Here is a 56852-nt window from a genome sequence, read left to right as displayed (position 1 = left end):
GGATCAGCCGGTTCGGTTCTTTTGTTGCGGCCACCGCCATAACCTAGCGGCTCCACGCGAACGGCCCCGGACGAATCGTCCGGGGCCGTTCGGTCGTTCCGCGTCAGCCGTTGCGGCGGTCTCCGTGGCAGCGCTTGAACTTCTTGCCCGAGCCGCACGGGCACGGGTCGTTGCGGGAGACGTCCGCGTAGACGTCGTCCACCTCTTCGGTGTGGGTCTCGACGCCGCCCTCACCGTCGACCGTCGGAGCGCTGTAGCTCAGGCTCTGCGGCCGGCCGCCCTCTTCGAGGCCCTTGGCGACGATCTCCGGGGTGTCGTCCTCCTCCGTCTCGGCGAGCTCGACCGGAGCCTCGCCGACACCGGCCACGGCGGCCTGCTGCTCCTCATCGGCGATCTCCACCTCGAGGTTGAACAGGTAGCCGACCGACTCTTCCTTGATGCCCTCGAGCATCGAGGTGAACATGTCGTAGCCCTCGCGCTGGTACTCGACCAGCGGGTCGCGCTGGGCCATCGCCCGCAGGCCGATGCCCTCCTGGAGGTAGTCCATCTCGTACAGGTGCTCGCGCCACTTGCGGTCGAGCACCGAGAGGACGACGCGCCGCTCCAGCTCGCGCAGGACCTCGCCGCCGAGCTCCTCCTCGCGCTTGGCGTACGCCTCCTGGGCGTCCTCGGTGATCTTCTCGGTGAGCAGCTCGGCGGTCAGGCCGGCCTGGCCGCCCGCCTCCTCGACCAGGTCGTCGGAGCTGATCGAGATCGGGTAGAGCTGCTTGAACGCCTTCCAGAGCTTGTCGAGGTCCCACTCCTCCGGGAAGCCCTCGGCGGTGGCCGCCGTGACGTAGCCCGCGACGACCTCGTCGATCATGTGGACGATCTGGTCGTGCAGGTCGGCGCCCTCGAGGACCTTGTGACGCTCGGCGTAGATCACCTTGCGCTGGCGGTTGAGGACCTCGTCGTACTTGAGGACGTTCTTGCGGATCTCGAAGTTCTGCTGCTCCACCTGGTGCTGGGCGGACCGGATGGCGTTCGAGACGATCTTCGACTCGATCGGCACGTCGTCCGGGATGTTGAGGCGGGTCATGATCGCCTCGACACGGGCGGAGTTGAACAGCCGCATCAGGTCGTCCTCGAGCGAGAGGTAGAACCGCGACTCGCCCGGGTCTCCCTGCCGGCCGGAACGGCCGCGCAGCTGGTTGTCGATGCGCCGCGACTCGTGGCGTTCGGTGGCGAGGACGTAGAGGCCGCCGAGGTCGGTGACCTCCTCGTGCTCCTCCTTGACCGCCTGCTTGGCCTTCTCGATCGCCTCCGGCCAGGCCTTCTCGTACTCCTCCGGGGTCTCCAGCGGGGACAGGCCCTGCGCGTGGAGCGCCTGGTCGGCGATGTGGTCGGGGTTGCCGCCGAGGGTGATGTCGGTGCCGCGACCGGCCATGTTGGTGGCGACCGTGACGGCGCCCTTACGGCCCGCCTCGGCGACGATCAGGGCTTCCTTCTCGTGGTACTTCGCGTTGAGCACCTCGTGCGGGACGCCACGGCGCTTGAGCATCCGCGAGAGCTTCTCCGACTTTTCCACCGAGGTGGTGCCGACCAGGACCGGCTGGCCCTTGTCGTGCTTCTCCTTGATGTCCTCGACCACGGCCTCGAACTTGGCCTGCTCGGTCTTGTAGACGACGTCGGGGACGTCCTTGCGGATCATCGGCTTGTTGGTGGGGATCGGGATGACCCCGAGCTTGTAGATCTTGTTGAACTCGGCCGCCTCGGTCTGGGCGGTACCGGTCATGCCGCCGAGCTTGTCATAGAGGCGGAAGAAGTTCTGCAGCGTGATCGTGGCGAGCGTCTGGTTCTCGTCCTTGATCGCCACGCCTTCCTTGGCCTCGATGGCCTGGTGCATGCCCTCGTTGTAACGACGGCCGTGCAGGATGCGCCCGGTGAACTCGTCGACGATCAGGACCTCGCCCGCGTTGACGATGTAGTCCTTGTCCTTCTTGTACAGCTCCTTGGCCTTCAGCGCGTTGTTCAGGAAGCTGACCAGCGGCGTGTTGACCGAGTCGTACAGGTTGTCGATGCCGAGCCAGTCCTCGACCTTCTCGACGCCGGACTCCAGGATGCCGACGGTGCGCTTCTTCTCGTCGACCTGGTAGTCGCCGTCCTCGCCCTCGGGCCCGTCGGTGGCGCGCTTGAGCCGCGGCACGATCTTGGCGAACTCGACGTACCACCGGGAGTTCTGCTCCGCGGGGCCGGAGATGATCAGCGGCGTACGGGCCTCGTCGATGAGGATGGAGTCGACCTCGTCCACGATCGCGAAGTTGTGGCCGCGCTGGACGCACTCGTCGAGGCTCCAGGCCATGTTGTCGCGCAGGTAGTCGAAGCCGAACTCGTTGTTGGTGCCGTACGTGATGTCGGCGGCGTACGCCTTGCGGCGGTCCTCCGGCGTCATGTCGGCCAGGATCACGCCGACCTCGAGGCCCAGGAACTGGTGGACCCGGCCCATCCACTCCGCGTCGCGCTTGGCCAGGTAGTCGTTGACCGTGACCACGTGCACGCCCTCGCCCGCGAGGGCGTTGAGGTACGCCGGGAGCACACAGGTCAGAGTCTTGCCCTCACCGGTGCGCATCTCCGCTATGTTGCCCATGTGCAACGCGGCGCCGCCCATGACCTGCACGTCGAAGTGGCGCTGGCCCAACGTGCGCTTGGCCGCCTCGCGAGCGGTGGCGAACGCCTCGGGAAGCAGATCGTCGAGGCTCTCGCCGTCGGCGAGGCGCTCCTTGTAGGTGTCGGTGAGCGCGCGCAACTCCGCGTCGCTCATGTCGACGAAGTCTTCCTCGATGGAGTTGACCTGGTCGGCGATCCGCTTGAGCTTACGCAGAACTTTGCCTTCGCCGGCGCGAAGGATCTTGTCGATGACTACTGGCACTCTCGGGAGCTCCTCGCAGCGTTCGTGGTATCGCCGGGGGTCGTGTCGGAGGCGCGCGTACACGACCCGTACGGTGTCATCGTAGGCGAGTCCAACCGTACAGCGGGACAACCGTCACTATCACGAGACCGGTGATGCCCGCGACCGGGTCAGGGTTCGCCATGTTCGTGCCAAGTGATCGTGTAAAAAAACTGGGAGCGGCGGGCGCGTGACCGGTCGTCCGCACCGAATGAAGCGCGCAACCCGCAGGGAGGGATGAATGGCCCACAATTCACACGCCGGCCGTGCCAGCTCATGGCTGGCGGTCATCGTGATCTGGATCGGATTCGGCGTGGGTGGCGTCGCGCTGGTGCCGCACCCGAAGTGGTGGCTGTTCTGGGTCGGCGTCGGACTCGTCGTGGTCGGCGGTCTGATCGCCGCGGCGGTGCACATCTTCGACGACGTCATCATGGACGGCCCTCGTCAGGCGCCCGAAGAACGGCACCCGTCCGAGCGCGCGGGCGTCCGCGGCGAGCTGAGCGGGCCGGAAACGGCCAGCGACCCGGCGACGACCCGGCCGCACGGCTGATCTCGCTCCCGTTTTCCGTCGGTGATGGTCCGTAACATCGGGCCATGCCTCCCGTAGAGCTCACCCCCGAGCAGGCACGCCGGATTCAACTTCGCGCCCAGGGTTTCCTCGGGCGTGTCGTCACTCCCCATCAGGGCGGTGGCCTGCGCGGCGACCCCGGCGCCCGGCGTGCCCTCGGTGCGCTCCGTCATCTCGGGGCGGTGCAACTCGACACCATCTCGGTCCTGGCGCGCTCCCACGAGCTGGTCGCCTACGCGCGTCTGGGCGCCGTCGGCCGTTCCAGCGTCGAGCGCGCCTACTGGAACGGCACGGCCGCCTTCGAATACTGGTCGCACGCCGCCTGCGTGCTGCCGATCGGCGACTGGCCGCTGTACGCCTTCCGGCGCCGTGACTACCAGCGCAGGGGCCGGCACTGGCACCGCACGCCCGAGGAGGCGTGCAAGGAGGTGCTGGCCCGCCTCCACGCCGACGGCCCGCTGACGGCGACGGGGCTCGGCGGGGCGAAGAAGGGCGGCGAGTGGTTCGACCGCACGGACCACAAGATCGCCGCGGAGTACCTCCTGGCGACCGGCGAGGTGGTCTGCACCCGGCGGGTCGGCTGGCGCCGGGTGTACGACCTGGCGGAGCGGGCGATCCCGGCGGAGCTGCGTGAGCAGGACCTGTCGGACGAGGAGTGCGTCACCACGCTGGTCGCCCGCGCGGGCCGCGCCCTGGGCGTCGCGACGCGAGCGGACCTCGCCGACTACGTCCGGGTCCGGGGCGACCAGGTCGACGCGGTGATCGAGGCGACCGGCCTGGTGCCGGTGGAGGTGCGCGGCTGGAGCACCGCCTGGGCCCATCCTGAGGGCCTGGACGAGACGCCCCGCGGCCGGCACCGTACGACGCTGCTGTCCCCGTTCGACTCGCTGGTGTGGGACCGCAAGCGCACCCAGCGGATGTTCGCCTTCGACCACCGCCTGGAGGCGTACGTCCCGAAGGCGAAGCGCGTGCACGGCTACTTCACGATGCCCGTGTTGGCCGGCGGACACCTGATCGGCCGCGTCGACCCGGCGCGCGAGGGCACGACGCTGATCGCCCGCAAGGCGTCCCTGGAGCCGGCGGCGGCGAACACCCCGGCCAAGGCCGAACGCGCGGTCGCGCACCTGGCCGAGGCGCTGCGCGAGGCGGCGGAATGGGTGGGCTGCGACGCGGTCCGCGTCGAACGCATCGATCCGCCGGCCCTCGCCGCGCCGCTGGCCGCCGCCCTCGATTAGGACGGCTCCGCGACCGGCGCCGGTCAGGCGTTGAGGCCGAGGGAGGCGATGAGGTCGTGCATCTCGTCGCGGTAGACGGCGCCCGGGTCATGGATGAGCCCGCTCAGGTGGCCATAGATCTCCAGGGCCACCAGGCCGTGCATCCGGCCCCACACGCGCAGGGTCAGCGCCACCGCGGCCGGCGGCAGGCCGGGGAAGTCCTCTCGTACGTGGGCGGCCAGGCCCGCGTCGAAGCCGGCCCAGTCATAGTCCCGGCCCTCCGGCTGGAGGGTACGAGCCGTCGGCCATGCCTCGGCGACGAGGCCGATGAGACCGGAGCAGGCGCGTAGCTCGGCCTCCCGGCCGGGGCCGTCGCCGGGCGGCCGGTAGCCGGGCACCGGATCGCCGTAGATCAGCCGGAACCCTTCGGGATTGGCCAGCGCCCACTCGCGCATGGCCTGTGCCCAGGCCAGGACCCGCCCGCCCGTGTCGCTGTCCGGCACGGCGTCCCGCGCCGACTCCGCGGCCTCCACGGCCGCCGTGTAGACGTCGCCGACCAGCGCCGTGATCAGGTCGTCGCGGGTCGGGAAGTAGCTGTAGATCGCACCGGCCGTCATGCCCATCTCGCGGGCGATGGCGCGCAGCGAGATCGCGTCGGGGCCGCCGTCACCCATGAGCTTGAGCGCGATCGCCTTGATCTCCGCGCTGGTCTGCGCGCGCAGCCGCTCGCGACGGCTCATGGTCTGCTCGCTCACAGTTGACAGGCTACAGCGTTTGACTACTGTACGGCGTGCTGACTTTGAACGGCGTGTAGTAAATCAACGGCATGTAGGTGACGCATGGAACGGAACCGGCTACGCCTTGGGCTGCTGGCGTTGACGCAGCTCATCGTGGCTCTCGACTACAACATCGTGTATGTGGCGCTGCCCGGCATCGAGCACGCGCTGGGCTTCAGCCCGTCCTCCGTGCAGTGGGTGGTCAGCGCGTACTCCGTCGGACTCGGCGGGCTGATGCTGTTCGGCGGACGTGCCGTGGACCGACTCGGTCCACGCCGGATGTTCGTCACCGGACTGGCGCTGTACGGCGTCGCCTCCCTGGCGGGAGGCCTGGCCTCCGGCCCCGGGCCGCTGATCGCCGCCCGTGCGGTCCAGGGTGCGGGCGGAGCCCTGCTGACTCCCGCGACGCTCACGCTCATCTACCGGGGGTTCACCGAGGGCCCCGCGCGCAACCGCGCGCTGGGCGCCTGGGGCATGGCGGGCAGCGCCGGACTGGCCACCGGTTCCCTGCTCGGCGGGGTGCTGACCAACTACCTGGGCTGGGAATGGGTGTTCTTCGTCAACGTGCCCCTGGTGCTGGGCTGTGTCCTGGCCGCGCCGCGGCTGCTGCCCGCCGACCCGGACCGTACGCCCGGCGGGTTCGACGTGCCGGGCGCGGTCCTGGCCACCGTGGGCTCGGCGCTGCTGGTGTTCGGCCTGGCCAGCGGCCCGGACGCCGGATGGCGATCGCCCCGCGGCGCCGGATCGCTGGCCGCGGGCGCGATCCTGCTCGCGCTGCTGCTGGTGGTGGAGGCCCGCACCCGCGACCCACTCATCCCGCTACGGCTCGCGCGGGGCCGCTCCCTCGCCACCACCATGGTCGTGATCGGCCTGTTCCAGGGAACGCTCGGCGGCGGCTACTACATCCTCACCTCCTACCTCCAGCCCGTCCTCGGTTACAGCTCGCTGAAGGCGGGACTCACGTTCCTGCCGCTCACGCTGATCTGCATGCTCGCCGCGCTGAAGGTCACCCCGCCCCTGCTCGGCCGCTGGGGGATCCGCACCACACTCGTCGTCTCGATGGCCGGGACCGGCGCCGGCATCGCCGTCCTGGTCGCCGGCACGACGGCGGACGGCGGCTTCTGGACCCTGCTGCCCGGCAGCGTCGTCTGGGGCCTGTTCGGCGGCGTCGCCTTCGTCGCACTGTTCGCCTCCGCCGGATCCGGCATCGCACCCCACCAGCAGGGCGTCGCGTCCGGCCTGGCCAGCACCGCCAAGGAACTCGGCGGCGCGCTGGGCCTGGCCGTCTTCGTCGCGCTCGCCACCGGCTCAACCCATCTGCTGCACGGCCTGCACGTCGCCGGATGGACGGCCGCGGCCGTCACCGCCGCCGGCGGCCTGACCGCACTCGCCCTCGCCCGCCCCACACCCGACGCAGAACCGTCCCGCCCCCTCGAAGGAGCCCAGAAGTGAGCACCACCGACCTGATCAGCAAGTACCTCGACATCTGGAACGAACGAGACGCCACGGCCCGCGAGGCGCTGATGGAGTCCGTCCTCACCCAGGACTCGGTCTACATCGACCCCGACTACGCCGGCGTGCGCGGACACGCGGAACTCTCGGCGACCATCGGCCGGGCTCAGCAGAACTTCGGCGACCTGCGGTTCGCCCTGGGGACGGTGATCGGAGCCCACCACGACCGGGCGCTCTTCACGTGGCGGCTGGGCACGGTCGCCACCGGCTACGACATCGTCGAGTTCGCCGGGGACCGCATCCGCAGCGTCGTCGGCTTCTTCACGTGAACCCTGGGACGACTCCGTCCGCGCTCCTCATGCTCCCGTCGAGCCGCTCAGCTGATTTCGAGCAGTTTCTCCCGTACCGCGTACACGACGGCTTCCATCCGGGAATGGAGCTGGAGTTTTTCCAGAATGTTCCGAATGTGGTTCTTGACGGTGTTCTCCGAAATGAACAGCTCTTTGGCGATCTCGCGGTTGCCGAGCCCCCGCGCGACCAGGCGCAGGACCTCCATCTCGCGGTCGGTCAGCTTCGGCGCGGGCACCTGCTGCTGGCGCTCGTCACCGCGCTTGGCCATGGCCGCGAACTCGGTGATCAGCTTGGAGGCCATCGACGGGCTGATGAACGACTGACCGTCGTGCACCGCGCGCACGACGTCGGCGACCTCGTCGATCGAGACGTCCTTCAGCAGGTAGCCGGTGGCGCCCGCCTTGATCGCCTCGAAGAGGTCCTCCTCCTCGTCACTGATGGTCAGCATCACGATCTTGACGCTGGGCACCTGGTCCTTGATGGCCGTGCACGCCTCGATGCCGCCGCGGCGCGGCATCCGGATGTCCATGAGCACGACGTCCGGAACGAGGTCGCTCACCTGCTCGACGGCCTCCTGACCGTCGCCGCACTGACCGACGACCTCGACGCCGTCCTCGTCGTCGAGGACCATCTCGAGACCGCGGCGGAACAGGGCGTGATCGTCGACGATGAGGACGCGGATGGGGTCACCGGCCGCGGGGTCACGACTCTGCGGAGTCTCGCTCAACTCCTCCTCCAAACGGTGCGCCGGCCCATGGGGATCGTGGGCGTAATCGCGGGGGTGAGACTTATATGACCGTGTGGTCCCAGGCGGTTCCTCGCCGGAACCGCCTGGGACCAGATTGGTCGAGGTGGTGGCGCCGCGCAAGCGCGGCGTCACTCCTCGATAAGACGGATCACTCCATAATCCCAGCCCCGTCGCCGGTAAACGACACTCGGACGGCCGCTCTCCTTGTCACGGAAGAGATAGAAATCGTGGCCGACCAGTTCCATCTCGAATAGTGCCTGGTCAATGGTCATCGGATCCGCTTTGTGCGCCTTTTCGCGCAGAACGACCGGACCGTCGCCTTCCATCGCGATCGGCACGATGCCCTCGGGTTCGGGCGGGGCGTACGCGTCGCGCGCCTCCTCCTCCGCCGACGTACGTACGGGCTCCTCGGCCTGCGACGTGACCGAGAGCGCCTCGGGCTCGGGTGCGAGCGCGTCCGCGAGCCGGGCGCGGCCGTGGCCGCCGTGGTGGACCTTGCGGCGGTCGCACGAGCGACGCAGGCGGTTCTCCAGCTTGCCGAGGGCCATGTCGAGGGCGGCGTAGCGATCGTCCGCCGCGGCCTCGGCCCTGATCACAGGGCCGCGGGAGACGATGGTGAGCTCGATCCGCTCACGGGTGTCGGCCTGGCGGGGGTTGTGTTCTTCGGAGACCTCCACGTCGACCCGGATGACCTTGGGATCCAGCTTCTCGACCTTGCCGAGCTTGGTGTCCACATGCCGACGGAAGCGATCGTTGACGTCCGTGTGGCGCCCCTTCACGATGATGTCCATGGGGGACCCCCTCCTCCCGGTCTTCAAGAGCACCCGGCACGGGGCAGCCGGGCTCGATGCTCTCTGTCCTCACACTGTCTTCACATCTTGGCCACCGTGACGTAGAGGAAACACCCGCCCGGCCGACCTGGTCTTCGTCCCCACATCCGCCTGCTGAGGGTCTCGCAGCGCTCTCGCCACTACTCCCCTTCTCCCGGTCCGGAGGACATCTGATCCCCCGGCGGGGCAGGACTTACCTCTAAGCCGCACCGTGATCGGTCGACGAGAAGTCGCCTTACGTGGGCCGTTTAGCCTGCGGCTGGCATCGGCTTGCCGGGCCGGTTGAGACTCGGCGCAACCACGGACCCGGGCGGGTGTCATGTCAGGAACGCTAACCCCTTACGCCATGAATGTCAGGTGGGGATCCCCAGAAAAACCACGGATAGTCATCGCCACCCCGAGTTTCGGCCCGGCCGGCGGGTCGCGTCAGGCCTGGCGGAGGGGCGAAACGGCCACCCGGCGCGCCTCCGCCACCACCTGCGCGAGGCCTTGAGACGGCCGGTTCCGATCTCGCTCGACGCGAACACCCGGTCGCCCGGCGTGTGCGCCGCCGCGTACGGCGGACAGGCGATAACCCGCTACCGCCGGTAGCCGCAGGGGCGAGATGGCGCCACGCCCGGCTTCGGCGTGTCGTCGCACCTCGTGGGCCTTGTTCTTTCGCGGGCGCGAAGTTATCCACAGGGTGTGGACGGGGCTGGCATGTCGTGAGGGGAGGGGGCAGGGTCGGGTGACATGAAGCTTCTCGCCGCGTTCCTCGATCTGATCCTTCCCCAGCCGTGCGCGGGCTGCGGCGGCCCCGGCGGGCTCGTGTGCCGGGCCTGCGAAGACCATCTCGCCGGCCCCGCCCGGCTGTGCCTGCCGAGCCCCGTCCCCGAGGGGCTGCCGCCCCCGTTCGCCGTCGCGCCGTACGCGGGCCCGGTCCGCCGTCTGATCATCGCGCACAAGGAACGCGGCTTGTCCGGCCTGGCGCGGCCTCTGGGGGCCGCTCTCGCCCGCGCCGCCACGAGGGCCGCCGCCCCAGGCGAGCCGCTTCTGCTCGTCCCTGTGCCCTCCTCAAGGGCGTCGGTACGCCGTCGAGGCCACGACCCGACCCTGCGCATCGCCCAGGAGGCCGCGAAGCATGCCTCGAGGCTGACGGCAGGACAGGCAACGGGACGGACGACATACGAGACGGAGCCCCACCCCACCGCCCGAACGAGCGACGTCTCCACCGGAGCGCGGGATGCCCGCGACACCGACCCGGCACGGAACCCCCGGCCTGCTGATCCGCGGAAGGCCCGCCCCACCGGTCCAGTGGGGAAGGCCCGTCCCACCGGTCCTGGATGGGAGACCGATCCCGCAGCCCCGATGCGGGACGCCCACCCCGCCGACCCGGCATGGGACGCCCGCCTCGGCGATGCCACGTCGGACGGCCGCCCTACCAATCCGGCATGGGACGCCCACCCCGCCGACCCAACTTGGGACGCCCGCCTCGGCGATGCCACGTGGGACGCCCGCCCTACCAATCCGGCACGGGACGCCCACCCCGCCGACCCAACTTGGGACGCCCGCCTTGGCGATCCAGCATGGGACGGCGGCTCTGGCGATCCGGCGTGGAAGGCCCGTCTTCCAGCGCCGGACGCCCGCCCTGGCGATCCGGCGTGGAACGCCTACCCCGTCGATCCAGATTGGGAGGCCCGCCTTGGCGATCCAGCATGGGACGCCCGCCCTACCGATCCGGCGTGGGGGGTCGACCCCGCCGAGCTGACGCGGGGCGCCCGCTTTGGTGGTGGGGTGGGAATCGTGTGCGTGCGGGCGCTACGGCATCGGCGTCGCGTGGCGGATCAGGCCGGTCTGTCCGCCATGGACCGCGCCCTGAACCTCACCGGAGCCATGGAGTCCCGCCTGGACCTGGGGGGCCGGCGAGTGATCGTCGTGGACGACGTGATCACCACGGGCGCGACCCTCGCCGAAGCGGCCCGAGCCTTACGCGCGGCGGGTGCCGACGTACGAGCGAGCGCCGTCATCGCGGCCACGCAACGGCACTCGGGACAGGAGGGAGATCAGCGACGGTAGGCCAACCGGTCAGCAGCGACGCGCAGGCCGGCCGAAGCAGACCCCACCGCCTCAGCGGCCAAGCGCGTCAGCGCCTCAGCGCCTCAGCGCGTACGGCCCACCATCTCAGCGGGGTCGGCGGGTCAGCCCGGGTACGCCGGGGCCGACGTGCGGTCGTAGCACTTCCACTCGCCGTACTTGTCGCTGAGCCAGCACACGTTGTCCAACGGCTGGGGGCTCGACACATGCTGTGCGACGAGCAGTGGGGCACCCGGGTAGGCGGCCACGGCCTTCATGTCGCCGCCCGGGCCCACCATCGGCTGGATGGTGCCGCCGCCGACCGGCACGTCGTAGAGCAGGGGCGACGGGTTGCTGTCCGTCGCGCCGATGACCGCCAGGTGGTCGGCGTCGCGCCAGGTCAGGTCGAGGGCGGCGGACAGGTCCGAGTTGATCGCGATGAAGCCCTCCGCCTGCAGGCCGCCCGTCGGGGCCCGGTCCACGCGGCCGAGCTGCACCTGGGAGACCTGGCCCATCTGGACGATCGCGGCGGCTCGGGTGCCGTCTCGGGAGATGCGCAGGGCGCGGACCGGGTACGGCGCGAGGGTCCAGCCGTCGACGGCGATCTTCGTCGTGCCGCTGGTGATCTCCCACAGGCGGGATCCGTGGGAGTTCGACTCGACCGCCCAGACGTTCCCGCGCGAGTCCCACGACGGCTTGCAGAACCGGCCGCCCGCCAGCTTGGCGTGCAGGACGACCCGGGTCGCGCCCGTCGTCATGTCGGTCACCGTCACCGTGTCGCCGGACTTGCTCACGGCGGCGACCTGCCGCGCGTCGTAGGAGATCGCCGGCTGGGACACTCGGAGCTTGGGCAGCAGCACCTGCGGTACTGAGGAGTCGAGCCTGGCCAGCCGGCCGTCGGCGGTGCGCACCCAGCCGCGCGGCGCGTCGCCCTGGCCGTCCGGGTTGTAGCCGCTCCAGACGCTCGCCGACTGCACCGTGCCGCCGACGCCGGGGACCTGCACCGGTTTGCCCTCGATCTCCAGTTTCAGCTGGTCGACCTCCCGGAGCTGCCGCAGCGTCCACATCAGCTGGATCGACATGTTGCGCAGGTCGCCCGAGCGCGCCTGGCGGCTCAGATCGACCGTCGCGACGCCGCCGGAGATGTCCAGCCGCCGCAGCTGGGTGCCGCCGGGGAAATCGGTGCGGACGCCGGCGCCCCGCAGCCACGTCGTCGGGCCGCCGAGCAGCTGTTTCACGAGCTGCTGCGACAGCCACGTCCGGTTGACCATCGGGATGAAAACGGGGTTCGGCACCAGTGCCTTGACCTGCGGGTCCGGTGAGAAGAAGTACAGGTCGAGCGTGCGGAAGGCGCGGTTCACGTCGTTGCGGCTCAGCAGGAGCTCCTGCGGCAGCCAGCTGATCCGCCACTGTTTCTGCGCGTCCTGCCGGAGCTGGTACGTCGCCTTGAAACGGTGGGAGTCGGCGATGTACTGCCCGTCCGAGCCGATCCTGCCGAGCTGGTCGACCTCGACGGTCACCGACGCGTGCGCGCCGCCGATCTGGACCGACGTCTGTTCCATCCGGTCGTAGACCACGGTGGAGATGCCGGGCTGCCAGCATCCGCCGCAGGCCAGATACTCGCGGGCCACCTTGTGGTCGCCGTTCGGGCCGTCGAAGCTGCCCGACGCGGCCTGGAAGGCGGTAATGATCTTGCCCGGGTCCCAGTCGCGGCCGGGGCCGACGGGGATGACGCGGACGTACGGGTCGTCGATCGGCTGCTGGTGGTTCGTGATCCGGCCGCCGATCACCTGGCTTCCCGAAGGAACGCTCGCGCATCCCGCGACCGCGCACAGCACGACCGTCACCAGCGCGAGCCCCCGCCTCATGCGTCCGCTTCCAGCTTGAGCTCGGCGTACGGGGCGCGGCGGAGTTCGACCTCCGGGGGTACGAGGGGCAGCGGCGAGCCGCGCAGCTCGGCGCCCGCCACCCGCGGCAGCGACAGGCGGAACTGGCATCCCTGGTCGGGCTCGCCCCACGCCTGGAGCCAGCCGCCGTGCAGGCGGGCGTCCTCCTTGGAGATCGACAGGCCGAGGCCCGTGCCGCCGGTGGTGCGGGCGCGGGCGGGGTCGGCGCGCCAGAAGCGGTCGAAGACCATGTGGGCCTCGCCCGGCCGCAGGCCGCATCCGTGGTCGCGGACCGCGATGGCCACGGCGTCGCGGTCGGCCGCCACGCTCACCACGATGTCCTTGCCCTCACCGTGCTCGACCGCGTTGACCAGCAGGTTGCGCAGGATGCGCTCGACGCGGCGGCGGTCGACCTCGGCCATGGTCGCCTCGCCCGGCAGCTGCTGGACGATCTTGCTGCCCTTGCGTTCGGCGAGGTCCTCGGTGTCGCCGACGGCGCGCAGGACCAGTTCGCGTACGTCGATCGACTCGGCGTCCAGGGTGGCGGCGCCCGCGTCGTACCGGCTGATCTCCAGCAGGTCGGCGAGCAGGCCCTCGAAGCGTTCGAGCTGGCTCTGCAGGAGCTCGGCCGACCGCGACGTCAGCGGGTCGAAGTCCTCGCGGGCCTCGTACAGCACGTCGGCGGCGATCCGGATCGTCGTGAGCGGCGTGCGCAGCTCGTGGGAGACGTCCGAGACGAACTGGCGCTGGACCTTCGACAGCTCCTCGAGCTGGACGATCTTCTCCTGGAGGTTCGCCGCCATGTCGTTGAACGAGGTCGCGAGCCGCGCGAGGTCGTCCTCGCCGCGGACCTTCATGCGTTCTTCGAGCCGCCCGGCGGCGAGGCGTTCGGCCGACTGGGCGGCGAGCCGTACGGGGATGACGACCTGGCGGGTCACCAGGGAGGCGATCGCGGCGAGCAGCAGCATCAGGGCCGCGCCGACGCCGAACAGCGTGCGCTGCACGACCACGAGGCTCTGCCGCTCCTGGGTCAGCGGGAACAGGTAGTAGATCTGGTAGGCGTTGACCTTGGCGCCGACGATCAGGCCGGCCGTCGAGGTGCCGTCGTCGTAGCTCAGCCGGCCGTACGTGCGGTACGGGTTGCTGGCGGGCGCCCGCTCCACCTGGAGCCGCAGGCGGGCGGGCACGCTGTCGGGCTTGATGGCGTTGCTGGAGAAGCCGTTGATGCCCGGGTCGCGGTCGTCGATGAGGATGACCTCGTACAGGCCCGCCGTGCCGCTGCGGCGGGCCAGTGTGGTGACCACGTCGTTGAGCGTCTCCGGGTCGCTCGGACCGGTGGCGAGCCGCCCCTGGGCGATGCCGACGCCGTCGTCGAGCTGGAGCAGCGCGGCGCGTTCCTTGGCCTCCAGCAGAGCGTTGGTGATCTGCTGCATGAGGAACACCCCGAGCACCGCCACGACGATGGCCGACACGACCAGCGTCGTGGTGACCACCCGCACGCGGATCGAGCGCCGCCAGCGCGCCTGCGTCGCGCCCAGCGCGGCTCGGGCGAGACGGCGGATCACACTCAGGCCGCGGCGGGTCGACGCCTTCAGGGGGATCCGCACGGCCGGACTAGGCCGGGCCGGCCTTGTAGCCGACCCCGCGTACGGTGACGACGATCTCCGGATGCTCGGGGTCTTTTTCGATCTTGGCCCGGAGCCGCTGGACGTGCACGTTGACAAGCCGGGTGTCGGCCGCGTGGCGGTAGCCCCAGACCTGCTCGAGCAGGACCTCGCGGGTGAAGACCTGGCGCGGCTTGCGGGCCAGCGCCACCAGCAGGTCGAACTCCAGCGGAGTGAGCGGGATGTGTCGATCGCCCCGCTTGACCGAATGACCGGCGACATCGATCGCGATGTCGCCGATCTGCAGCAGCTCGGGCGTCGGGTCGTCGGTGCGGCGGAGCCGGGCGCGGACGCGCGCCACCAGCTCCTTGGGCTTGAACGGCTTGACGATGTAGTCGTCGGCACCCGATTCGAGGCCGAGAACGACGTCGACCGTGTCGCTCTTGGCGGTCAGCATCACGATCGGCACCCCGGCCTCGGCCCGGATCTGGCGGCACACGTCGATGCCGTCGATGCCGGGAAGCATGAGATCGAGCAGCACGAGATCGGGACGGGTCTCCCGGAACGCCTCGAGCGCCTTGTCGCCGTCGTGCACGAACGAGGGCTCGAAGCCCTCTCCCCGCAGCACGATGCCGAGCATCTCGGCCAGAGCAAGGTCGTCGTCGACGACCAGCACGCGTCCTTTCATGTACCCTCATCGCCGGAGTTGTAAGAGGTGGTCCCCCCAAGCAGGCCAAGGTTACCTCTGATCCCTCGTGTGGCGACCCCTCGCGCGGTGACGATCGCCGTTACCGACGCGACCGGCGAGCGCGGCGCCACTGCCGGTCCGTCGGGGGGATCGATCCGGTGCAGTGATTCCGCGTCCCCATTTTGCCCCATTGACGCCCGATTCCAGGGAGTCCTCCCGCGCGATCACGCGGAACTGTTCAGCGTGGCAGGATGGCCCGTATCGACAGGGGGACACAGCGTGGAGGGGGCAGGGTGACCGACCCGGGGGCCTGGGCGACGCCGGGCTCCGGCGCGCCCCCGGCCGACCACCCCGCGCCCCCGGCGCCCGAGCCGGCCGCCGACGAGCCCGAGCTGGAGACCGAGATCCCGCTGCGCCCGCTCGGCGTCTCGGAGATCCTCGACGGAGCGGTCACCTACATCCGCCGCAACCCTCGCGCCACGCTCGGCATGTCGGCGGTGATGACGACCGCCGTCGAGGTCGTCGTCACGCTGGCCCAGTACTTCCTCATCGGCGCCCAGGCCCGTACCGAGATCACGCCGGGCTCGGTCGAGAAGTCGGTGGGCTGGGCGTTCGTCATCGCGGCCGGCAGCCTGCTCCTCACCGCGTACGTCGTGCTGCTGCTGTCCGGGCTGCTCGCGCCGGTCATGGCACGGACGCTGCTGGGCCGCCCCACCTCCCTCGGCCAGGCCTGGCGCGCCGTACGGCCCTGCCTGGGACGCCTGTTCGGCGCGGCCACCGCGGTCATCGTGGCGGTGTTCCTGGCGCTGGCGATCCCGCTCACCCCGATGGTGGCCTCGGTCGCGGCCGACGCTCCCGTCGGCGTGCAGGCCCTCGCCTGGATCCTCGGTACGCCGGTCGCCTTCGTGGCGATGGTGGCGGCGTACGTCTGGTTCGCCCTCAGCACGCCCATCCTCGTGATGGAGCGCCGCGGGGTGATCGCCTCGCTGCGCCGGTCCGCGGAGATGGTGCGCGGGCGCTGGTGGCGCACGTTCGGCATCCTGTTCCTCGCCCTGCTGATCACGGTGCTGGCCGAGTTCGTCGTCATCCCGGCGCCGTTCACCGTCGTGGTGGAGATCGTGGCGGGCGTCCATCCCTCACCGGGCGGCGGGCTCCTCGTCGCCCTGCTGGCCGTGAGCGCGGTCGGCCGGATCGTCGCCGGCACCCTGGTCAACCCGTTCAACGCCGGGGTGATCGCTTTCGTGTACGCCGACCGGCGCATGCGGCGGGAGGCGTTCGACCTGGAGTTGCAGATGCGATCGCCGGAGGACCCGCTCGCCGCGTGGCTGCCCGGCCCGCTCACCGCCGCGGGCTCCGGCCCGCAGCCGAAGGTGCGGCGTGGCGCCGTTCCGTGGACGGCGCCCGTGCCGCCTCCGCCTCCCCCGCCGGGATGGCCACGGTGATCCTCAACGCCCCCGCACCGCCCGTCGGCCGCGACGCGGCGCGCGAGCTCGCCCGCCGCGAGCTGAACAAGCCGATCTACCACCGCGACGAGCCGTCGTTCCTCGACCGGATCATCAACAAGATCAACGACTGGCTGAGCCGCCTGTTCGACCACACGCCGGGCGAGCACGCCGGCAGCGGCTGGGGCTGGACGGCGCTGGTCGTGCTCGTGGTCGTGCTGATCCTGGTGGCCGCCGCGATCTGGTGGCGCGTCGGCAACCTGCGCCGCAGCGCGGCCGAACGCACGGGCCTGCTCGACGACACCCACACCACCGCCGAGGACCACCGCACCGCCGCCGAACGCCACGCGGCCGCCGGCGAGTGGCCCGAGGCCATCCGCGAACGCCTGCGCGCCATCGCCCGCGACCTCGAAGAACGCGTCATCGTCGAGCCTCGCCCCGGCCGTACCGCCGACGAGCTGGCGGCCGAGGCGGGCGCCGCGCTGCCCGACCACGCCGAAGAACTCGCCGCGGGCGTACGGACCTTCGACGACGTCTGGTACGGCGGACGCCAGGGTGACGCCGAGGGTTACCAGCGGCTCGTCGACCTCGACCGGCGGGTACGGGCGGCGCGCCCGGCGCCGCTCGTCTCCGGGAGCACCACGTGACCGCGGTCCAGACGGCGCCCCCGGCCGCGCCCGAGACCGCGCGGCAGGTCGCGCACCGGCGCTGGCGGCGCTCGCGCGGCATCCTGATCGTCCTGCTGGCGCTGGTCATCATCGGCGTGGTGCTCGCCGCGCTGCGGCCCAAGGTCCGCGCGGAGTACCTCGACCCCGACTCGCCGGGACAGCAGGGCGCCCGCGCGCTCGTCGAGATCACCCGGCAGCACGGCACCCCGGTGACCGTGGCGCGCAGCGTGTCCGCGGCGGCCGGCGCGGTGAACTCCAACCCCGACACCCTCCTGGTGATCGCGCGGTCGGAGCGGCTGACCTCCACCGACCTGGCCACCCTGCGCGCCCTGCCCGGCGACCGGCTGCTGCTGGAGCCGTCCGGCGACGCGCTCGAGGCGCTCGCGCCCGGCGTCGAGACCGACGGCGTCACCTCGGGCACGATCTCCCCCGCCTGCCCGCTGCCCGCCGCGGCCGACGCCGGCTCGATCGACCTCATCGGCGGTCAGGTCTACCGGGCCCCCGCCGGCGCGACGCAGTGCTACCTCGGGGACGGGCGGCCGAGTCTGGTCCAGCTGCCGGTGGGCGGCGCGAACGTCACGGTGATCGGATCCGGCGGCCCGTTCACCAACGAACGCCTCACCGACGCGGGCGACGCCGCGCTCGGCATGAACCTCCTCGGCTCCCGCTCGAACGTGGTCTGGCTGCTGCCGGCCCCGCCGCCGCCCGGCGCCGGCGGGCAGAAGTCGTTCACCGAGCTGGTCCCGTTCGGCGTGAAGCTCGCCGTGCTGCAGGCGGTGATCGCGGTGGTGCTGGTCGCGCTGTGGCGGGCACGCCGGCTGGGTCCGGTCGTGGTCGAGCCGCTGCCCGTGGTGGTCCGCTCCGCGGAGGCGGTCGAGGGACGGGCCCGGCTGTACCGCTCGCGCGGGGCCGGTGACCGCGCGGCCATGGCGCTGCGCGCCGGGGCGCTCGAACGCCTCACCGCCCTGCTCGGCATGCCGAAGAGCGCCGCCTCCGACCCGGCGATGGCGAACGAGATCGTCGCCGGCATCGCGGCGCACACGGGAGAGCCGCAAGCCGCCATCGGCGCGGCGCTGTACGGTCCTCCACCAATGGACGACGCCGAGCTGGTCCGGCTCTCCGGCTACCTCGACGAACTCGAAAGGCAGGTTCGTAGCTCGTGACGGAGCGACAGGGATCTGACATCTACGGCATCGAGCCGTCGGACGACGTGCCGGCGCAGGACACCCGTGCCGCGCTGATGGCGCTGCGGACCGAGGTCGCCAAGGCGGTCGTCGGGCAGGACGCCGTGGTGACCGGCCTGGTCATCGCCCTGCTGTGCCGCGGGCATGTCCTGCTCGAAGGGGTGCCGGGCGTCGCCAAGACGCTGCTCATCCGCACTCTGGCGCAGGCGCTGGAGCTCGACTTCAAACGCGTGCAGTTCACTCCCGACCTGATGCCGGGTGACGTCACGGGCTCGCTCGTGTACGACAACCGGACGTCGGAGTTCGAGTTCCGCGAGGGGCCGGTCTTCACCAACCTCCTGCTCGCCGACGAGATCAACCGCACGCCGCCCAAGACCCAGGCGTCGCTGCTGGAGTCGATGGAGGAACGGCAGGTGTCGGTGGAGGGCGTACCGCGCCCGCTGCCCGACCCGTTCGTGGTGTGCGCCACGCAGAACCCGATCGAGTACGAGGGCACCTACCCGCTGCCCGAGGCACAGCTCGACCGGTTCCTGCTGAAGCTGACCGTGCCGGTGCCCTCGCGGGAGGACGAGATCGCCGTACTCCAGCGGCACGCCTCCGGCTTCGACCCGCGCGACCTGGACGCCGCCGGGGTCAAGCCCGTCGCCGGCCCGGCCGACCTGGCGGCCGGGCGCGACGCCGTACGCCGCATCCGGGTCGACCCGAAGGTCAGCGGTTACGTCGTCGACCTGTGCCGGGCCACGCGGCAGTCGCCCTCTCTCCAGCTCGGCGTCTCCCCCCGCGGCGCGACCGCGCTGCTCGCGACGGCACGGGCGTGGGCGTGGCTGTCGGGCCGCGACTACGTGCGCCCGGACGACGTGAAGGCCCTCGCCCGCCCGACGCTCCGGCACCGCGTGCAGCTGCGGCCCGAGGCCGAGCTGGAGGGCGCGACGACCGACGGCGTGCTCGACGGCGTGCTCACCACCGTCCCCGCGCCCCGTTGAGGAGCGCGGCATGGCGCTGACCGGCCGTACCGGGCTCCTGGCGCTGCTCGGCGCGGCCGTGATGGTCATCGTGCCGAGCTGGTGGACGCTGCTCGCGGTGAACGCCCTGGTCGTGGCCCTGGTCGCGGCCGACCTGGCGCTGGCGGGCAACGTCCGCGCGCTCGGCCTGCACCGCTCCGGCGACACGAACGTCCGCCTCGGCGAGGAGGCCTCGGTCTCCCTCATCGTGGAGAACCCCGGTACGCGGCGGCTGCGCGCGGAGGTGCGCGACGCCTGGCCGCCCAGCGCCGGCGCGACGCCGCGCTCGGCCACCCTGTCGGTGCCGCCGGGCGAACGCCGCCGCGTCGACATGCGTCTCGTCCCCACGCGCCGGGGCGACCGCCGGGCCGTCTCGGTGACGATCCGCTCGTACGGGCCGCTGCGGCTGGCCGCCCGCCAGCTCTCCCGCCGGGCGCCCTGGACCGTACGCGTCCTGCCGGCCTTCCCCTCGCGACGGCACCTGCCGGCCAAGCTGTCCCGCCTGCGGGAGCTGACCGGCCAGCATGTCGCGCTCATTCGCGGGCAGGGCACGGAGTTCGACTCGCTGCGGGAGTACGTGGACGGCGACGACGTACGCTCCATCGACTGGCGGGCGACGGCGCGCCGGAGCGACGTGGTCGTCCGCACGTGGCGGCCCGAACGCGACCGGCGCATCTACCTGGTCCTGGACACCGGCCGTACGGCCGCGGGCCGGGTCGGCGACATCCCCCGGCTCGACTGCTCGATGGACGCCGCCCTGCTGCTCGGCGCGCTGGCCTCGCGTGCGGGCGACCGGGTGGACCTGCTGGCCTACGACCGGCAGGTACGCGCCCGGGTGGAGGGCAGCACGCGCACCAACCTGCTGCCCGCGATGGTCCGCGCCATGGCCCCCCTGGAGCCCGAACTCATCGAGGCGGACGCGGCGGGCATGGTCTCGACCCTGCTGGCCCGCGTACGGCAACGCTGCCTCGTGGTGCTGCTGACCGACCTCAACGCCGCGGCGATGGAGGAGGGCCTGCTGCCGCTGCTGCCCCAGCTCACCGCCAAGCACCTGGTGATGGTCGCCGCGGTGAGCGACCCGCGGGTGACCGAGATGGCCACGGCCCGCGGCGACGCGAGCGCCGTCTACGACGCGGCCGCCGCCGAACGCGCCCGCGCCGACCGCAGCCGCGTGACGGCGGAACTCCGCAAGTACGGCGTGGAGGTCGTCGACGCCCCACCGGAGGACATCGCCCCGGCCCTGGCCGACGCGTACCTGTCCCTGAAGGCCGCCGGCCGCCTCTGAAGGCGTGGTCAGGCGGCGACCGGGGCGGTGTCGGGGACGGCTTCCATGTCGCCGGTGTCGCCCTCGCGGACCGCGCGGCGGCCGAACACGATGACGTACGTCAGGAAGGCGGACTCCGCGATCACGCCGATGCCGATGCGGATCCACGTCACGCTCACGTGTCCCGTCACGAAGCCCTCGATCGCGCCCGACACCGCCAGCACGATGATGAGTCCCAGGGCGATGCTCATCGCCGCGCGGCCCTCCTCGGCCAGGGCATGGCTGCGGCGGCGGTGGCCCGGGTCGATGATCGTCCAGCCGAGGCGCAGGCCGGCCGCGGCGGCGAGGTACACGGCCGTGAGTTCCAGCATGCCGTGCGGCAGGATCAGGCCGAAGAAGATCGCGCCCTTGCCGTGGGCGAACATCAGGCCGGCGGAGACGCCGAGGTTCAGCTGGTTGCCCCACAGGGCGAAGATCGTCGGGATGCCGAGCAGGATGCCGAAGATCAGCGCCTCGGCCGAGACCCAGACGTTGTTCACCCACACCTGGAAGGCGAACGCACCCGCCGCGTGGTCGGTGTAGTAGTTCGCGAAGTCGTGTTCGACGAGCTGGCGGATCTGCATCGGGGACAGCAGTGACGTCTGCACGTCCGGGTTGCGGGCCACCCAGACGGCGATGACCAGCGACACCAGGTTGGAGATGACCGCCGCGCCGAGCCACCACCTCCGCATCCGGTACGCGGTGGCCGGGAAGGAGACGGTGAGGAAGCGGGCGACGTCGCGCCACATCGGCGCGTGCGCGCCGGTCACCGCCGCGCGCCCCCGGGCCACCAGCGACGACAGGCGGCCGACCAGCGCGGGCTCCGGCGAGCTGGAGCGGACGACGGACAGGTGGGTCGCGGCCCGCTGGTACAGCTCGACCAGCTCGTCGATCTCCGCACCGCTCAGCTTCCTGGCACCCCGGTTGATCAGTTGCTCCAGGCGCCGCCACTCGGCGTTGTGCGCGGCCACGAAGGCATCGACGTCCACAAACGGGCAGACTACTCTCAAAGACTCCTGGGGGATCCTCGCCAGTCTCTCAGTGATCCGACGGGAGGGCGCGTGCCGATCGAACTGGTGACCGGCGAGGCCGTGGCACTCGACATCCGGGTGGCGCGGCTGGCCAGCCGCGCCCTGGCGCTGTTCGTCGACATGCTGTTGCAGATCTTCGTGCTCTACATCTGCTTCATCTTCGTCGGCCTGTCGGCGACGGTGCTCGACTCGGCCGTGGCGGTGGGTCTGTCGATCGTGTGCATGGTGGCCGTGTTCGTGGGCTACCCGACGATCACGGAGACGCTGACGCGCGGCCGCACTCTGGGCAAGCTCGCGGTCGGGCTGCGCGTCGTCGGCGACGACGGTGGCCCTGAGCGCTTCCGGCAGGCCCTCGTACGCGCGCTGGCCGGGTTCCTGGAGATCTGGGCGCTGCTCGGTTCGCCCGCGCTCATCTCGTCGCTGCTCAACCAGCGCGGCAAGCGGCTCGGCGACCTGTTCGCGGGCACGATCGTCATCCAGGACCGGGTGCCGGTCAACGTCTTCCTCGGGCCGGTCGCGATCATGCCGCCGCCGCTGGCGCCGTGGGCGCGGTCGCTGGAGCTCGCCATGCTGCCGGACAACGTGGCGATGGCCGCGCGGCAGTACCTCACGCGCTTCTGGGAGCTGGCGCCCCGCGTACGCGACGCGATGGGCGACCGGCTCATGGCGGAGATCCTGCGCTACGTCAGCCCGCCGCCGCCTCCGGGGTTCCGGCCGGAGATCTACCTGTCGGCCGTCCTGGCCGAACGCCGGCACCGCGAGGAGGTCCGGCTGGCCGAACGCGCCGCCCGGCGCGAGGCGATCAACCGCCGCGGCGCGCCGGTCATGCCCATGCCGGCACCCGTGCCCCAGGCGATCCCGGTGGGCGGACCCCCGCCACCGCCGCCCTCGTACGGCCCGGGCCCGGTGCCGGGTCCCGAGTGGCTCGGCGCGGCCCCAGGTTCGGCGCCCCGGTTCCTGCCGCCCCGGCAGTGACCGGTCAGGCGAAGTTCGGCGGGTCGTCCAGCCCGGCCAGCTCGATCCCGGAGGCGGCCACGACGACGTCGCCGGCGAGGTAGCACTCCGAGATCTCCCCGGTCTCCAGATCGGTGATCTCGTAGCGTTCGACCGGTAGCCGGCCCTCGTCGGCCTCGTGCCAGGTGATCTCGGTGAGCGCCCAGCGCTGCGGCACCGTACGGACGGCGAGCGCTGGCTCGGTGAGCATCAGGAGGCGCACGTCGGCCCGCTCCCCCTCGGTCAGGCCAAGCGAGCGCGCGACGGCGACGAGCAGCCCCGGCGAGTCACCGACGAACCCGGTGGCGCGCGCGGAGCCCTCCCGGCCCCCGGTGACCCACAGCAGCTCGGCGCCTGCCGCGCCGCCGCGCAGCACGTGCTCGCCGGAGGTCACCTGGAGCCGGGCCGGCCGCCAGCGTCCGTCGGCGATCAGCTCGATGGTGCCGCCGTCGGAGCGTTCGGCGGTGTAGCGCCAGCCTCCTCCGTCCGGAGCGCAGGAGAACCTCTCCTCGACCTGCGACTCATGAACGTACGTTCCGTGCGGCATGGCCCCAATCTAGGGCCTGTCTCGAAGCCCCGCTGTCCTACTGCGCGGCGCTCGCTACGGACGGGGACTTCGAGACAGGCCCTCGAGCGCGGAGCGTTCTTGGGCGTCGAGGAGCTCGTCGCCGTGCTCGGTCAGCCAGTCCCCGAGCGCTCTCATCGGGCCGTCGACCAGGCTGCGCCCGAGGGCCGTCAGGCCGTACTCGACGCGCGGCGGGGCCTCGGCGTAGGTCCGACGGTCGATCAGGCCGTTGCCGGACAGGCGGTGCAACGTCTCGGTCATGACCTTGTCGCTGATGCCTCCGATCGCGGCCCTCAGCTCGCGGCGCCGGCGCGGCCCGGACTGAAGGGCCGCCAGGACGACGGGATCCCAGGTGTGGGCGAACAGGTCGGTGGCCGCCCGCAGGCGGCAGTCGGCGACCATCTGGTAGCAGTGGGCTTCGCTCATCTCGCCCACCATCATCGCGCACGCGATACGCACCGATCGGTGCGCGTCGCCTTCCTTACCGTGGCCGCCGGACGATCAACGAGGAAGGGAAACGACGATGCGGATCGGAATCCTGGGAACGGGAACGCTGGCGGCGGCACTCGCCGAGGGCTGGGCGCGGGCGGGACACGAGATCGTGGTCGGCGGCCGGTCACCCGCCAAGGCGCGGGACCTCGCGGACCGGCTCGGCCCGGACGTACGCGCGGCCGAGCCGCGGGAGGTGGTCACCGGGCGCGACGCGGTGCTGCTCGCCGTCGCCTGGGACGGCGTCGAGGACATGCTGCGGGCCGTGGGCGCCGCCGACGGCTCGCTGGCGGGCACGCCGCTGATCGATCCCACGAACCCCGTCGACCACGGAGTCGGCGCACTGCTCACCGGGCCCGGGGAGTCGATGGCGGAGCGGATCGCGGGCCTGGCTCCGGGGGCACACGTCGTCAAGGCCTTCCATCTCTTCCCCTCCGACCAGTGGACGGGACCGGGCGAAACGGCCGTCACCGTGGCGATGTGCGGCGACGACCCGGCGGCGCTGGAGGTCGTCGGCGAGCTCGCACGCGCGGTCGGCGGCGCACCGGCCGTGCTGGGAGGGCTCGACCGAGCCCGCCAGCTGGAGGAGGTCGCGGGGTTCGTCATCGGGCTGGTCTTCGCCGGTCACGACCCGGGAGCCGCCGTACCACACATGCCGTCGGCGGCCGCTCAGGAGCCGCGGCGCCAGGACGACAGGTAGACCTCCTGGTCCGGGGTCAGGGCGTCGATCTCGATGTCCATCGAGATCAGCTTGAGCCGGGCGACCTCCGTGTCGATCGCCTCCGGCACCTCGTACACGCCCGGGGCCAGATCCTGGGTGACCAGCCACTCGCACGTGAGCGCCTGGTCGGCGAACGACATGTCCATCACGGCGGCCGGGTGGCCCTCGGCCGCCGCCAGGTTCACCAGCCGGCCCTCGGCGAGCAGCACCAGGCGCCGCCCGTCGGCCAGGACGTACTCGTCCGCCTGCGGGCGTACCTCGTGGCGGACCTCCACCGCCAGGTCGGCGAGGGCCCGTACGTCGACCTCCACGTCGAAGTGGCCGGAGTTGGCGAGGATCGCGCCGTCCTTCATACGGGCGAAGTGCTCGGCGCGGATCACGTCGGTGTTCCCGGTGACGGTGATGAACACGTCGCCGTCCTCGGCGGCCTGGGACATCGGCTGCACCCGGAAGCCCTGCAGGGCCGCGTCCAGCGCCTTGACCGGGTCGATCTCGGTGACGACGACGCGGCCGCCCATGCCGCGGGCGCGTTCGGCCAGGCCGCGGCCGCAGTAGCCGAAGCCCGCGATGACGATCGTCTTGCCGGCGAGCAGGGTGTTCGTCGCGCGGATGATGCCGTCCAGGGTGGACTGGCCCGTGCCGTACCGGTTGTCGAACATGTGCTTCGTGTCGGTGTCGTTGACCGCCACCATCGGGAAGCGCAGGGCGTCCTCGCGGGCCATCTGGTGCAGCCGGATGACGCCGGTCGTGGTCTCCTCGCACCCCCCGCGTACGCCGGCGGCCAGGTCGAGGCGCTCGGTGTGCAGCGTGTTGACCAGGTCGCAGCCGTCGTCCAGCACCAGGTCCGGCCCGATCGACAGCGCCTGGTGGATGTGCCGGTAGTAGCCGTCGCGGTCGACGCCCTGCCGGGCGAAGACGGCCGCGCCGTACTCCTCCACGAGCGCGGCCGCCGTGTCGTCCTGCGTCGACAGCGGGTTGGACGCCGCGAGCGCGACCTCGGCCCCGCCGGCCTGGAGCGTGCGGATGAGGTTCGCGGTCTCGGTGGTGACGTGCATGCACGCCGCGACCTTCATGCCGTCCAGCGGGCGGTCGGCGGCGAACCGCTCGCGGATGCGCCGCAACACCGGCATCGAACGGTCGGCCCACTCGATACGCCGGACCCCGGACTCGGCGAGCCCGGGGTCCGTCACGTCTGACTTCATCGCTGAATCGAGGTCAGTACCGGTAGTGGTCCGACTTGTACGGGCCCTCGACGTCGACGCCGATGTAGGCGGCCTGCTCCTTGGTGAGCGTGGTCAGCTTGACGCCGAGCGCGTCCAGGTGCAGGCGGGCGACCTTCTCGTCCAGGTGCTTGGGCAGGGTGTAGACCCCGATCGGGTAGTCCTCCGTCTTGGTGAACAGCTCGATCTGGGCGATCACCTGGTTGGTGAAGGAGTTCGACATCACGAACGACGGGTGGCCGGTGGCGCAGCCGAGGTTCATCAGGCGGCCCTCGGCCAGCACGATGATGGAGTGGCCGTCCTCGAAGGTCCAGGTGTGGACCTGCGGCTTGACCTCTTCCTTCTTGATGCCGGGGATCTTCGCCAGGCCGGCCATGTCGATCTCGTTGTCGAAGTGGCCGATGTTGCTGACGATCGCCTGGTGCTTCATCCGCGCCATGTGGTCGGCGGTGATGATGTTGAAGTTGCCCGTCGTCGTCACGAAGATGTCCGCGATCGCCACCACGTCGTCGAGCGTGGTGACCTGGAAGCCGTCCATCGCCGCCTGGAGCGCGCAGATCGGGTCGATCTCGGTGACGATGACCCGGGCGCCCTGGCCGCGCAGCGCGTCCGCGCAGCCCTTGCCGACGTCGCCGTAGCCGCACACGACCGCGACCTTGCCGCCGATGAGCACGTCGGTGGCGCGGTTGAGACCGTCGATCACGCTGTGCCGGCAGCCGTACTTGTTGTCGAACTTGGACTTGGTCACCGAGTCGTTGACGTTGATCGCCGGGAACGCGAGCGTGCCCGCCTTGGCCATCTCGTACAGCCGGTGGACGCCGGTCGTGGTCTCCTCGGTCACGCCCTTGATCCGCTCGGCGGTCTTCGTCCAGCGCCCCGAGCCGTCGACCGTACGGCGGAGCAGGTCCAGGATGACCTTCCACTCCTCCGGGTCGTCCTCCGACGCCGAGGGCACGGCACCGGCCTTCTCGTACTCGGCGCCCTTGTGCACCAGCAGCGTCGCGTCACCGCCGTCGTCGAGGATCATGTTGGGGCCGGTGCCATCGGGCCAGGCGAGGGCCTGGTCGGTGCACCACCAGTACTCCTCCAGCGTCTCGCCCTTCCAGGCGAACACCGGGACGCCCTGCGGGTCGTCGGTGGTGCCGTCCGGGCCGACGACGACCGCGGCGGCGGCGTGGTCCTGGGTGGAGAAGATGTTGCAGCTCACCCAGCGGACGTCGGCGCCCAGCTCGACCAGGGTCTCGATCAGCACGGCGGTCTGGATCGTCATGTGCAACGAGCCCATGATCTTCGCCCCGCGCAGCGGCTTGGACTCGGCGTACTCCTCACGGACGGCCATCAGGCCCGGCATCTCGTGCTCGGCGAGCTTGATCTCCCTGCGGCCGAACGCCGCCAGCGACAGATCGGCGACCTTGTAGTCCATGCTTGGTTTACTCCCCTGGATTCGGTTTCACGACCGAGTCTAGGTGCGGTGCGTCGAGCGGTGCACGGCCCGGGCGCGGTATCTGACACTGATTTGTCAGAATAGGCCTCATGCGCATCACGGAGGCCGCCCAGCGGCTCGGTACCTCGCCCCGCATGCTCCGCTACCGCGAAGCCCTCGGCCTGCTGCCTCCGGTCCGTGAGCCCCGCGGGCACCGGCGTTTCGGCGACGACGAGCTGCGGGCGGTGGCCCTCGCGCTGACGCTGGAGAAGCGGTACGACATCAGCCCGGGAGAGCTCGCCTTCGGGCTGCGCGTGCTGGCCGAGCCGGACGTCCGGGCGGCGGTGCGAGAGCTGGGCGAGCGCATCGGGCGTCTGTCGCCCCCGCCGGCACGCGCGCTCGACTTCGAGAAGGAGAAGGCCCTGCGCCTGCTCCGCGGCCGGCGGTAGAACACAAAGGGCCCTCGCCTGGGTGGCCGGATCGGGGAGACCCCAGCCCATGGTGTGCCCGATCATGCCGTCCACGGGGAGTGCCCGCGGGAGACCTCGGACGGTCGACGGCCACCCGGCGAGGGAGACCGGCCGCCATCCGAACCCCCGAAGGTCGGATGGCGGACCAGGGGCCGACGTCTCCGGACCCCCTAGTACGGAGACGCGGCGCCCTTGTCACGCTCAAAAAGCTACGCCGCCCACCCCCGCCTACGCGTCCCCCTGTGGGAGGGACCTCGCATCGTCCTCCAGGTGGACACCGCCCCGGTCTCAGGGAGGGGTAAATCGCTCCGTACGGTGAGGCGAGCACCGGCCTCGGGAGGTGAAGATAAAGGGTGGCTAGCGACAAACCTGAGTTTCTCCAAGAAGCCGGCCCCGCAGCGTGGCGTCTGGCCGCCCAGGTGGTCACCGCCGTGGGTCAGGTGCTGTTGTGGATCCTGACCGGCATCGGCCGCCTGCTCAAGCCGCTCACGGGCCGCCTGGTCGCGTCCCTGTACGGCCGGAGCACGCCGCCCGATCCCTCCCACCGTGCGCCCGGCGGGACGATGTACGCCCGGCCCGGCGCGGCGGCGCCCACGCCGCACACGCCTCCACTACTGCGCTGGTTGCACGCCTGGCGGCGGTTCGGCAGGTCCTGGTGGTACGGGCCGGTCACCGGGGCCGTGCTCGCGCTGGCCGCGCTGTTCGAGATCCCGCTGCACCACCGGCAGGCGGTCAGCCTCCTCGGCGGGTTCGCGCTCGCCTCGACCGTGCCGCTGATGTTCCGCCGGGAGTCGCTGCGCCCGGCCGCGGCCATCACGCTCGGCGCCCTCGCCGCGAGCCTGCTGTCGGGACAGCCGCTGCTCGCGACGACGGCCTTCGCCGGGCTGTACACGCTGTTCCTGCTGGCCCAGCAGCTGCCGCGCCAGTCCACCGGCGTGCTCGGCGTGGGCAGCGTCGTCGCCGTCGGCGTCGTCTACGTCGCCTCCGGCAGCCTCGACGGCATCCCCTGGCCAGCCTCTCTCGTCGCCGTCGTCGCCGCCCTCGGGCTGGGCGACGCGCGCCGTACGGTGGAGACCGCCGAGGCCAGCATGGACGAGGAGCGCGAGCGCAACAGCGAGACCCTGACCCGGCTGAACGCCGTGCAGCGCGAGCAGGCGGTGCTGCGCGAACGCGCCCGGATCGCGCGGGAGCTGCACGACGTCGTCGCGCACTCGGTCTCGATGATCGCCGTGCAGGCGGAGACCGCGCCGTACACGATGCAGACGCTGTCGCCGGAGGCCAAGAACGGCTTCGCCGAGATCGCCGGCGCGGCCCGCGAGGCGCTGGAGGAGATGCGCCGGCTGCTCAGCGTGCTGCGCGCCGAGCCGAACGCCGAACCCGCCGAGGTGACGCCGCAGCCGCGCCTCGACCGGCTGAACGAGCTCATCGACAGTCACCGCGGCGCCGGCGGAGAGGCCCAGCTCAGGGTCAACGGCGCCGTACGGCCCCTGTCGACCACCATCGAGCTGTCGGCGTACCGCATCGTCCAGGAGGCGCTGACGAACGCCCGGCGGCACGCGCCCGGATCGCGGGTGCGGGTCGAGCTGGACTACCTCGGCGACCGGCTCGCCGTCCGCGTGACCGACGACGGGTCGCCCGTGCCCGTCACGAGGGTGGAGAACCGCACGAAGGCGATGGGACACGGGCTCGTCGGGATGCGCGAGCGTGCGACGCTGCTCGGTGGCCGCTTCGCCGCAGGTCCGCGCGCAGAGGGCGGATTCGCCGTGCAGGCCGAGCTTCCGGTAGGCCAGAATCGGCGTTCATGATCCGAGTGCTGATCGCCGACGACCAGACGATCGTGCGCGCCGGCTTCGCCGCACTCCTCGCCGCCCAGCCCGACATCGACGTCGTCGCGCAGGGCGGTGACGGCCGTGAGGCCGTACGCCTCACCGAAGCTCACCGCCCGGACGTCGTCCTGATGGACATCCGCATGCCCGGCATGGACGGGATCGACGCGACCCGGCGAATCCTCGCCGACCCGGCGAACGGCGGAACCCGGGTGCTCGTGCTGACGACGTTCGACGTCGACGAGTACGTCTACGACGCGCTGTCGGCCGGGGCGAGCGGATTCCTGCTCAAGGACTCCACCGCGGACGACCTCGTCTCGGCGGTACGCGTGGTGGCGCGCGGCGACGCCCTGCTGGCCCCGCAGGTGACGGGACGGCTGATCCGGGAGTTCGCCCGGCAGCGGCGCGCCCGGCCGCAGCGCGCCCCGGAACTGGAGAACCTCACCGCCCGCGAGACCGAGGTCCTCGGCCTGATCGCCGGCGGCCTGTCGAACGGCGAGATCGCCGAACGCCTGGTGGTCAGCGAGCACACGGTGAAGACCCACGTCGCCCGCGTGTTCACCAAGCTGGGCCTGCGCGACCGCGCCCAGGCCGTCGTCCTGGCGTACGAGTCCGGCCTGGTCACGCCGGGCGGCGACGGCTAGCCGGCGCGGCGCAGGGCGATGCGCAGCCACTGTGAGCAGAGCAGGGCGAGCACGGCCGAGCCGGTGAGCCATCCGAACACGACGCGGAAGGCGTGCTCGCCGCCGCCGGGCAGGGCGTTCGCCAGCGCCACCGCGTACAGGGAGCCGCCGAGCGCGCCGCCGATCCGCTGCACGATGTTGACCTGGGTGGTGGCGTCGGGAAGCCGGTCGGGCGGTACGGCCTGGTAGGCGGCGATGCCGGGGGGCACCGCGGTCGCCGCGACCGCCATGCCCAGCAGCACCAGCAGCGCCTCGACCAGCACCGGATCGGCGTCGGCGTCCGCGCCGAACAGCAGGAACACCACCATCACCGCCACCGCGGCCACGCCGCCCCAGGAGGCGACCAGGCCGCCGCCGTAACGGTCGGTGAGCCGCCCGGCGACCGGCAGGATCACCGCGGTGCCCAGACCGAGCGCCAGCATCCGCAGCCCCGTGTCGACCACCCGGTCGTGGTGCAGGATCTGGAAGTACAACGGGAAGACCAGCGCGGTGCCGAACATCAGCGCACCGCTGAGCGCCGAGGCGCCGCTGGCCGCGACGTACACCGGCCGGCGGTAGAGCCCGAGGTCCATCAGCGGGTGCTCCCGCCGGCGGGTCCGCAGCACGAACGCGGCCAGACCCGCGACGCCCAGCACGAGCGGGATCGCGACCGAGGGCGCGGCCGGAGTGCCGGCCGAACCCCACCTCGTCAGCGCGTACACCAGGAGCGGAAGCCCGCCGCCGATCAAGGCGAAGCCCCGCCGGTCGAGCGGGCCCGCGGCTCCGCGGTCTCCGCGCGGCACGTACCGCAGGCCGAGCGCCAGCCCGACCGCGCCGATCGGCAGGTTGATCAGGAAGAGCCACGGCCACGACAGCGCGTGCAGCACGAGCCCGCCGACGACGGGTCCGAGCGCGGGCGCCAGCGCGACCGCGATGCCCAGCGTGGACATCACCCGGCCGAGACGGTGGGCGCCGACCGCCTGGCCGATGACCGTCTGCCCGGCGGGCACCAGCAGTCCGGCGGCCAGGCCCTGCGCGACGCGCAGTGCGATCAGCCAGCCGATGCTCGGCGCGGCGGCGCACAGCCCGGAGGCCGCGGTGAACGCCACGAGCGCCATCAGCCACAGCCGTCCCGGCCCGAGCCGCCGCCCGAGCCAGCCGCACAGCGGCAGCGAGACGGCGAGGGCGACCAGGTAGCCGGTGGCCACCCACTGGGTCTCGTCCAGCCCGGCGTGCAGGTCGGCGCCGATGGTGTCCAGCCCGATGTTGGTCAGTGAGCCGTCGAGCCCGGACGCGAACGCGCCGAACACGATGACCAGCGCCAGCCGCCAGACCGGCCGGCCGATGCGCTCCTCCGCGGGCGCCGCCACGGTCGTCATGCCGCCACCCGCCCGGCCCGGAGCGGCGCCAGCGCGGCCGACCAGGCGACGACCTCGTCGAGCATCCGGGCGAGCGTCGGCTCCTGGTGGTCGCCGGGGGTGAACGCGCCGGGCTCGGCCATGTCGGTGATCGTGAAGTCCTGGAACAGCGACAGCGCCACCGTGGTCCGTACGCCGGCGACCTTGACCTCGGCGAGCGTGAGGCGCAGGTGCTCCACCGCACGGGTGCCGCCGTGCAGGCCGTAGCCGACGAACCCGGCGGCCTTGTCGCCCCACTCGGCGAACAGGTAGTCGATGGCGTTCTTCAGCGCCGCCGGGACGGAGTGGTTGTACTCCGGGGTGACGAAGACGAAGCCGTCGAAACCGGCGATGGCCTCGGCCCAGCGACGCGTGTGCTCGCCCGTGTACTCGCCGATCGCGGCGGGCACCTCCTCGTCGAGCAGCGGCAGGTCGAACGCGGCGAGGTCGACGACCTCGAAGTCGGCCGTGTCGATGTGGCGTTCGGCGACGTCGCGCACCCACGCGGCCACCATCGGGGCGCGTCGGCGCGGGCGGGTGCTGCCAGTGATGATCGCGATCCTGGTCATGGACGGTCCTCCGATGTCGCTTGCGGGATCGAAAGGTAAAGTACACGTTGTACTGTAATGTTACAACGGCCGTTGTACATCGGTTAGGATCAGCGGCATGAGCGGCACGGACACGGCTCCGGGGCGGTCCCGGCGATCCCCCGACAAGCGCCGGGCGATCCTCGATGGCGCCCGGGTCACCTTCGCCCGCGAGGGCTACACGCGGGCGAGCATCGACACGATCGCGGCGGCGGCGGACGTGTCCACCCGCACTCTCTACAACCACTTCGGCGACAAGGCCCGGTTGTTCGAAGAGGTCATCCAGAGCAGCGCGACAGAGGTCGCCGAGTCACAGATCGCGCTGATCGAGGCGCATCTGGGCGAGGTCACCGACGTCGAGTCCGCGATCATCGGCTTCGCCTGCGCCTGGGCCCGGCCGACGCCGGAGTTCGCCGACCACTTCGCCCTGGTGCAGCAGATCAGGGCCGAGGTCGGGCACCTGCCGCCGGCGGTGCTGAACGCCTGGCAGGAGGCCGGCCCGCGCCGCGTGCGGCGCGAGCTGGCGCGGCGCCTGGAGGAGCTGGCCGACCGCGGCCTGCTGCGCGTCGCCGACCCCGAACGCGCCGCGTTCCACCTGGCCACACTCGCCGCGGCCGAGGTGGAGAGCCGCAACTACCGCGGCGTCTTCCCGATCTCCGACGCCGACGTCGCGGAGCTCGCCACCGCCGGCGCCCGCGTCTTCCTGCACGGCTACGCGCCCTGAGCCCTCCGCCGGCACTACAGGGCGTGCCGGTGGTTCGCCGTCGACGGCAGGTCGTACTCGTTTCAGAGCTCCACCGGCAGCGACCCGCCGGCGTACGAGGAAGGCGACGGCGTGCCCGTCGCCCACGACCCCGACGATCCGTCCGACGCGCGGATCGCGTCATGCTGGTCGGCGTTCCTCGCCCCGCTGATCGTCGGCGGGCTGGGCGTGGTGTTCACCCCGATCGGGGCGGTCCTCTTCGTCAGGGGACGACGGATCCAACGGCTGCGAGCCCGGCTGTGGAGCCAGGGCCGGCAGGTGTGGGCGGAGATCGAGCGGGTCCCGCGGGCGGCGTCTAGCCGTTCCAGTCGTAGATCCCGTAGCCGTTGAAGTAGCGGATCTTCCAGCCGATGCCCGTGCTGTAGGCGAAGGTGAAGGCGTACGTGCAGTGGCTGCCCGAGCCGATGTAGCCGCATCCCCGCCACCACCAGTCGGCGCCCGGGTAGGAGTAGCTCACGTCATCGGTGTTGACGTACGTGCTCCCGTCGCCGTGCGTGGTGTCGCCGACCGTCCTGCTCCAGGCGTACGGAGCGTTGCGGAAGTCGTCGTAGCCCGACGTCTGGAGCTTGGCGACCGACCCCGTGATCGCGCCCTCGCGGCTGATCAGCCTCGCGTGCACCTGCCCGTTCGACTCGTTGAGGTAGGCGGGCACGCTCACTCGCCATTCCGCGCACTCGTCGCGGCACCGGACGGCGTCAGGGGGTCTCGGCGGTGCTCTCCGGTGTCGTACGGGCGCGGTCGAGGTCGGGTTCGATGTAGATGTGGCGGGCCATCGGCACCGCCTCGCGGATGCGCTTCTCCGCCGCGTCGATGCCCCGTGCCACCTCCGCCGCGGTGTCGTCCGAGGTGACCGCGACCTTCACCGCGACGAGGAGTTCTTCCGGGCCGGTGTGCAGGGTGCGCAGGTGGATGACCCGGTCGATCTCCTCGACCGACTCCAGCTCGGTGGTGATCCGCTTTTCGATCTCGCCCACCGCGGACTCGCCGATGAGCATGCTCTTGGTCTCCACCGCCAGCACGACGGCGACGAACGCGAGCAGCACGCCGATGACGATCGAGCCCACGCCGTCCCAGACGCCGTTGCCGGTGACCACCGCGAGGGCGACGCACGCGAGGGCGACGACGAGGCCGATCAGGGCCGCGAAGTCCTCCAGGATCACGACCGGCAGCTCCGGCGCGCGGGCCCGGCGGATGTAGGACACCCAGCTCTGCTCGCCGCGGGTGCGGTTCGACTCCTTCACCGCCGTACGGAAGGAGAAGCCCTCCAGCAGGATGCCGAGGACCAGGACGCCGAACGCCCACAGGGGGTCCTCGATGTCGTGCGGATCCCTGACCTTGTGCCAGCCCTCGTACAGCGAGAACAGCGCGCCCACGGTGAACAGCACGACGGCGACGACGAAGGCGTAGAAGAAGCGCTCGCGGCCGTACCCGAACGGGTGCCGGCTCGTCTCGGCTCGCTGGGACCGGTTGCGGCCGAGGATGAGCAGTCCCTGGTTGCCGGAGTCGGCGATCGAGTGCACGCCCTCGGCCATCATCGAGGCCGATCCGGTGAACGCGAACGCCACGAGCTTGGCCACCGCGATGCCGAGGTTGGCTCCCAGTGCGGCGATGATCGCCTTGCTTCCGCCTTCGGCGCTCAAGATCGTTCCTGGGCGTTCATGAGATCCTCACTTCGAGTTCCTGGATGGCTGGCAGGGGGGTCGGGTCGGTTCCGAGGGCCAGCGCGAGGTAGACGCTCGCGTAGTCCGCGTGGGCGATGAGGCCGGCCAGGCGTTCGAGCGGATGCTCGCCGCGGGCGGTCAGCTCGGTGACCGTCACACCGCGTTCGGCCGCGAGCTCGGCGGACGCCTCCCGCCGCCGCGTCACCTGCGGATGCTCGTCGGTGTCGCGCACGACGACCAGGCACAGCCGCGTGGTCTCCGGTTCGTCGACGCGGTCGCGGAAGAAGTCATCCTCACCGGTCTCCGCGGAGCCGGCCCTCGTCGCGAAGGGGCCGTCGAAGACCACCACCTGGCCGTGCCCGGCCTCGGGCAGCTCGCCGGGAATGGCCGGGTACTTGGCGTCGGTGGCGAGCTGGGCGGCGAACCGCCGCGCCACCACGCCGGTCAGCGGCGACGTGCCCCAGATGACCGGGATCGACCCAGCGATCTCCAGCGCGGTCTGCTTGCCGGGGTTGACGAACGACTCGCTGGCCGGGCGGCACAGGTGGCTCATCTCCTCCAACCGCTCGGCGGTGCGTTCGAGCACCTCGGGCCGTACGACGGTCAGGCCGAGAATGTCGAGGGCGAGCAGGGGCGGCACGGCCAGGCCCCACAGCGCCGCCCGCGACCGCGCGGCGGCCGGCGCCGGCACGAACAGCCCACCGGCCTGTAGGGCCATGTCGGCGAGCGGCGAGCCGCCGGCCCCGACGCACAGCAGCCGGCATCCGCGCCGTGCGGCATCGGCCACCAGCCCGAGGGTCTCCTCGGTCGAGCCGGAGCGCGAGACGGCGATGACGAGATCGGCGACGCCGACCCAGCCGGGCAGCCGGTGTCCGCGGACGGTCGTCACCGGAACGGGACAGCCCAGGCCGCAGACGGCGTCGATCAGGTCGCCGACGATGCCGGACGCGCCCATGCCGACGATCACCACGGCCCGCGGCCGCCCGCCCGCGGCGACACGGTCGACCCCCGCCTCGGTGGCGAGCAGGCGCGCCTCACGGACCTGTGCGGCCGCCGAAGCGACATGACGCAGCATCTCGCCCGGGTCCGCCTCGGCCAGTGCCTCGGGATCGTCGAGACGGCCGTAGTCGGGCTCGGGAAAACTCATCGTCGCGCCGGCCCTCCGATATACCGGGGGGTCGCCCCCGGGACGGACGCGGCTCGCGTCATGCAGGCGTCCTGGCCTCGTCCACCAGCAGGACCGGGATGTCGTCGCGAACCGGGTAGGCGTACTTGCACGTGCCGGTGCAGACGAGCTCCTCCGCCGCCTCGTCGGACCTCAGCTCGCCCTTGCAGTTGGGGCACGCGAGGATCTCCAACAGCCAGGAGTCGATGTTCACGGACTCTCCTTAGGGACTGACCCGCCAAAATGACGATCATCAGCCGTTACATCGGGTGGAATGCCTGGTCTTCCAGCATAGGAAGCTTACTGGGCGCGGCATCTGGCACGACCGCCCGGCAGCTGTTCCTCCCGCGTCAACTCTCGCTGGCGTTCCTCGGCCCCGGCGACTCGGATCGCAGCATCCGGAGGTGGCCGCGACGGCCGACCTCGACGGCCTGACCCACGGGCTCCTCGCGCTTCACCGGACGGGCGGCCTCCCGGACGGCGTCCGCGAGGGCCTCCAGGTCATCGGTCGTGCAGGTGGAGTCGGGCTCGGCCGGAAGCCGCACGAGCTCCCAGCCCATCGGCGCGGTCAGCCTCTCCGCGTGATCGACGCACAGGTCGTAGCAGTGGGGCTCCGCGTAGGCCGCGAGGGGCCCCAGAACCGCCGTAGAGTCACGGTAGACGTACGTGAGCGTAAAGACTGCGGGCTCCTTGCACGCTGTGCGGGAGCAAATCCGGACGAGGCTCACAATGGCAGACCGTACCGCGCGCCCACGACCACCGCCACCACCATCGCCGCCGTGTCTTGGGCGGGTGCCTCATCGCGGCTCGCCCCACCCCTCGCCCCCACGACGACCAGCGAGCCCTCATGTGACGCCTGCACCGTCTTCTACCTCGCACTATCTCGCCGGCAGGCGATCGGCGGGCAATGCCGCAACGGCCCACAGCGACACGGACGCGCCGGAGATTACACACACGACCTTGAATTTCGCTATTAGATGTAGAATCTTTCATACGAGGACTTGTACGGACAGGAAAGCATGTCCGGCGAAGCCGCGCGGGGCTCAGGGGAGAGACGCATGGAGTATGCGACGTCGATCTTTGGGTCGGCGGGTGAGGTTCCGCCTCCCCCGGGCGCCGAGAGCCTGCAAATAAGCGGCATGACGATCGTCGCCTACTTCGCACATCGCCTGAAGTCCGCCGATATACAGGCGGACGACATCTTCGAAGATGTCGACGACGACTTCGGATACGGCTACAGCGACAAGGTGAGCAGCGGAAGCGAGCTCATCTACAGCAGGTATTATCCGGCCGGCGACCTTCCGGCGGCCATCGCCGACACCATCGGCGCGACACCGGGCACCGGGCTCAGCCAGTCGGTGATCTCCCAGTCGGGCGACTACTTCGTCTCCGCCGTCCCCTTCGTGATATCCACTCCGCGAAATGACGGGCTGCCCAGCATCGCGATCGAATCCCCTCTCGGGATGTCACAATGCCTTGCCGCGATACGCGGCATCACGCGGATGGACACGAGCGCGGAGCTGGCCGCACAGGTCGCCGGCGCGCTGGTCAAGAACGGCCTGCTCAAGGCCGACGACATAGCCCAGACGTGGATGCTGCACAACTGCCTTGCCGTGCAGATCTGGGACCTCACCGGCACGGCCCACCGAGACCCGGACGAGATGTATGCCGGTATTTATGAATCGCGCAAATACGCCTGGGAGATATCCGCGATTCTGGGGTACCCGTCCGATCATATCCTCCATGACGGACTGTGGCTGCAGCGCGGCCCGGAACTCGTCTTCCATGAGGTGAGCACCGGCTTCCGCTTCCTGGACGATCATATGGTGTTCGCGAACAGCGCATGCTGCCTCGAGATCGGACATCTTCCCGCGTTCTTCCGAGACAGGTCCCGGTTTCGGCTGCAGAACTATGGATATGATTCGTCTTCCATCTTCGTATGGAGCACCATGGCTTTACGCTCGGCCGTGGCCGAGGACCTCGCAAACCGGTACAACGACGTCATGGCCGACTTCACTCAGCGCGAAGGCATGAGCGCGGTTGAGCACGGCACCTTCTCCCGCACGCAGTTGCAGCACCTTTCACTGATCGACCGTCTCGCCAGATTCCGCGGAAAACTCATTGAGCCGCGCAACAGGGTCCTCAACGACCGTATAGACACGCTCCGCGGCATAAGCGAAACGATGCAGACGCTGTCCGGCGACATGGAAAAAGCCGGCACGATGGCGCGCGCGCTCGTGCAGATCCGCGAGCAGGAGACCCAGGCCCGCACCAACACGTTCCTCGCGGTCCTCGCGGTCGCCCTGGCGGTCGTCGGCATTCCCGGTCTGGTACAGCAGTTCGGCGACTGGATTTCCAAGGACAGCTGGTGGCGCCTGTCCACCAGCATCGGACTCATCATCATCGTTCTGGCGGTCGTCGGCTGGATCTGGAAGACGCGGGAGTAATGCGCATACCACTGTCATCACCGTCAATCGGCGCCCTCGAATCCGCATTCGTCAGTGATGCGATGAGTTCGGGATGGATTTCCGGCAGCGGCCCCTATCTCGATCGATTTCAGCGCGGCATCGCGCGGCTTACCGGGCGCCGGCACGTGCTCGCGGTCAGCAGCGGGACGGCGGCGCTGGAGCTGGCGCTTCGCGCGCTGGGCGTCGGCCCCGGCGATGAGGTGATCGTCCCGGCGCTGACGTTCGTCTCTCCCGCGGCGACGGTGCGCACCGTCGGCGCGACCCCGGTGATGTGCGACATCACTCCTCAGGACTGGACGATCGATCCCGCGCTCGCCGCGTCGCTCGTCACGGACCGGACCAGAGCGATCATCGCGGTCGACCTGCTCGGGCATCCGTGTGACTTCGACAGGCTGAGCGAACTCGGGGTACCTCTCATCGAGGACGCCGCCCAGGCCCACGGCGCCGGGTACAAAGGATCTCCCACCGGCTCCTTCGGGAATATCTCGATCTTCAGCTTCCACTCGAACAAGACGATCAGCACCGGGGAGGGCGGGTGCGCCGGCACCGATGACGACGAACTCGCCGACCGCATGCGGATCATCGCCAACCACGGCATGCGGCCAGAGCGGCGTTACTGGCATGAAGTCGTCGGCCACAACATGCGGATGACGAACGTCACCGCGGCGATCGGTGCGGCACAGCTCGAACGATGGGACGAGTTGACCGCGCGGAGAAATGCGGTGGCCGATCGCTATCGCTCCTCCATCGCCGATGACGCCGTCGGCCACCGGCCGATCGCGCCGTGGGCACGGTATTCGTGCTGGCTTCACCCCGTCACCGTTCCGGACCGCGACGAGCTGGTCGGCGAGCTGAGGTCGGGCGGCATCGACGCCAGGGCCATCTGGCCGTCGCTGCCGGAGCTGCCGCTGTACGCGGACGGCGTTCGGCTGCCCTGCCCGGTGGCCGCCGAGGTCTCCGCGTCCACCGCCTGGCTGCCCACCTGGAGCCACATGCCGGAAGAGGACACGAAGACGGTCGTACAGGCCCTGCACGACGCGTTGGCGAAGAGGGGACACTAGTGGACGCACCACCGCCTGCTTCCGAGAGGTGGGTGGAGACCTCGCGCGAACCGGTGTTCCGGGCCTTCGGCCGGGGACTCGACCAGGTGGGCTATCTCCTGCCGGATGGCAGCGAGGCCATCTACTACATCTCGGTGGCCCGGCCGACGGTCAGCATCGTCGCGCTCACCCGCGAACAGCGGGTGATAATGGTGGAGCAGTATCGCCCCGGCCCAGGAGATCTGCTCCGTGAGCTGCCCGGCGGTTTCATCGATGAGAACGAGACTCCGTCGACGGCCGCCGAGCGCGAACTCCTGGAGGAGACCGGTTACCGGGGATCGGTCGAGCTCCATGCCACTTGCTACCTGGACGCCTACTCCTCGGCCAAGAAGTACTGCTTCACGGCGACGGATTGCGTGCTCGCGTCGGCGCCATCCGACCTCGACCCCGAGGTGACGCGTGTAGTACTCGTCACCATCGACGACCTACGGCGCGCGCTACGCGAAGGCAGGATGACCGACGTCGACTCGGGGCTCCTGGGACTGCAGCATCTGGGTCTGCTGTGAGCGGTGGGTTCAGGCGCTCCTGGTGATGGTCACCCGGCCGACTCGTCGGTCCGGGCGCAGGAGGAGACCGGAGGAGACCGTCTTGTCTCCGGTGCGTGCCGGCCGGGGCAGCGACAGCGCGTCATTCTCCGTCACGGCGAAGATCGCGGCGGCCTCCGCCGACCCTCTGGGCACGATGTCGGAGCTCAGGTACTGACGGTCCGTCGCCCAGCCGGCCTCGGCGAGTTCGCCGACCTCCTCGTCGGTGAACTTGAACAGCGGCCCGAGGGTCTCGCCCTGCTCTCGCCGCTGCCCCGCGATCGAGGCCGGGCGGAAGACGAACTCGTAGTGGGGTGCGACCAGATCGAGCAGGGCCGCCGCGAACGCCAGCTCGGTCAGCCCGATCGCGCCGATCAGGGCGTGCACTCGGGGCTGGGACAACCCGGTCAGCGAGAGGAGGTACGGCGGCTCGACCGACACGTGCGGCGGAACGACCACCTCGCCGGCGCACTGTGACATCCGCTCGATCAGCCCGGCATGGTGGTGGTGGCCGTTCACCGAATGCGTCACCACCGCGAGGTCGGTGACCTTCATGTCCAGAGCACCGGCGATGCGTTTCAACGCCTCGGCCGCGTGATCTTCTGGACTGGACATGATGTCGAAGCCGTCCAGCGCCCCGACCGGCGCGAGGATGGCGTACGCCTGCAGGTCCGGCACCGGCCGGAAGCCCTGGCCCAGGCCGCCGAGCGCGAGCGCACCCGCCAGCGACTGCGCCGCCAGCGTGGTGCCGTCGACGTAGTCGAAGATGCCGTCCCAGCGGCCGGCGGCTCCTCCCCGGTTGATGACCTGCCCGGTCTGCGCTCCGGGGCTGGCGTCCCGGACGCCCTCCCCCGCCGTGACGTTGATCTCCGCGGTCGTTCCGGCGAACACCGCCTCCGCCGCGTTGGTCGCCGCCGCGTCGATCGCGCGTTTGGTGCTCGACAGTTCACCGTCGGTCGGGCACCGTGCGGCGGCCTCCGCCGCGGCGGCGATCGCCGCGGTGACCACGACGGCGGCGGTGTCGAAGACGTCTCCGTCATCTTCGCCGCCGACCGACCGATAGGTTGCGCTGGATATCTTTGGGTCGAACTCCGAAATTCGTGCGAAGAAGTCAGTACTCACGGCCATCGCCTCAACGAAGTCGGGTCTGCTGGAGAACGCTTACTTCCATGGATCATTCAGCCAGTCGGAGCCCACTTCGGGCGAACGACTGAGACCGGTACGCAGCATCTGATAAAGCTCGAACAGCCGACTGCTGCTGTTCGCCTCGGCGAGTATGACGAGCGCCGGCATGTTCGAGGAGGCCCGGACCAGCAGCCATCCGTCGTCGAATTCTACACGGACACCGTTGATCCGAACAATGTCCCGAGGGTTCAGCGACTCCGCATACCGCGCGAAGTCCTCGACCACTCGATATTTGTCGGAATCCGCGCATTCGGCGTGCATCGTCGGCGTTCCCTCGTAGTGCGGAAGGTCGGCGACAATGGTGGCGAAATCCCGTTGATCGGCACCGATGACGGAGAGCAGGCGCAGCGCGGCGTAGATGGCGTCGTCGTAGCCCAGGTAGCCGTCCGCGAAGAAGAAGTGGCCGCTGCGCTCTCCCGCGAACGGCGCCTTGACGTCACGCATCTTCGACTTGATGTGCGAGTGGCCGGTCTTCGTCATGACCGGAGTGCCGCCCGCTCGCTCGATGACCTCCGTGACCATTCTGCTGCATTTCACGTCGTACACGATGGGAGCGCCCGGCCGGCGCCGCAGAACCTCTTCGGCGAGAAGGGCCAGGATCGCGTCCGCCCAGACGATGTTTCCGGCGCCATCCGTCACCCCGAGACGGTCGCCGTCACCGTCGAACGAGATTCCGCAATGCGCTCCGTGCTTGACCACGGCCTCCTGAATCTGCGCGCGAGACGCCGTCGACTCGGGATCGGGCTCGTGATTGGGAAAGGTCCAGTCCAGCTCACGGTTGAGAGTGATGACGTCGTATCCGGCCCCTTTGAGGGCAAGCTCGGCGATCGGACCGGCGATGCTGTTTCCCCCGTCGATCACGACCTTGAGAGGACGAGGTGCGGGGAGGGCGGAGGCGATGTAATTCGCGTAGGCCTCCGTCAGCGACTGCTCTCGATAACGGCCTTGGCCACGGCTGAAGTTCCCCTTCGCCGCTCGATCGGCGACTTCGGCGATCTCCTCGGGTCCGAGAGTGACCGACGGCCGGTTGGAGAGTTTGAAACCCGACCAGCCGTTGGGGTTGTGGCTGGCCGTCACGCAGATTCCGGCGGTGCCCCCGAGCTCGTGCTGCGCGAAGTAGACCAAAGGAGTGGTGGCGAGCCCCAAGAAGACGACGTCAACACCGGTGGAGAGCAGGCCGACGGTGACCGCGTTGGCGAGCATCTCCGAATAGCTGCGCGCGTCGTAGCCCACGACGACCTCGGAGATCCCCTGGTCGACCAGCAGGGAGCCGAAGGCACGGCCGATCCGGTTCGCGCTGAACTCGTTAAGCGGGTAAACGTCATCGAGCCGGCCGTCATTGACCCGACCGCGAATATCGTACTCACGGAACAGGGACTGGTCGAGATCCCCCGTGCTCAAACTAATAGCGTCATTGCCGGAGCCCGGCAAATTGAACGGCCATATTTGTGAATCAGTCAAGAGAGGCCTCTCTCACCCGAAAATCAGGCTCGCGTTTGATCACTGTCCGACCGGGCCGGGCGTGAGCACCGATCACGCCTGGATATCATAGCGCCTCGATTGGGATCAGGAGCGAGACCGCGGCAGGTAGCATGCCGCTCGGGGGAGCACGCAGTCCGGGCCAACGTGCCGTCAGACACTATGCTTGGCCTGGAGATGGAGGTATGACATGGCAGTGCACTCACGGGCCGGCCAGGCGGCTGAACCCTCGGACCTTATCGATGTGAACGAGGTTCTATCCGCATATTACGACGAGCAACCAGATGTTCATGTTGCTGGTGAGAGCGTTGAGTTCGGCACATCCGGCCACCGTGGATCATCACTCAACCGGTCATTCAATGAAAACCACATCCTCGCTGTAAGTCAAGCCGTCTGTGACTACCGCGCAGAACAAGGTATTGACGGACCCATTTTCGTCGGGTTCGACACACACGCTCTTTCGGTGCCCGCGTTCAGGACCGCGGTGGAGGTGTTCGCGGCAAACGGCGTGCACGTTCTCAAGGACGTGAGCGACCGCTTCACCCCGACTCCGGCGATATCGCACGCGATCCTCAGCCACAACAGCAATGGCGGCAAGTCGCGGTCCGACGGCGTCGTCATCACGCCTTCCCACAATCCCCCGGGCGACGGCGGCTTCAAATACAACGGCCCGAACGGCGGCCCGGCGGATTCCACGGTGACCCGGTGGCTGGAGAAGCGCGCCAACTCTCTGCTCGCCAATGGGCTGGACGGCGTCAGGCGCATCCCCTACGAGCGCGCGATCAATTCCGACCACATCGGCGACTACGACTTCGTGGCCCGCTATGTCGGCGATCTGGCGAGCATTCTGGATATGGATGTCATCCGGAGCTCGGACATCCGCATCGGCGCCGATGCGCTCGGCGGCGCCAGCCTGGACTACTGGACCGCGATCGCGGATCACTACAACGTGAATCTCACGGTGGTCAACCCGGAGATCGACCCCACATTCCGCTTCATCCCGCTCGACTGGGATGAGAAGATCCGCATGGACTGTTCGTCGCCGTACGTGATGTCGGCGCTCGTCAACGAGCGCAGCCACTATGACATCGCCACCGGCAACGACGCCGACGCGGACCGGCACGGAATCGTCACGGGCAAGGCCGGTCTGCTCAACCCCAATCACTACCTGACGGTGGCCGTCGACTACCTCATCAAACACCGGAACAACTGGCCGGCACAGGCCGCCATCGGCAAGACACTGGTCACCACCAGGCTCATCGACCGGCTGGTTCAGTCCGCCGGCCGTACGGTGGTCAACGTTCCGGTCGGCTTCAAGTGGTTCGTTCCCTATTTCGAGGACGAGTCCATCGTTTTCGGTGGCGAGGAAAGCGCCGGCGCCTCCTTCGTACGGCGCGACGGGCGCACCTGGACGACCGACAAGGACGGCATCGTCATGGCGCTGCTGGCCGCCGAGATAACGGCCGCCACCGGCGACTCGCCCAACGTCTATTACGACAACCTGACGCGGGAGTTCGGCAAGCCGCACTACGCGCGCCAGGACGCCATCGCGACGAGGGAGGACAAGCAGATCCTGTCGAAGATGACAGGCGACTCCATTCGCGAGACGACGCTCGCCGGCGAGCCGATCACGGAGAAGTTCTCCAGGACGAAGGGCAACGACCTGCCGATCGGAGGCGTCTACGTCGGCACCGAGTCCGCGTGGTTCACGGCTCGCCCCTCCGGCACCGAAGACGTCTTCAAGATCTACGCCGAGAGCTTCCAGAGCGAGACGCACCTCGAACAGGTGATCGCCGAGGCTCAGGAGATCGTGGGCGAATCCCTCAAGGAGCGCTGAGCCGGTCACGTGGTCGAGGCGGAGACGCGTGCTCTCTCCGCCTCGACCATCGACATCACGAGCTCCTCGAAAGAGGTGCTGTGGCGCCAGCCGAGACGGGTCAGCGCCTTCGTCGCGTCCGCGCGGAGCTCCTTGCCGCCGGATGACGTGGGCGGGCCCGGCGCCGGCCTGACGTGCTCCTCCCAGTTCAGGCCGACGTGCGCGAAGGCGAGTTCGACGAACTCCCGGTAGGAGTGGGTCTCGCCGACGCCCACGACATAGTCGCCCGCCTCCGGCTGACCGATGATGGCGTGCGCCGCCCGCATGTGATCGGCGGAGAAGCCCCACTCCACCCTCCGGTCGAGATCCTTGAGGGAGACGTGCCTGCGGGCGCCACGGCTGATCATCACCGCGACCGCCGCTACATGCCGCGCGAAGTGATGGGGCTTCCTCCTCGGGGATTCGTGGTTGAACATGATCCCGGCCGAGGCGTGCATCCCGTACTTGTGGCGGTAGGTCCTGGTCATCATGTGGCCGTAGGCCTTGGCGGAGCCGAACGGGTCGACCGGCGCGAGTTTCGTGCTCTCGTCCTGCGGCTCCTTGTCGGGCCGGCCGAACATCGCGGCGGATGACGCCTGGAAGATCCGGGTCTGCCCGGACGGCTTCGCGCCCGAGGCGGAGAGTCCGTTGACGATCCTGACGGCCTCCAGTATCTGGAGGACCCCGAGCCCGTTCACCCGCATGGCGAGTTCGGCTTCGAGGGGCACACTGGGTGGTTCGGCCGCGGCGAGGTTGTAGACCTCGTCGGGTTGCGCGGCGTCGAGCGCGCGGATCAGGCTGACTTGATCGAGGATGTTGCCGTAGCAGCGGATGAGTTCGGACTCTTCGAATAAGAGCGACTCTGCCGCCGTCCGGTGGACGAGGCCGTAAACGTCATAGCCGGACCTGCGAAGATGATCTACGAGGTAGCGGCCGTCCTGTCCCGTAACGCCGGTGACCAACGCACGTCTGGCCAGCGCTGCCTTCCCCTCCTAGACGGCAAAATCGCAAGATACCACGGGGTCATGCCTGGTCCTAGACGATGTGACCAGGGGCGACGGTCGGGCCGTACGATCGGCGTGTGAAGAGGCACGGGTCGTATGCTGGTGTTGTGCGATCACGCGTGACAGGAGGCTCCGGCACGCGCCGTCGTGACCGCCGCGGTCGTGGCATGCGCGGGCCGCTCGCCCCGGCGGAGGTGCCCATCTCACGCACGCGCGCCGAGCGGTTCGACGAGCTCGTACGCGACGAGGCGCACCGGCTCGAACAGCGGTGGAGCCGGCAACTCGCCGGAGTGGAGTTCGCGGTCGAGGAGGTGCCGGCGATCGAGCCGAACTCCCTGGACGCCGACACGGTCCCGCTGAGCCGCCTGATCCCGGCCGCCGACGGCCGGCCGCCGCGGATCGTGGTCTACCGCCGCCCGGTCGAGGCCCGTGGTGGCGACGACGAACGCGACCGCGCCCGTCTGGTGCGCGACGTCGTGGTCGAGGAGGTCGCCGACCTGCTCGGCCTCTCCCCGGAGTCCATCGACCCCACCTACGACTCTCCCGACGACTAGGGCGCGTCTCAAAGCCCCGCTGCCCTACTGCGCCCCTAGGCGTCCTCCCGGGCGGCCAGGACGCCGCCGAGGAGATCACCGAGGCGGTCCAGCTCGTCCGGTGCCAGCGGGGCGAAGGACTCGGCGATCACCTTCTCATGGATCTCCGCGCCCGCCCGGCGCAGCTCCTCCCCGCGTTCGGTGAGCCGGTGCCGTACGGCCCGGCCCGGGCCGGGCACGCGTTCGATGAGGCCGCGGTCGGCCATGCGGGCGGCGAGCGAGCCGAACGACTGGTCGGTCTGGAAGGTCAGCCGCGCCAGGTCGTGAAGCGAGGCCTCGGGGCGACGGTCGAGGTGGCGCAAGGTGTCCCATTGCACCAGGGAGATGCCGAGAGGGGCCAGAGCCGCCGTCAGCTCCCGGTGGTGCCGGTGCTGCAGCCGCTTGACGAGCAGGGCCACTTCCTGCGCGGTACGGGTCATACACAGGAAGCTTACCCAAGGCTCCTTATCTAAGGTTGCTTATCTAAGTTTCCTTATATAGCCTCCTCGACAAGACGACTTCCGAGGAGCGACATGATCACCGCTACGTACGACCTCACCGCCGACGGCGTCGGCCCCGTACGGCTCACCGCGACCGACCGCGGTCAGGGCCGCCCGTACCTGCTGCTGCACGGCGGCGCCGGCCCCGCCTCGGTCGCCGGGTTCGCCGACCTGCTCGCCGGCGAGCAGCCCGCCCGGGTCATCGCCCCGGTCCACCCCGGATTCGACGGCACCCCACGGCCGGAGACCCTGACGAGCGTTCGCGGGCTCGCCGACGTCTACAGCGCCTTCCTGGAGACACTCGGCCTGACCGACGTGGTCGTCGTCGGCAACTCCATCGGCGGCTGGATCGCCGCCGAGATGGCGCTGCTGGGCTCCCCGCGCATCGGCGCGGTCGTCCTCGTCGACGCGGTCGGCATCGAGGTGCCGGGCCACCCCGTCGTCGACTTCTTCTCGCTGAGCCTGGACGACGTCGCCCGGCTCAGTTACCACGACCCGGCGTCCTTCCGAATCGACCCCGAGGCCATGACCCCGGCGCAGCGCGAGACCATGGCCGGCAACCGGGCCGCGCTCGCCGTGTACGGCGGCTCGATGGTCGACCCGGGCCTGCGCGAACGCCTCTCCGGCGTCACCGCGCCGGCTCTGGTCCTGTGGGGCGAGGCCGACCGGATCGCCGACCCCGACTACGGGCGCGCGTACGCCGCGGCGATGCCGGGCGCGCGGTTCCGGCTGCTGGCCGGCACCGGGCACGTCCCGCAGATCGAGACCCCGGGGTTGCTGCTGGCCGCGATCCGGGAGTTCACCGCCGCGGAGGTCTCCGTGGTCGGCCCGGACGAGGGCGAGGCGACGCTCACCGGGCCGATTCGCATGCGGATCCTGGAGGACGGGAGCACGACGGGACATCGGCTGGGCCTGGGCGAGATCACCATCGCGCCGCACACCGAGGGACCTCCGCAGCACCGGCACGCCCGGCACGACGAGGGCTTCTACGTGGTGGCGGGCACCGTGCGCTTCACCGTCGGCGAGGAGAGCCACGACGCGGGCCCGCGCACGCTGGTGATGGTGCCGCCCGGCGCGCCGCACACGTTCGCCAACCCCGGTGACGAGCCGGCCGTCGTGTTGAACACCTTCACGCCCGACCTGTACGTCCAGTACTTCCGCGACCTGCGCGCCATGGTCGCCGCGGGCCGTCCCATGACCGATGACGCGGTCGCCGACGTGATGGGCCGCTATGCCACGGAACCCGTCACGAAGTAAGAACCCGCCACATCCGACTTGTAGGCGCTTTGTAGCGACGGTCCGGAGACTGCTCGCGAATCCCCCGCCTCAGGAAGGATCAGCATGAGGATCACGAACGCACGGGTGACGAAGACCGGGCTGGCCGCGATGACGCTCGCCGCTGCGCTCGGCGGCACGGTGGCGGTGTCGGCGCCCGCCTCCGCCGCGCCGACGGCGCCGGCCGTCGTCCAGGCCGCGCTGCGGAGCCAGGCCGTGGCGGCGAAGAGAACGGCCGCCCAGGCGATCCAGTGGTACTCCAGCCGCAAGGGCAGCACCGCGTACGAGGGCTACTGCGAGAAGGCGGCGCGGCTCTCCTGGGCCCGCGCCACCCACCACCCGACGGCCATCGACCACTGGCGGTCCTCCGACGGGGCCCGCCACACCACGGGCACTCCCCCGAAGGGCGCCTTCGTCTTCTGGAACATCAGCTCGGCCGGTCACGTCGGCATCGCCGACGGCACGGGCGGATTCTGGGCCACCAGCGTCAAGGGCAAGATCGGCCACGCGACGAGCGTCCACTACTACAGCCACTACCTGGGCTGGAAGCCCGGCAACAGCAACTGAGAGCGCGCTGCCCCGGCGGCCCGGCCGCCGGGGCGACGCCGGCTCAGCGCCCGGACGGGCCCAGGCCGGCCAGGTGCTCGCGCGCGGCGGCCTCCTGCACGCCGTCGCCCAGCTCGCGCCACATCCCGGCGGCCTCGCGCAGGTACATGCCCGCGGTCGTCGCGTCGCCCTCGGCCATGCGGACCTCGCCGAGCATCAGCAGCGCGGCGGCGTGGCCCCGGCGGTTGCCGGACCGGCGAAAGCTCTCCAGCGCCCGGTCCAGCGTCGCGTCGGCGGCCGCGTTGTCGGCGCCGAGGTGGCACCGCGCGAGGTCCAGCAGCGCGTACGCGGCGCACCGGTCGTCGCCCAGTTCCTCGAAGACCGCCAGCGCCTCCTCCAGCCGGGCCCGCGCGCCGGCGGCGTCGCCGCGCCGCAGGTACAGCTCGGCGACCTGGCTCAGCACGCGCGCCTCGCGGTGGGGGTCGGCCGACTCCCTCGCCCGCGCCAGGGCCGTCGCGAGCCACTCTTCCGCCTCGTCCAGGCGATCCCGCGAGATGAGGATGGCCGCGATGGAGCCGCGGAGCTGCGCCTGGATGTGGCGGTCGTCGCCGGTCGCCAGGACCGGGAGCGCGGCGCGGTAACGGTCCAGCGCCTCGTCGGCGCGGCCGAGGATCCGGTGCAGGGTGGCCAGGCCGACGTCCGCGAGCGCCTCGCCCCTGGCGTCGTCCAGCGCGCGGCACAGCGTACGGGAGCGTTCGATGGCGGCGAGAGCCTCGTCGTACTCGTCCTGGTAGACGTACACCTGCCCGAGCGTGCGCAGCAGCACCGCCTCGCCGCGGCGGTCGCCGGCCGCGCGTACCGCGCGCAGCGCGTGCCGGTGGGCGGTCCGCCAGTCCTCGTACAGGCTGCGCTGGTCGAAGTAGGGCACCAACGCGATGGCGAGCTCCCACGCGTGCGCCGCACGGCCGTACTCCGCGGCGACCGCGACGGCGTCCAGCAGCCCGCGCCGTTCGGTGTCGAACCAGGCCATCGGGTCGGCGGTCAGCCGCTCGGCCACGGACGGGTCGAGGGGCCGGCGCGGCGCGTCGCCGGACAGCGGCGTCAGGAGGCTCGCCGGCAGCCGCGCCGCCGCCTGCTCCGCCAGGTCGAGCCAGGTGGCGAGGAGCCGGCCGATCGCCGCGTCCTGGTCCGCGTCGGGCGCGGCCAGCGCCTCCTCGTGCGCGTACTGCCGCAGCAGGCCGTGCAGCCGGTAGCGCGGCAGGCCGTCGGGGCCTGGACCCGCGTGATGGGCCAGGCTCGCGTCGACGAGTTCTTCGAGCACGTCGTCGCCGTCGGCACGGTCGAGCAGCGCGCCGGCCACCCAGCCGGGCAACTCGGGCGTGCCGAGCAGGCCCAGCAGCCGGAACGTCCGCGCCGCCTCCGGGTCGAGCAGCCGTACGCTCAGGTCGAACGTCGCGCGGACGCCCAGGTCGCCGACCTGCAGTTCGCTGAGCCTGCGCGACTCGTCGGCCAGCCGCTCCCCGAGCACCCGCAGCGACCAGCCCTGCCGTCCGCTCAGCCGCGCCCCGGCGATGCGGATGGCGAGCGGGAGGCACCCGCAGTCGCGGATGATGGCGGCGGCCTGGTCGGGCTCGCGCCGGACGCGTTCGCGACCCGCGACGCGGGCCAGCAGCTCGACCGCCGCGCCGGGCCGGAAGACGTCCAGCTCGATGTGGTGCGCCCCGGACAGGTCGGCGAGCTGCCATCTGCTGGTGACCACGGTGGCGCTTCCCGGGGTCGCGGGCAGCAGCGGCCGTACCTGAGCGGCGTCGGTCGCGCCGTCCACCAGCACGAGCACCCGCCGGTCGGCGAGGCGGGAGCGGAAGAGCGCGGCGCGCTCGCTCAGGGTGCGCGGCACCGCCGCACCGGTGAACCCCAGTGTGCGCAGCACCTCGACGAGCACGTCTCCGGGGTCACGTGGCTGGCCGCCCGTGCCGGACAGGTCGAAGTAGAGCTGCCCTTCCGGGAACGACCCGCGAAGGGCGTGGCAGACGTGGAGCGCGAACGCGGACTTGCCGACACCGGGGGCGCCGGTCACCACGACCACGGGTGGCGGAGCCGCCGGCGACGCGTCCTGGAGGATCCCGGCGAGCTCGCGCGCCTCGGCCTCGCGTCCGGTGAAGTCCGGCGTGTCGCCGGGAAGCTGGCAGAGCGGGAACACCCCGGTGTCCTCGGCCGCCGGACCCGCGCCCCGCAGAATCGCCTCGTGCAGCAGGCGCAGGCGCGGGCCGGGCTCGGTGCCCAGCTCGTCGACCAGGTGCTCACGCGCCTCGGAGTACGCGCCCAGCGCCTCCGCCTGGCGGCCGCCGGCGTGCAGCGCCAGCATCAGCTGCTGCCACAGTCCCTCGCGGAGAGGGTGGCGGACCAGCAGGCTCCGCAGCTCGGCGACGTTCTCCGCGTGCCGGCCCGCCGCGAGCCGGAGCGCGCACCGCTCCTCGACCGCTTCGAGCCGGCGCTCGACCAGGCGTGCGGTCTCCGCCTGCCACAGCGGGCTCGGCGGCAGGTCCTCCAGCGGCTCGCCGCGCCACAACGCCAGCGCCTCCGCGATCCGGCTCTCCGCGTCGTCGGGGCGACCGGCGGCCTTCCGGTGCGCGGACTCGTCGAGCAGTTCTTCGAACACCTGAAGGTCGAGCTCCCCCGGCAGCAGGGAAATCGAATAGCCGTCGGCGTGCCGCCGTACGCGGTGACCGTCCGGAACGGGCGGCAGGCACGAACGCAGACTGGACACATAGGTGTGGAGATTCGCCACCGCCGAACGCGGCGGACGCTGTGGCCACAATGTGTCGACGAGCTTGTCGGCGGAGACCGGCCGTCCTTCGGCCAGCAGCAGGGCGGCCAGGAGGAGGCGTTGTTTCGGGCCGCCCATCCGCGCGTTCCCGCCATCGGCACGGACGACGAGAGGGCCCAGCACACCGAAACGAAGCGGACGGTCGGACACGGTCACCTCACCGAATGAGCCCTACCGAATAGGCCTGCCGGACAAGCCTGCCGCCGCTTTGTCTCCCTTAGGACTCTGGCACCGAACGATTCAGGGAACGGTCGAGTCGACCACCGGAGGCAGTGCGGCGGTGATCCGCGCCGGGGCTATCGGCAGCAGGGTGAAGCCCTTCTTCTTCACCTCGAGCAGACGCGCGGCGTACACCGGTCCGGAGCCCGGACGCGGCGCGATGGTGAGGCCGTAGTCGTCACCGCCCGCGGGCGGGGGCAGCGACACCTCCACGGTGTGGCCGGCGGGCACCGCGACGTCCTTCGCCGAGGCCGCCGGGCCCTGCGCCGCGAGCTGCGTCAGGCGTACCGCGGCGGCGTGCTCGGGCGGGGCGCTGAGCAGCAGCGTCGTCGTGTCCCGGTTGTCGGCCACGAGTCCGGCGTCCGCCGTGCCGAGGGGCGGTACGGCCGCGGTGACGCCGAAGTCGTCGCCCTTCTCCGCGACGAGCGCCGCGACGATCGGCCGGTTCGCGACCAGCCGCAGCGCGGTGGACTTGCCGCCGAAGCCCAGGTCGAACGGCGTCACCGCCAGCGCGGTGGCGTCCAGTGACCGCTCGCCCACCGGCGCGAACGCCCCGTCGGGCGCCATGCCCTGCACGGTGACCCGCGCCTCGTCCTGACCGGGCACCGCGATCAGCAGCCGCCGGCGGCCCCCGCCCGAGGGCACGCCCGGCACCACGACGCGGCGGCTCGGGGCGGTCGCGGGCAGCCAGTCGGCGCCCTTCTTGCGGTCGACCCGCACCGCCGCCGAGATCCGGCCCGTCATGGCATGGACGTGCAGTGCGATGAGCTTCGCGTCCGCCGCGGTCTGGCCGAACCCCTCGACCTGCACGCCGACCTGGACCAGTCGCGTGGAGTGCGGACCGACCAGGACCTGGTTCTGGCCCTCGGGCGTCTCGATCGAGCCCTCCGGGCTCAGCGCGGCGACCAGGGCGGTCACGGGGCGATCGTCGACGTTCGTGAGGTAGAGGCTCACGTCATCGGCGTCGGCGGGTCCGGGCCCGGCGAACCACAGGTCGGTGGCCGGCCGGTCGCACCGGGTGCCGGCGAGCCCGCCGTCGGAGGTGGTCTGCTCCACGGTCAGGCCGGGCGCGAGGGAGCCGTACGCTCCGAAGACCCACGGACCGGCGCCCTTCTTGACGTCGGTCGACCACGCGGTGCCCGGCGTGGTGAGCAGGACCGGCGCGCCCGCGACCGACGCCTGGCCGGACCCACGGGCGCCGGGCGGCGTGACCGCGCTCACCCGGGCGCCGTGCGTGTCGGGGCAGGCGGCGTACGCCGAGGTGACCGGGACCGTGGTGCCGTGCCGGGGCGCCGAGGCGGCCGGCCGGGCGAACGAGGCGACGCCGTACAGCGCGGCGACGGCCAGTACGACGAGGGCGGCGAGCGCGAACCGGTTCGCCGGCAGCCGGTTCATCCAGCCCGGCCGGGTGTCGGCCGACGAGAGCCGCACGGCGTACGCGCCCGCCGCCCGCGCCACCGCGCGGGCGAGCCGGTACGCCAGGCGCGCCGGGGGCCCGAGCACCCGGCGCACCACGGCGTACGCCGACGCCAGTGCCGCCCTCATGACTCCACCCCGCTCATCGCCTGGACCCGCGGCTCGTCCTTGGCCTTGGTCGTACGGGCGTGGCCGCCGCGGCGGCGCCGGCCGCGCGGGCGTTCGACCCACGCGGCGGACGGCAGCGCCAGCACGACGACCAGCAGGAGCGCCACGCCCTGCACGGCCACCCACAGGTGGCGCAGCAGCATGCCGCGGCGCAACGTGAAAGTGCCGCCCGAGGCGGGAACGTCATAGGCCTGCGCCCAGCCGTCCAGGGTCCGCGACCGCGCCGCGTGGCCGCCGATGGCGGCGTGCCAGCCCGCGCTCGCGGGCTCGGCGAGCAGGAGCGTGCGCCCCGCCGGTCCCGGCGGGATCCGGACCTTCGCGTCGATGGACCCGGCCGCCAGCGGCGTGACCGTACGGCCGTCGACGAGCATCAGCCGCCCGGAGGGTGTGACCGGTTGCCAGAGCCCGAACCCCGAGGTGCGGCCCAGCCGCTGGAGGTCGGGCACGGCGTCGAGGGCGCCGGTGAGCGGGTCGTGGCCGGGATCGGGCACGAGGACATAGCCGACGCCGAGACGGCTCAGCGCCGATGCGCCGCCGGTGCCGGAGGTGAGGCCGGCGACGGCCGCGCGCAGGCGCCACCGCGCCGGCGCCGGGGGCTCGGCGGTCTCCTCACCGGGGATCGGCGACCGCTCGCGGATCACGGTCGCTCCGACCGCGCCGTCGGTGCGCGAGGAAAGGATGAGGAAGCGCGGCCGGGTCACGTGCGACTCGACGACCAGCGGGAACTCCTCGGGGTTCGCGCGGGCGAGCGCCCCGTGGGCGCCGTGGACGACCCACAGGGCGGCGGCCAGCAACGGCGTCGACGCGGCGGCCGCCAGCACGACGGCCGCGCCCGCGCGCGGGATCAGCCCCGGCGCCCGCAGCTTCGTCGCCGCGACGCGCAGCATGCTCGCGGCGGCCAGCACGACGCCGGCCGCGGCGAACGTCAGTGCCACGCCCGGCCATTCCGGCCGGGTCAGGACGAGGATCGCCACCAGCATTCCGATGATCGTGAGCAGCCAGCCGGCCAGCACGGCCGTACGCCGGCGCCGCAGCAGGAGCGCCGCCAGCCCGGTCGCCGCGAGCCCGGCGGTGACCCAGAAGACGGGCGCGCCCGGTCCGCCGGGGCTGAGCATGACGAGCGCGCCGGCCTGCGGGCGTGCGACGGCCGCCCGGGGACCGGCCTCCCGCAGGAACCCCGACGGATGCGCGAGCAGGTGCAGCGTCCAGGGCAGCAGCAGGAGCGGCGGAACCCCGAGCGCGACGGCGAGGCGGCGGCCGGCGTACGGGCGGTGGCCGGCCAGCGCGTAACGCGCGGGCAGGCCGACGAGGACGGCGAGCGCCCAGGTCAGCGGCGCGAACGCCATCGCGACCGCCAGCAGCAGACCGGCCGCCCAGGGCGCGTGCCGCGACGGCGTCGTGAGCGTGCCGGTCGCGAACACCCCGATGAGCGGCAGCAGGACGATCACCACGATCGTGCCGAGCCGTCCCGTCGCCACCGCGCCGGTCGCGACGGGCAGCAGCGCGTACGTGACGCCGGCCCAGACGGCGACCGGGACGGCGAGGCCGCGCAGCCGGCGGGCGGCCGTGTAGGCGGTGAGCCCGGCCAGCGGCACGCCCGCGACCAGGATCACGAGGACCGCGAGCCACGGCTTGCCGAGCAGCAGCGTCGCGAGCGCAGCGAGCACCCCGGCGTACGGCGGCGCTCCGGTGCCGGAGCCGAGGCCGACCGGATGCCAGCCGGTGAGGTACTCGGCCCACAGGTCGCCCGCCCCGCCCCACGCGGGCACGAGCGCGCCGCCGCCGAGGCGGCCGCCGGTGGCGATGATGTGCCGCTCGGCCACCAGGGCGACGAGGGTCAGCGCGAGTGTCATCACGACGCCGGGACGGCGGAGCCAGCGGTACAGGGCGCCAGGTTCGGGCGACGGCAGGGTCGCGCCGCGGCCGACGAACACGTCCGGCAGCCGCCGCAGCGTCGGCCAGCGCGGCTGGAAGCGGTTGACGCCGCTCGCGGTGAGTCCCGGCCGCCGCGCCCGGCGCAGCCGGGGAGCGCGGAACAGCGCGCCGCGCAGCGCGGTGAGTTCACGGCCCGCCGCGCCGGGCCGTTTGGCCGCGGCGAAGAAGGCCGCCCGCAGGAACGAGGTGACGACGATGATCGGCAGCGAGAGCGCGAGGGCGGACAGCGGCAGGTTCGCCAGCAGCACGAGCAGCGCGCTGCGCCGGTCGTCGGCCGGGAACGCCACCCGGCGCGCGCCGCGCGCGGCGGCCTCGGCGTGGAAGGCGACCGCGTCCGGCGCGATCAGGACCCGGTGCCCCGCGGCGTAGACGCGCCAGCCGAAGTCGACGTCGTCGCGGAAGAGGCCGAAGGCCGGGTCGAGGCCACCCAGTTCGTCCCATACGTCGCGGCGCACCAGCATGCCGGCGGTGCTGACCCCCATGACCTCGCGGATGGTGTCGTGCTGCCCCTGGTCGAACTCGCGCGGGTCGAGCCCGGTCTCGCGGCGTCCCGTCCGGTCGATGGCGACGCCCGCCTCGAGCAGCACCCGCCGGTCGTCCCAGTCGCGCAGCTTCGGACCGAGGACGGTCGCGGGCGGATGCGCCTCGGCGGTGGTCAGCAGGCGTTCGAGCGCGTCGGGCGCGGGCGCGGAGTCGTCGTGGATGAGCCAGACCCACTCGACACGGTCGACTCCGGGCGCACCCTCCGGGACCTCGACGGTCGAGGCCGGATGGGCGAGAGCGGCGGTGACCGCGTCGGCGTACCGGGTGCGGGCCGGAAGCGTGATGAGGTTTCCCTCACCGACGACCTCGGTGAGCATGGCCGGCCCGGCGTCGGTACTGCCGGTGTCCGCCGCGACGAGCCGGTCGACCGGATGGCTCTGCGTCAACAGTGCCTTGAGCGTTTCCGGCAGCCAGCGCGCACCGTCATGCGTGACGAGTACGGCGGTGACGATATGGCGGTCGAGTTGGGGCGCCACTGTTCTCATCCGAGGGGTCAGCCGGACCGGGCTCAGCTGCCCGGCACGGCTGACCACGATAGCGAAGGCGCCCGTGGAATATGTCTGGTCCGCTCAGCCGGCCGAAGCCCGCCGGCGCGGTCCGCAGGCGGGTGTCAGCCCGCGGCGCGCTTGAGCTTGCGGCGCTCGCGCTCGGACAGACCACCCCAAATACCAAAACGTTCGTCATGGCCGAGCGCATATTCCAGACACTCAGCCCGTACATCGCAAGCGCGGCACACTTTCTTGGCCTCGCGAGTGGAGCCACCCTTTTCCGGAAAAAATGCTTCCGGATCCGTCTGCGCACACAGGGCGCGCTCCTGCCAGCCCAACTCTTCACCGTCTGTGCCGTGCGCCAGCGGGATGAGCACCTCACTGCCCATAGCGCACCTCCTAGCCCCGTGGAGCCCCCCTGGTCACGCCTTCCCTCTCCCCCGGGAAGGCAGAACTACACCGATGAAATTACACGCGTGTCTGACCACACACGTCAAGCCGAATGCGGCACCGTAGGTCTAGCGAAGCTAAAAAAACCGCGTTGACCTGCGGAGACACGATCAGGAACCGTGCGGTACGGAGCTCGGACCGATCCGGGAGAGCGTTCGCTCCGTGCCGCAGGGCCGTCTTTTTTGGGGGGCTTTCCGGACGACCGGTTACTCGGGAGGCCGGTACGGGTCCGCGGCCGGCGACCGGTCCGACGGCGGGTTCTCGGGCTTGTCGTCCTCTTCCTGCTCGGCGGCCTTGGAGACCTCACCGCCGCCGAAGGCGCGGGTCCACTCGCCCTCGAGCTCCTCGCCCTGCGACGGCGGTGGGGCCGACTGCTGCGGGCCGGTCGGGACGGCGGGCTGCGGAGCGGAGGGCGGACCCGACTGCGGCGCCTGCGGCGGCATGGGCGGCACCGGCGGATGCCCGGGCTGCGGCTGACCCGGCTGGCCCGGCTGACCGGGCTGCGGCTGACCGTACTGGCCCGGCTGGCCCGGCTGGGCGGGCTGACCCGGCTGGCCCGGCTGGCCCGGTTGCCCATACGGACCCGTGCCGTAGGGCGCGGGCACGTAGCCCGGCTGGCCGTACTGCTGCTG

At 71.1% G+C, this 56852-nt stretch carries 52 protein-coding genes and 1 pseudogene (2 of these 53 cut by a window edge); 24 read left to right on the top strand and 29 right to left on the bottom strand.

Features of this window, described 5'->3' with window-relative positions:
* Together QSK37_RS26075 and secA are read right to left on the bottom strand one after the other, a co-directional pair.
* Window positions 1-34, bottom strand: partial view of a TMEM175 family protein gene (locus QSK37_RS26075; protein ID WP_285625880.1) — the beginning only. Its footprint begins 584 nt before the window's first position; only the first 34 of its 618 coding nucleotides appear in the window; the start codon lies at window positions 32-34; the stop codon falls past the left edge of the window.
* Window positions 35-103: 69 nt separating this feature from the next.
* Complete coding sequence (gene secA, locus QSK37_RS26070; RefSeq protein WP_285625877.1) at window positions 104-2908, bottom strand: preprotein translocase subunit SecA; 2805 nt, start codon at window positions 2906-2908, stop codon at window positions 104-106.
* 259 nt (window positions 2909-3167) lie between these two features.
* On the opposite strand from secA, the gene QSK37_RS26065 reads away from it, so the two are divergent.
* Window positions 3168-3476 carry an HGxxPAAW family protein gene (locus QSK37_RS26065; RefSeq protein WP_285625875.1) on the top strand — a complete coding sequence of 103 codons (309 nt, stop codon included), beginning with the start codon at window positions 3168-3170 and terminating at the stop codon, window positions 3474-3476.
* Between the two features lie 44 nt (window positions 3477-3520).
* The gene (locus QSK37_RS26060) at window positions 3521-4729 is read left to right on the top strand and encodes a winged helix-turn-helix domain-containing protein (RefSeq protein WP_285625872.1); all 1209 of its coding nucleotides are present in this window, start codon (window positions 3521-3523) and stop codon (window positions 4727-4729) included.
* Window positions 4730-4752: 23 nt separating this feature from the next.
* On the opposite strand, the gene QSK37_RS26055 is transcribed toward QSK37_RS26060, so the two are convergent.
* Window positions 4753-5463, bottom strand: a complete 711-nt coding sequence (locus tag QSK37_RS26055; protein ID WP_285625869.1) for a TetR/AcrR family transcriptional regulator — start codon at window positions 5461-5463, stop codon at window positions 4753-4755.
* Between the two features lie 84 nt (window positions 5464-5547).
* On the opposite strand from QSK37_RS26055, the gene QSK37_RS26050 reads away from it, so the two are divergent.
* Entirely contained in the window at window positions 5548-6936 is a 1389-nt protein-coding gene (locus tag QSK37_RS26050; RefSeq protein WP_285625865.1) for an MFS transporter, read from the top strand.
* The gene (locus tag QSK37_RS26045) at window positions 6933-7265 is read left to right on the top strand and encodes a nuclear transport factor 2 family protein (RefSeq protein WP_285625862.1); all 333 of its coding nucleotides are present in this window, start codon (window positions 6933-6935) and stop codon (window positions 7263-7265) included. Before QSK37_RS26050 ends, QSK37_RS26045 begins: the two co-directional genes overlap by 4 nt.
* 47 nt (window positions 7266-7312) lie before the next feature.
* Here QSK37_RS26045 and QSK37_RS26040 read toward each other — a convergent pair whose 3' ends face one another.
* Window positions 7313-8014, bottom strand: a complete 702-nt coding sequence (locus QSK37_RS26040; RefSeq protein ID WP_285625859.1) for a response regulator — start codon at window positions 8012-8014, stop codon at window positions 7313-7315.
* Between the two features lie 149 nt (window positions 8015-8163).
* Window positions 8164-8826, bottom strand: a complete 663-nt coding sequence (gene hpf, locus QSK37_RS26035) for a ribosome hibernation-promoting factor, HPF/YfiA family (RefSeq protein WP_285625855.1) — start codon at window positions 8824-8826, stop codon at window positions 8164-8166.
* Between the two features lie 771 nt (window positions 8827-9597).
* Here hpf and QSK37_RS51495 point away from each other — a divergent pair.
* On the top strand, window positions 9598-10920 hold the full coding sequence (locus QSK37_RS51495) for a ComF family protein (RefSeq protein WP_349497989.1): 1323 nt from the start codon (window positions 9598-9600) through the stop codon (window positions 10918-10920).
* A gap of 122 nt (window positions 10921-11042) precedes the next feature.
* Here the strand turns inward: QSK37_RS51495 and QSK37_RS26025 are convergent, their stop codons facing one another.
* From QSK37_RS26025 to mtrA, 3 genes are read right to left on the bottom strand one after another with little or no spacing between them, the layout of a single operon-like run.
* Complete coding sequence (locus QSK37_RS26025; protein WP_285625853.1) at window positions 11043-12785, bottom strand: LpqB family beta-propeller domain-containing protein; 1743 nt, start codon at window positions 12783-12785, stop codon at window positions 11043-11045.
* Window positions 12782-14410 (bottom strand): MtrAB system histidine kinase MtrB, encoded by a 1629-nt coding sequence (gene mtrB / locus QSK37_RS26020; protein WP_432705597.1) that lies wholly within the window; start codon window positions 14408-14410, stop codon window positions 12782-12784. The genes QSK37_RS26025 and mtrB overlap by 4 nt, the downstream gene beginning before the upstream one ends.
* Before the next feature lie 7 nt (window positions 14411-14417).
* Entirely contained in the window at window positions 14418-15095 is a 678-nt protein-coding gene (mtrA, locus tag QSK37_RS26015; protein ID WP_285579099.1) for an MtrAB system response regulator MtrA, read from the bottom strand.
* Between the two features lie 293 nt (window positions 15096-15388).
* On the opposite strand from mtrA, the gene QSK37_RS26010 reads away from it, so the two are divergent.
* From QSK37_RS26010 to QSK37_RS25990, 5 genes are all read left to right on the top strand, one after another.
* Window positions 15389-16537: a DUF7847 domain-containing protein gene (locus QSK37_RS26010; protein ID WP_285625850.1), complete on the top strand. Its 1149-nt coding sequence runs from the start codon at window positions 15389-15391 to the stop codon at window positions 16535-16537.
* On the top strand, window positions 16525-17184 hold the full coding sequence (locus tag QSK37_RS26005; protein WP_285625847.1) for a DUF4129 domain-containing protein: 660 nt from the start codon (window positions 16525-16527) through the stop codon (window positions 17182-17184). Before QSK37_RS26010 ends, QSK37_RS26005 begins: the two co-directional genes overlap by 13 nt.
* On the top strand, window positions 17181-18368 hold the full coding sequence (locus tag QSK37_RS26000; RefSeq protein ID WP_285625845.1) for a DUF4350 domain-containing protein: 1188 nt from the start codon (window positions 17181-17183) through the stop codon (window positions 18366-18368). Before QSK37_RS26005 ends, QSK37_RS26000 begins: the two co-directional genes overlap by 4 nt.
* Before the next feature lie 77 nt (window positions 18369-18445).
* Entirely contained in the window at window positions 18446-19372 is a 927-nt protein-coding gene (locus QSK37_RS25995) for an AAA family ATPase (protein WP_285626182.1), read from the top strand.
* A 10-nt stretch (window positions 19373-19382) separates the two neighbouring features.
* Window positions 19383-20675, top strand: a complete 1293-nt coding sequence (locus QSK37_RS25990; RefSeq protein WP_285625842.1) for a DUF58 domain-containing protein — start codon at window positions 19383-19385, stop codon at window positions 20673-20675.
* Window positions 20676-20683: 8 nt separating this feature from the next.
* Here QSK37_RS25990 and QSK37_RS25985 read toward each other — a convergent pair whose 3' ends face one another.
* The gene (locus QSK37_RS25985) at window positions 20684-21682 is read right to left on the bottom strand and encodes a stage II sporulation protein M (RefSeq protein WP_285579109.1); all 999 of its coding nucleotides are present in this window, start codon (window positions 21680-21682) and stop codon (window positions 20684-20686) included.
* 72 nt (window positions 21683-21754) lie between these two features.
* On the opposite strand from QSK37_RS25985, the gene QSK37_RS25980 reads away from it, so the two are divergent.
* The gene (locus tag QSK37_RS25980; protein WP_285625839.1) at window positions 21755-22699 is read left to right on the top strand and encodes an RDD family protein; all 945 of its coding nucleotides are present in this window, start codon (window positions 21755-21757) and stop codon (window positions 22697-22699) included.
* Window positions 22700-22703: 4 nt separating this feature from the next.
* On the opposite strand, the gene QSK37_RS25975 is transcribed toward QSK37_RS25980, so the two are convergent.
* Window positions 22704-23264 (bottom strand): hypothetical protein, encoded by a 561-nt coding sequence (locus tag QSK37_RS25975; RefSeq protein ID WP_285625837.1) that lies wholly within the window; start codon window positions 23262-23264, stop codon window positions 22704-22706.
* Window positions 23265-23318: 54 nt separating this feature from the next.
* The gene (locus QSK37_RS25970) at window positions 23319-23708 is read right to left on the bottom strand and encodes a winged helix-turn-helix transcriptional regulator (RefSeq protein WP_285625834.1); all 390 of its coding nucleotides are present in this window, start codon (window positions 23706-23708) and stop codon (window positions 23319-23321) included.
* Between QSK37_RS25970 and QSK37_RS25965 the strand changes: the two genes are divergently transcribed.
* Window positions 23707-24471, top strand: a complete 765-nt coding sequence (locus QSK37_RS25965; protein WP_432705604.1) for an NADPH-dependent F420 reductase — start codon at window positions 23707-23709, stop codon at window positions 24469-24471. The two genes, QSK37_RS25970 and QSK37_RS25965, sit on opposite strands and share 2 nt — an antisense overlap.
* Here QSK37_RS25965 and ahcY (QSK37_RS25960) read toward each other — a convergent pair.
* Complete coding sequence (gene ahcY, locus QSK37_RS25960; protein WP_285625831.1) at window positions 24441-25694, bottom strand: adenosylhomocysteinase; 1254 nt, start codon at window positions 25692-25694, stop codon at window positions 24441-24443. The genes QSK37_RS25965 and ahcY (QSK37_RS25960) overlap by 31 nt on opposite strands.
* Before the next feature lie 13 nt (window positions 25695-25707).
* The gene (ahcY, locus tag QSK37_RS25955; protein WP_285625828.1) at window positions 25708-27135 is read right to left on the bottom strand and encodes an adenosylhomocysteinase; all 1428 of its coding nucleotides are present in this window, start codon (window positions 27133-27135) and stop codon (window positions 25708-25710) included.
* Between the two features lie 110 nt (window positions 27136-27245).
* Between ahcY (QSK37_RS25955) and QSK37_RS25950 the strand changes: the two genes are divergently transcribed.
* From QSK37_RS25950 to QSK37_RS25940, 3 genes are all read left to right on the top strand, one after another.
* Window positions 27246-27584 carry a MerR family DNA-binding transcriptional regulator gene (locus QSK37_RS25950; protein WP_285579119.1) on the top strand — a complete coding sequence of 113 codons (339 nt, stop codon included), beginning with the start codon at window positions 27246-27248 and terminating at the stop codon, window positions 27582-27584.
* 452 nt (window positions 27585-28036) lie between these two features.
* Window positions 28037-29410 carry a sensor histidine kinase gene (locus QSK37_RS25945; protein WP_285625825.1) on the top strand — a complete coding sequence of 458 codons (1374 nt, stop codon included), beginning with the start codon at window positions 28037-28039 and terminating at the stop codon, window positions 29408-29410.
* Window positions 29407-30075, top strand: coding sequence for a response regulator transcription factor (locus QSK37_RS25940; RefSeq protein ID WP_285625821.1), 669 nt, complete (start codon window positions 29407-29409; stop codon window positions 30073-30075). The genes QSK37_RS25945 and QSK37_RS25940 overlap by 4 nt, the downstream gene beginning before the upstream one ends.
* On the opposite strand, the gene QSK37_RS25935 is transcribed toward QSK37_RS25940, so the two are convergent.
* Window positions 30072-31472: a DHA2 family efflux MFS transporter permease subunit gene (locus QSK37_RS25935; protein WP_285625818.1), complete on the bottom strand. Its 1401-nt coding sequence runs from the start codon at window positions 31470-31472 to the stop codon at window positions 30072-30074. The two genes, QSK37_RS25940 and QSK37_RS25935, sit on opposite strands and share 4 nt — an antisense overlap.
* A complete protein-coding gene (locus QSK37_RS25930; protein WP_285625815.1) occupies window positions 31469-32059 on the bottom strand; it encodes an NADPH-dependent FMN reductase in 591 nt (196 codons plus the stop codon). Before QSK37_RS25930 ends, QSK37_RS25935 begins: the two co-directional genes overlap by 4 nt.
* Window positions 32060-32156: 97 nt before the next feature.
* Here QSK37_RS25930 and QSK37_RS25925 point away from each other — a divergent pair, with 97 nt between their 5' ends.
* Both QSK37_RS25925 and QSK37_RS25920 read left to right on the top strand, forming a co-directional pair.
* Window positions 32157-32801, top strand: a complete 645-nt coding sequence (locus tag QSK37_RS25925) for a TetR/AcrR family transcriptional regulator (RefSeq protein WP_285625812.1) — start codon at window positions 32157-32159, stop codon at window positions 32799-32801.
* Between the two features lie 21 nt (window positions 32802-32822).
* Window positions 32823-33170, top strand: a pseudogene (locus tag QSK37_RS25920) (DUF3592 domain-containing protein); the annotation flags it as partial.
* Here QSK37_RS25920 and QSK37_RS25915 read toward each other — a convergent pair.
* The 5 genes from QSK37_RS25915 to QSK37_RS25895 all read right to left on the bottom strand — a co-directional run bounded on the left by QSK37_RS25915 (window position 33136) and on the right by QSK37_RS25895 (window position 36394).
* A complete protein-coding gene (locus QSK37_RS25915) occupies window positions 33136-33498 on the bottom strand; it encodes a hypothetical protein (RefSeq protein ID WP_285625809.1) in 363 nt (120 codons plus the stop codon). The pseudogene QSK37_RS25920 and the gene QSK37_RS25915 sit on opposite strands and share 35 nt — an antisense overlap.
* A gap of 37 nt (window positions 33499-33535) precedes the next feature.
* Window positions 33536-34480 carry a cation diffusion facilitator family transporter gene (locus tag QSK37_RS25910; RefSeq protein WP_285625806.1) on the bottom strand — a complete coding sequence of 315 codons (945 nt, stop codon included), beginning with the start codon at window positions 34478-34480 and terminating at the stop codon, window positions 33536-33538.
* Window positions 34481-34496: 16 nt separating this feature from the next.
* Window positions 34497-35648 carry an SIS domain-containing protein gene (locus QSK37_RS25905; RefSeq protein ID WP_285625805.1) on the bottom strand — a complete coding sequence of 384 codons (1152 nt, stop codon included), beginning with the start codon at window positions 35646-35648 and terminating at the stop codon, window positions 34497-34499.
* Window positions 35649-35706: 58 nt separating this feature from the next.
* Window positions 35707-35880, bottom strand: coding sequence for a Trm112 family protein (locus QSK37_RS25900; RefSeq protein WP_285579135.1), 174 nt, complete (start codon window positions 35878-35880; stop codon window positions 35707-35709).
* 136 nt (window positions 35881-36016) lie between these two features.
* On the bottom strand, window positions 36017-36394 hold the full coding sequence (locus QSK37_RS25895) for a DUF3499 domain-containing protein (protein ID WP_285579137.1): 378 nt from the start codon (window positions 36392-36394) through the stop codon (window positions 36017-36019).
* Between the two features lie 330 nt (window positions 36395-36724).
* Between QSK37_RS25895 and QSK37_RS25890 the strand changes: the two genes are divergently transcribed.
* Genes QSK37_RS25890 through QSK37_RS25880 form a run of 3 tightly spaced genes read left to right on the top strand, consistent with a single transcriptional unit; the run spans window position 36725 to window position 39740 of the window.
* A complete protein-coding gene (locus QSK37_RS25890) occupies window positions 36725-38113 on the top strand; it encodes a basic helix-loop-helix domain-containing protein (RefSeq protein ID WP_285625802.1) in 1389 nt (462 codons plus the stop codon).
* The gene (locus QSK37_RS25885) at window positions 38035-39195 is read left to right on the top strand and encodes a DegT/DnrJ/EryC1/StrS family aminotransferase (protein ID WP_285625800.1); all 1161 of its coding nucleotides are present in this window, start codon (window positions 38035-38037) and stop codon (window positions 39193-39195) included. Before QSK37_RS25890 ends, QSK37_RS25885 begins: the two co-directional genes overlap by 79 nt.
* Window positions 39196-39227: 32 nt before the next feature.
* Window positions 39228-39740, top strand: a complete 513-nt coding sequence (locus QSK37_RS25880; RefSeq protein ID WP_285625797.1) for an NUDIX hydrolase — start codon at window positions 39228-39230, stop codon at window positions 39738-39740.
* Between the two features lie 9 nt (window positions 39741-39749).
* Here the strand turns inward: QSK37_RS25880 and QSK37_RS25875 are convergent, their stop codons facing one another.
* Window positions 39750-40880: a fructose-bisphosphatase class II gene (locus QSK37_RS25875; RefSeq protein WP_285625794.1), complete on the bottom strand. Its 1131-nt coding sequence runs from the start codon at window positions 40878-40880 to the stop codon at window positions 39750-39752.
* Window positions 40881-40919: 39 nt separating this feature from the next.
* The gene (locus tag QSK37_RS25870; protein WP_285625792.1) at window positions 40920-42344 is read right to left on the bottom strand and encodes a phosphomannomutase/phosphoglucomutase; all 1425 of its coding nucleotides are present in this window, start codon (window positions 42342-42344) and stop codon (window positions 40920-40922) included.
* 268 nt (window positions 42345-42612) lie between these two features.
* Here QSK37_RS25870 and pgm point away from each other — a divergent pair, with 268 nt between their 5' ends.
* Window positions 42613-44259, top strand: a complete 1647-nt coding sequence (gene pgm / locus QSK37_RS25865) for a phosphoglucomutase (alpha-D-glucose-1,6-bisphosphate-dependent) (RefSeq protein ID WP_285625789.1) — start codon at window positions 42613-42615, stop codon at window positions 44257-44259.
* Between the two features lie 5 nt (window positions 44260-44264).
* Here pgm and QSK37_RS25860 read toward each other — a convergent pair whose 3' ends face one another.
* The gene (locus QSK37_RS25860; protein ID WP_285625786.1) at window positions 44265-45239 is read right to left on the bottom strand and encodes a GDP-mannose 4,6-dehydratase; all 975 of its coding nucleotides are present in this window, start codon (window positions 45237-45239) and stop codon (window positions 44265-44267) included.
* A 209-nt stretch (window positions 45240-45448) separates the two neighbouring features.
* On the opposite strand from QSK37_RS25860, the gene QSK37_RS25855 reads away from it, so the two are divergent.
* On the top strand, window positions 45449-45835 hold the full coding sequence (locus QSK37_RS25855; protein WP_285579151.1) for a metallopeptidase family protein: 387 nt from the start codon (window positions 45449-45451) through the stop codon (window positions 45833-45835).
* A gap of 35 nt (window positions 45836-45870) precedes the next feature.
* Here QSK37_RS25855 and QSK37_RS25850 read toward each other — a convergent pair whose 3' ends face one another.
* Entirely contained in the window at window positions 45871-46293 is a 423-nt protein-coding gene (locus QSK37_RS25850) for a MarR family winged helix-turn-helix transcriptional regulator (protein WP_285625783.1), read from the bottom strand.
* 93 nt (window positions 46294-46386) lie between these two features.
* On the opposite strand from QSK37_RS25850, the gene QSK37_RS25845 reads away from it, so the two are divergent.
* A complete protein-coding gene (locus tag QSK37_RS25845) occupies window positions 46387-47610 on the top strand; it encodes an alpha/beta fold hydrolase (RefSeq protein WP_285625780.1) in 1224 nt (407 codons plus the stop codon).
* Window positions 47611-47694: 84 nt separating this feature from the next.
* On the top strand, window positions 47695-48195 hold the full coding sequence (locus tag QSK37_RS25840) for a hypothetical protein (RefSeq protein ID WP_285625778.1): 501 nt from the start codon (window positions 47695-47697) through the stop codon (window positions 48193-48195).
* 43 nt (window positions 48196-48238) lie between these two features.
* Here QSK37_RS25840 and QSK37_RS25835 read toward each other — a convergent pair whose 3' ends face one another.
* The 5 genes from QSK37_RS25835 to QSK37_RS25815 all read right to left on the bottom strand — a co-directional run.
* On the bottom strand, window positions 48239-51151 hold the full coding sequence (locus tag QSK37_RS25835) for an AfsR/SARP family transcriptional regulator (RefSeq protein WP_285625775.1): 2913 nt from the start codon (window positions 51149-51151) through the stop codon (window positions 48239-48241).
* Between the two features lie 90 nt (window positions 51152-51241).
* Window positions 51242-52765 carry a DUF5719 family protein gene (locus QSK37_RS25830; protein ID WP_285625772.1) on the bottom strand — a complete coding sequence of 508 codons (1524 nt, stop codon included), beginning with the start codon at window positions 52763-52765 and terminating at the stop codon, window positions 51242-51244.
* On the bottom strand, window positions 52762-55767 hold the full coding sequence (locus tag QSK37_RS25825; RefSeq protein ID WP_285625769.1) for a glycosyltransferase family 2 protein: 3006 nt from the start codon (window positions 55765-55767) through the stop codon (window positions 52762-52764). The genes QSK37_RS25830 and QSK37_RS25825 overlap by 4 nt, the downstream gene beginning before the upstream one ends.
* 125 nt (window positions 55768-55892) lie before the next feature.
* The gene (locus tag QSK37_RS25820) at window positions 55893-56159 is read right to left on the bottom strand and encodes a WhiB family transcriptional regulator (RefSeq protein ID WP_285579166.1); all 267 of its coding nucleotides are present in this window, start codon (window positions 56157-56159) and stop codon (window positions 55893-55895) included.
* 267 nt (window positions 56160-56426) lie between these two features.
* A protein-coding gene (locus tag QSK37_RS25815; protein WP_285625766.1) for a hypothetical protein crosses the window boundary here: on the bottom strand, window positions 56427-56852 show its final stretch. The gene runs 600 nt beyond the window's last position; only the last 426 of its 1026 coding nucleotides appear in the window; its start codon lies beyond the right edge, outside the window — the gene reads right to left on this strand; the stop codon is at window positions 56427-56429.

The sequence above is a fragment of the Actinoallomurus iriomotensis genome (assembly GCF_030269445.1).
GTDB lineage: Bacteria > Actinomycetota > Actinomycetes > Streptosporangiales > Streptosporangiaceae > Actinoallomurus > Actinoallomurus iriomotensis.
Note: the sequence above shows the minus strand (reverse complement) of the source record. Positions and strands in the feature narration are given on the sequence as shown.

Excerpts from the sequence above, each read along its gene's own strand:
- QSK37_RS25975 (WP_285625837.1), bottom strand. The coding sequence starts at position 23,264 with ATGCCGCACGGAACGTACGTTCATGAGTCGCAGGTCGAGGAGAGGTTC.
- QSK37_RS25935 (WP_285625818.1), bottom strand. The coding sequence starts at position 31,472 with ATGACGACCGTGGCGGCGCCCGCGGAGGAGCGCATCGGCCGGCCGGTC.
- QSK37_RS25990 (WP_285625842.1), top strand. The coding sequence starts at position 19,383 with ATGGCGCTGACCGGCCGTACCGGGCTCCTGGCGCTGCTCGGCGCGGCC.
- QSK37_RS25840 (WP_285625778.1), top strand. The coding sequence starts at position 47,695 with ATGAGGATCACGAACGCACGGGTGACGAAGACCGGGCTGGCCGCGATG.
- QSK37_RS25925 (WP_285625812.1), top strand. The coding sequence starts at position 32,157 with ATGAGCGGCACGGACACGGCTCCGGGGCGGTCCCGGCGATCCCCCGAC.
- mtrA (WP_285579099.1), bottom strand. The coding sequence starts at position 15,095 with ATGAAAGGACGCGTGCTGGTCGTCGACGACGACCTTGCTCTGGCCGAG.
- QSK37_RS25905 (WP_285625805.1), bottom strand. The coding sequence starts at position 35,648 with ATGAGTTTTCCCGAGCCCGACTACGGCCGTCTCGACGATCCCGAGGCA.
- QSK37_RS25970 (WP_285625834.1), bottom strand. The coding sequence starts at position 23,708 with ATGAGCGAAGCCCACTGCTACCAGATGGTCGCCGACTGCCGCCTGCGG.
- pgm (WP_285625789.1), top strand. The coding sequence starts at position 42,613 with ATGGCAGTGCACTCACGGGCCGGCCAGGCGGCTGAACCCTCGGACCTT.
- QSK37_RS25845 (WP_285625780.1), top strand. The coding sequence starts at position 46,387 with ATGATCACCGCTACGTACGACCTCACCGCCGACGGCGTCGGCCCCGTA.
- QSK37_RS26050 (WP_285625865.1), top strand. The coding sequence starts at position 5,548 with ATGGAACGGAACCGGCTACGCCTTGGGCTGCTGGCGTTGACGCAGCTC.
- QSK37_RS25995 (WP_285626182.1), top strand. The coding sequence starts at position 18,446 with ATGGCGCTGCGGACCGAGGTCGCCAAGGCGGTCGTCGGGCAGGACGCC.
- QSK37_RS25820 (WP_285579166.1), bottom strand. The coding sequence starts at position 56,159 with ATGGGCAGTGAGGTGCTCATCCCGCTGGCGCACGGCACAGACGGTGAA.
- ahcY (WP_285625828.1), bottom strand. The coding sequence starts at position 27,135 with ATGGACTACAAGGTCGCCGATCTGTCGCTGGCGGCGTTCGGCCGCAGG.
- ahcY (WP_285625831.1), bottom strand. The coding sequence starts at position 25,694 with ATGAAGTCAGACGTGACGGACCCCGGGCTCGCCGAGTCCGGGGTCCGG.
- QSK37_RS25890 (WP_285625802.1), top strand. The coding sequence starts at position 36,725 with ATGGAGTATGCGACGTCGATCTTTGGGTCGGCGGGTGAGGTTCCGCCT.
- QSK37_RS25950 (WP_285579119.1), top strand. The coding sequence starts at position 27,246 with ATGCGCATCACGGAGGCCGCCCAGCGGCTCGGTACCTCGCCCCGCATG.
- QSK37_RS26005 (WP_285625847.1), top strand. The coding sequence starts at position 16,525 with ATGGCCACGGTGATCCTCAACGCCCCCGCACCGCCCGTCGGCCGCGAC.
- hpf (WP_285625855.1), bottom strand. The coding sequence starts at position 8,826 with ATGGACATCATCGTGAAGGGGCGCCACACGGACGTCAACGATCGCTTC.
- QSK37_RS26025 (WP_285625853.1), bottom strand. The coding sequence starts at position 12,785 with ATGAGGCGGGGGCTCGCGCTGGTGACGGTCGTGCTGTGCGCGGTCGCG.
- QSK37_RS25855 (WP_285579151.1), top strand. The coding sequence starts at position 45,449 with ATGCGCGGGCCGCTCGCCCCGGCGGAGGTGCCCATCTCACGCACGCGC.
- QSK37_RS25825 (WP_285625769.1), bottom strand. The coding sequence starts at position 55,767 with ATGAGAACAGTGGCGCCCCAACTCGACCGCCATATCGTCACCGCCGTA.
- QSK37_RS25850 (WP_285625783.1), bottom strand. The coding sequence starts at position 46,293 with ATGACCCGTACCGCGCAGGAAGTGGCCCTGCTCGTCAAGCGGCTGCAG.
- QSK37_RS26065 (WP_285625875.1), top strand. The coding sequence starts at position 3,168 with ATGGCCCACAATTCACACGCCGGCCGTGCCAGCTCATGGCTGGCGGTC.
- QSK37_RS51495 (WP_349497989.1), top strand. The coding sequence starts at position 9,598 with ATGAAGCTTCTCGCCGCGTTCCTCGATCTGATCCTTCCCCAGCCGTGC.
- QSK37_RS25940 (WP_285625821.1), top strand. The coding sequence starts at position 29,407 with ATGATCCGAGTGCTGATCGCCGACGACCAGACGATCGTGCGCGCCGGC.
- QSK37_RS26060 (WP_285625872.1), top strand. The coding sequence starts at position 3,521 with ATGCCTCCCGTAGAGCTCACCCCCGAGCAGGCACGCCGGATTCAACTT.
- QSK37_RS25830 (WP_285625772.1), bottom strand. The coding sequence starts at position 52,765 with ATGAGGGCGGCACTGGCGTCGGCGTACGCCGTGGTGCGCCGGGTGCTC.
- QSK37_RS25930 (WP_285625815.1), bottom strand. The coding sequence starts at position 32,059 with ATGACCAGGATCGCGATCATCACTGGCAGCACCCGCCCGCGCCGACGC.